The 53768-nt window shown below is 66.6% G+C and carries 55 protein-coding genes and 1 tRNA gene; 24 read left to right on the top strand and 32 right to left on the bottom strand.

Annotation, left to right across the window (positions count from 1 at the left end; all coding sequences use genetic code 11):
* Positions 1–73 precede the first annotated feature (73 nt).
* The 3 genes from ACO2Q5_RS02730 to ACO2Q5_RS02720 form a co-directional block, all read right to left on the bottom strand.
* Positions 74–544: a YbaK/EbsC family protein gene (locus ACO2Q5_RS02730; protein WP_423288054.1), complete on the bottom strand. Its 471-nt coding sequence runs from the start codon at positions 542–544 to the stop codon at positions 74–76.
* Entirely contained in the window at positions 544–1353 is an 810-nt protein-coding gene (gene map / locus ACO2Q5_RS02725; protein ID WP_423288053.1) for a type I methionyl aminopeptidase, read from the bottom strand. The genes ACO2Q5_RS02730 and map overlap by 1 nt, the downstream gene beginning before the upstream one ends.
* 85 nt (positions 1354–1438) lie before the next feature.
* Positions 1439–1930 (bottom strand): peroxiredoxin, encoded by a 492-nt coding sequence (locus tag ACO2Q5_RS02720; RefSeq protein ID WP_423288052.1) that lies wholly within the window; start codon positions 1928–1930, stop codon positions 1439–1441.
* 77 nt (positions 1931–2007) lie between these two features.
* Between ACO2Q5_RS02720 and ACO2Q5_RS02715 the strand changes: the two genes are divergently transcribed.
* From ACO2Q5_RS02715 to ACO2Q5_RS02700, 4 genes are all read left to right on the top strand, one after another.
* Positions 2008–3198, top strand: a complete 1191-nt coding sequence (locus ACO2Q5_RS02715) for an NAD(P)/FAD-dependent oxidoreductase (RefSeq protein ID WP_423288051.1) — start codon at positions 2008–2010, stop codon at positions 3196–3198.
* The gene (rsmD, locus tag ACO2Q5_RS02710) at positions 3195–3758 is read left to right on the top strand and encodes a 16S rRNA (guanine(966)-N(2))-methyltransferase RsmD (RefSeq protein WP_423288050.1); all 564 of its coding nucleotides are present in this window, start codon (positions 3195–3197) and stop codon (positions 3756–3758) included. The genes ACO2Q5_RS02715 and rsmD overlap by 4 nt, the downstream gene beginning before the upstream one ends.
* On the top strand, positions 3755–4408 hold the full coding sequence (locus tag ACO2Q5_RS02705) for an HAD family hydrolase (RefSeq protein WP_423288049.1): 654 nt from the start codon (positions 3755–3757) through the stop codon (positions 4406–4408). Before rsmD ends, ACO2Q5_RS02705 begins: the two co-directional genes overlap by 4 nt.
* Positions 4409–4546: 138 nt before the next feature.
* Entirely contained in the window at positions 4547–6556 is a 2010-nt protein-coding gene (locus ACO2Q5_RS02700) for an FAD-dependent oxidoreductase (RefSeq protein WP_423288048.1), read from the top strand.
* An 82-nt stretch (positions 6557–6638) separates the two neighbouring features.
* Here ACO2Q5_RS02700 and ACO2Q5_RS02695 read toward each other — a convergent pair whose 3' ends face one another.
* The gene (locus ACO2Q5_RS02695; RefSeq protein ID WP_423288047.1) at positions 6639–6908 is read right to left on the bottom strand and encodes an EF-hand domain-containing protein; all 270 of its coding nucleotides are present in this window, start codon (positions 6906–6908) and stop codon (positions 6639–6641) included.
* A gap of 369 nt (positions 6909–7277) precedes the next feature.
* Between ACO2Q5_RS02695 and ACO2Q5_RS02690 the strand changes: the two genes are divergently transcribed.
* The gene (locus ACO2Q5_RS02690) at positions 7278–8183 is read left to right on the top strand and encodes a LysR family transcriptional regulator (protein WP_423288046.1); all 906 of its coding nucleotides are present in this window, start codon (positions 7278–7280) and stop codon (positions 8181–8183) included.
* Between the two features lie 50 nt (positions 8184–8233).
* On the opposite strand, the gene ACO2Q5_RS02685 is transcribed toward ACO2Q5_RS02690, so the two are convergent.
* From ACO2Q5_RS02685 to ACO2Q5_RS02650, 8 genes are all read right to left on the bottom strand, one after another.
* A complete protein-coding gene (locus ACO2Q5_RS02685) occupies positions 8234–9190 on the bottom strand; it encodes an OmpA family protein (protein ID WP_423288045.1) in 957 nt (318 codons plus the stop codon).
* A 45-nt stretch (positions 9191–9235) separates the two neighbouring features.
* On the bottom strand, positions 9236–9931 hold the full coding sequence (locus ACO2Q5_RS02680; RefSeq protein WP_423288044.1) for a GNAT family N-acetyltransferase: 696 nt from the start codon (positions 9929–9931) through the stop codon (positions 9236–9238).
* Positions 9928–10647: a competence/damage-inducible protein A gene (locus ACO2Q5_RS02675; RefSeq protein ID WP_423288043.1), complete on the bottom strand. Its 720-nt coding sequence runs from the start codon at positions 10645–10647 to the stop codon at positions 9928–9930. The genes ACO2Q5_RS02680 and ACO2Q5_RS02675 overlap by 4 nt, the downstream gene beginning before the upstream one ends.
* Positions 10648–10707: 60 nt before the next feature.
* Positions 10708–11067, bottom strand: coding sequence for a 4a-hydroxytetrahydrobiopterin dehydratase (locus ACO2Q5_RS02670; protein WP_423288042.1), 360 nt, complete (start codon positions 11065–11067; stop codon positions 10708–10710).
* A 1-nt stretch (position 11068) separates the two neighbouring features.
* Entirely contained in the window at positions 11069–11674 is a 606-nt protein-coding gene (locus tag ACO2Q5_RS02665) for a glutathione S-transferase family protein (RefSeq protein WP_423288041.1), read from the bottom strand.
* A 14-nt stretch (positions 11675–11688) separates the two neighbouring features.
* Entirely contained in the window at positions 11689–12846 is a 1158-nt protein-coding gene (locus ACO2Q5_RS02660; RefSeq protein WP_423288040.1) for a GNAT family N-acetyltransferase, read from the bottom strand.
* 96 nt (positions 12847–12942) lie between these two features.
* A complete protein-coding gene (locus ACO2Q5_RS02655; RefSeq protein WP_423288039.1) occupies positions 12943–13716 on the bottom strand; it encodes a glycerophosphodiester phosphodiesterase family protein in 774 nt (257 codons plus the stop codon).
* Entirely contained in the window at positions 13716–14174 is a 459-nt protein-coding gene (locus ACO2Q5_RS02650) for a RidA family protein (protein ID WP_423288038.1), read from the bottom strand. Before ACO2Q5_RS02650 ends, ACO2Q5_RS02655 begins: the two co-directional genes overlap by 1 nt.
* A 335-nt stretch (positions 14175–14509) precedes the next feature.
* On the opposite strand from ACO2Q5_RS02650, the gene ACO2Q5_RS02645 reads away from it, so the two are divergent.
* Together ACO2Q5_RS02645 and ACO2Q5_RS02640 are read left to right on the top strand one after the other, a co-directional pair.
* Positions 14510–15283, top strand: a complete 774-nt coding sequence (locus tag ACO2Q5_RS02645) for an MlaA family lipoprotein (RefSeq protein ID WP_423288037.1) — start codon at positions 14510–14512, stop codon at positions 15281–15283.
* Complete coding sequence (locus ACO2Q5_RS02640; RefSeq protein WP_423288036.1) at positions 15273–15878, top strand: MlaC/ttg2D family ABC transporter substrate-binding protein; 606 nt, start codon at positions 15273–15275, stop codon at positions 15876–15878. The genes ACO2Q5_RS02645 and ACO2Q5_RS02640 overlap by 11 nt, the downstream gene beginning before the upstream one ends.
* Before the next feature lie 150 nt (positions 15879–16028).
* Here ACO2Q5_RS02640 and ACO2Q5_RS02635 read toward each other — a convergent pair whose 3' ends face one another.
* Positions 16029–17381, bottom strand: a complete 1353-nt coding sequence (locus ACO2Q5_RS02635; protein ID WP_423288035.1) for an ammonium transporter — start codon at positions 17379–17381, stop codon at positions 16029–16031.
* A 31-nt stretch (positions 17382–17412) separates the two neighbouring features.
* On the bottom strand, positions 17413–17751 hold the full coding sequence (locus ACO2Q5_RS02630) for a P-II family nitrogen regulator (RefSeq protein WP_423288034.1): 339 nt from the start codon (positions 17749–17751) through the stop codon (positions 17413–17415).
* A gap of 301 nt (positions 17752–18052) precedes the next feature.
* Between ACO2Q5_RS02630 and ACO2Q5_RS02625 the strand changes: the two genes are divergently transcribed.
* Positions 18053–20275, top strand: coding sequence for a transglycosylase domain-containing protein (locus ACO2Q5_RS02625; protein WP_423288033.1), 2223 nt, complete (start codon positions 18053–18055; stop codon positions 20273–20275).
* 194 nt (positions 20276–20469) lie between these two features.
* On the opposite strand, the gene ACO2Q5_RS02620 is transcribed toward ACO2Q5_RS02625, so the two are convergent.
* The 6 genes from ACO2Q5_RS02620 to dapA form a co-directional block, all read right to left on the bottom strand.
* Positions 20470–21645, bottom strand: coding sequence for an aromatic amino acid transaminase (locus tag ACO2Q5_RS02620; protein WP_423288032.1), 1176 nt, complete (start codon positions 21643–21645; stop codon positions 20470–20472).
* Positions 21646–21657: 12 nt separating this feature from the next.
* Positions 21658–22542, bottom strand: a complete 885-nt coding sequence (gene sseA / locus ACO2Q5_RS02615) for a 3-mercaptopyruvate sulfurtransferase (RefSeq protein ID WP_423288031.1) — start codon at positions 22540–22542, stop codon at positions 21658–21660.
* Between the two features lie 103 nt (positions 22543–22645).
* Positions 22646–22936: a hypothetical protein gene (locus ACO2Q5_RS02610; RefSeq protein WP_423288030.1), complete on the bottom strand. Its 291-nt coding sequence runs from the start codon at positions 22934–22936 to the stop codon at positions 22646–22648.
* A 114-nt stretch (positions 22937–23050) separates the two neighbouring features.
* On the bottom strand, positions 23051–23524 hold the full coding sequence (smpB, locus tag ACO2Q5_RS02605; protein ID WP_423288029.1) for an SsrA-binding protein SmpB: 474 nt from the start codon (positions 23522–23524) through the stop codon (positions 23051–23053).
* Between the two features lie 91 nt (positions 23525–23615).
* On the bottom strand, positions 23616–24533 hold the full coding sequence (locus ACO2Q5_RS02600; protein WP_423288454.1) for a DMT family transporter: 918 nt from the start codon (positions 24531–24533) through the stop codon (positions 23616–23618).
* Entirely contained in the window at positions 24514–25389 is an 876-nt protein-coding gene (dapA, locus tag ACO2Q5_RS02595; protein WP_423288028.1) for a 4-hydroxy-tetrahydrodipicolinate synthase, read from the bottom strand. The genes ACO2Q5_RS02600 and dapA overlap by 20 nt, the downstream gene beginning before the upstream one ends.
* 142 nt (positions 25390–25531) lie before the next feature.
* On the opposite strand from dapA, the gene ACO2Q5_RS02590 reads away from it, so the two are divergent.
* Positions 25532–27472: a lytic transglycosylase domain-containing protein gene (locus ACO2Q5_RS02590; protein WP_423288027.1), complete on the top strand. Its 1941-nt coding sequence runs from the start codon at positions 25532–25534 to the stop codon at positions 27470–27472.
* 7 nt (positions 27473–27479) lie between these two features.
* On the opposite strand, the gene ACO2Q5_RS02585 is transcribed toward ACO2Q5_RS02590, so the two are convergent.
* Genes ACO2Q5_RS02585 through ACO2Q5_RS02575 form a run of 3 tightly spaced genes read right to left on the bottom strand, consistent with a single transcriptional unit; the run spans position 27480 to position 30693 of the window.
* Entirely contained in the window at positions 27480–28631 is a 1152-nt protein-coding gene (locus ACO2Q5_RS02585) for a class I SAM-dependent methyltransferase (protein WP_423288453.1), read from the bottom strand.
* Positions 28628–29404, bottom strand: a complete 777-nt coding sequence (locus tag ACO2Q5_RS02580; RefSeq protein ID WP_423288026.1) for a DUF1365 domain-containing protein — start codon at positions 29402–29404, stop codon at positions 28628–28630. Before ACO2Q5_RS02580 ends, ACO2Q5_RS02585 begins: the two co-directional genes overlap by 4 nt.
* Before the next feature lie 2 nt (positions 29405–29406).
* Entirely contained in the window at positions 29407–30693 is a 1287-nt protein-coding gene (locus ACO2Q5_RS02575; protein WP_423288025.1) for an NAD(P)/FAD-dependent oxidoreductase, read from the bottom strand.
* A 245-nt stretch (positions 30694–30938) separates the two neighbouring features.
* On the opposite strand from ACO2Q5_RS02575, the gene ACO2Q5_RS02570 reads away from it, so the two are divergent.
* From ACO2Q5_RS02570 to ACO2Q5_RS02560, 3 genes are read left to right on the top strand one after another with little or no spacing between them, the layout of a single operon-like run.
* Positions 30939–31535 carry a sigma-70 family RNA polymerase sigma factor gene (locus ACO2Q5_RS02570; RefSeq protein ID WP_423288024.1) on the top strand — a complete coding sequence of 199 codons (597 nt, stop codon included), beginning with the start codon at positions 30939–30941 and terminating at the stop codon, positions 31533–31535.
* A complete protein-coding gene (locus ACO2Q5_RS02565; RefSeq protein WP_423288023.1) occupies positions 31532–32170 on the top strand; it encodes a ChrR family anti-sigma-E factor in 639 nt (212 codons plus the stop codon). The genes ACO2Q5_RS02570 and ACO2Q5_RS02565 overlap by 4 nt, the downstream gene beginning before the upstream one ends.
* Positions 32171–32175: 5 nt before the next feature.
* A complete protein-coding gene (locus ACO2Q5_RS02560; RefSeq protein ID WP_423288022.1) occupies positions 32176–32913 on the top strand; it encodes an SDR family NAD(P)-dependent oxidoreductase in 738 nt (245 codons plus the stop codon).
* A gap of 10 nt (positions 32914–32923) precedes the next feature.
* Here ACO2Q5_RS02560 and ACO2Q5_RS02555 read toward each other — a convergent pair whose 3' ends face one another.
* The 7 genes from ACO2Q5_RS02555 to pedF all read right to left on the bottom strand — a co-directional run bounded on the left by ACO2Q5_RS02555 (position 32924) and on the right by pedF (position 39112).
* Entirely contained in the window at positions 32924–33328 is a 405-nt protein-coding gene (locus ACO2Q5_RS02555; protein WP_423288021.1) for a DUF2177 family protein, read from the bottom strand.
* Between the two features lie 65 nt (positions 33329–33393).
* Positions 33394–34731, bottom strand: coding sequence for an LLM class flavin-dependent oxidoreductase (locus tag ACO2Q5_RS02550; RefSeq protein WP_423288020.1), 1338 nt, complete (start codon positions 34729–34731; stop codon positions 33394–33396).
* A gap of 13 nt (positions 34732–34744) precedes the next feature.
* Positions 34745–35473 (bottom strand): ABC transporter ATP-binding protein, encoded by a 729-nt coding sequence (locus tag ACO2Q5_RS02545; protein ID WP_423288019.1) that lies wholly within the window; start codon positions 35471–35473, stop codon positions 34745–34747.
* Positions 35470–36318: an ABC transporter permease gene (locus ACO2Q5_RS02540; protein ID WP_423288018.1), complete on the bottom strand. Its 849-nt coding sequence runs from the start codon at positions 36316–36318 to the stop codon at positions 35470–35472. Before ACO2Q5_RS02540 ends, ACO2Q5_RS02545 begins: the two co-directional genes overlap by 4 nt.
* A 20-nt stretch (positions 36319–36338) precedes the next feature.
* Positions 36339–37322: an ABC transporter substrate-binding protein gene (locus tag ACO2Q5_RS02535; protein WP_423288017.1), complete on the bottom strand. Its 984-nt coding sequence runs from the start codon at positions 37320–37322 to the stop codon at positions 36339–36341.
* Between the two features lie 205 nt (positions 37323–37527).
* A complete protein-coding gene (locus ACO2Q5_RS02530) occupies positions 37528–38424 on the bottom strand; it encodes a substrate-binding periplasmic protein (protein ID WP_423288016.1) in 897 nt (298 codons plus the stop codon).
* A gap of 1 nt (position 38425) precedes the next feature.
* Positions 38426–39112: a cytochrome c-550 PedF gene (gene pedF, locus ACO2Q5_RS02525; protein ID WP_423288015.1), complete on the bottom strand. Its 687-nt coding sequence runs from the start codon at positions 39110–39112 to the stop codon at positions 38426–38428.
* Between the two features lie 146 nt (positions 39113–39258).
* Here pedF and ACO2Q5_RS02520 point away from each other — a divergent pair, with 146 nt between their 5' ends.
* The 11 genes from ACO2Q5_RS02520 (at position 39259) to ACO2Q5_RS02470 (ending at position 50462) form a co-directional block, all read left to right on the top strand.
* A complete protein-coding gene (locus ACO2Q5_RS02520; protein WP_423288014.1) occupies positions 39259–40434 on the top strand; it encodes an ABC transporter substrate-binding protein in 1176 nt (391 codons plus the stop codon).
* A gap of 1 nt (position 40435) precedes the next feature.
* Entirely contained in the window at positions 40436–41395 is a 960-nt protein-coding gene (locus tag ACO2Q5_RS02515; RefSeq protein WP_423288013.1) for a YVTN family beta-propeller repeat protein, read from the top strand.
* 26 nt (positions 41396–41421) lie between these two features.
* Positions 41422–41871 (top strand): hypothetical protein, encoded by a 450-nt coding sequence (locus ACO2Q5_RS02510; protein WP_423288012.1) that lies wholly within the window; start codon positions 41422–41424, stop codon positions 41869–41871.
* A 2-nt stretch (positions 41872–41873) separates the two neighbouring features.
* Positions 41874–42590 (top strand): ABC transporter ATP-binding protein, encoded by a 717-nt coding sequence (locus tag ACO2Q5_RS02505; RefSeq protein ID WP_423288011.1) that lies wholly within the window; start codon positions 41874–41876, stop codon positions 42588–42590.
* Complete coding sequence (locus ACO2Q5_RS02500) at positions 42587–43375, top strand: ABC transporter permease (protein WP_423288010.1); 789 nt, start codon at positions 42587–42589, stop codon at positions 43373–43375. Before ACO2Q5_RS02505 ends, ACO2Q5_RS02500 begins: the two co-directional genes overlap by 4 nt.
* 82 nt (positions 43376–43457) lie before the next feature.
* Positions 43458–44009 carry a tetratricopeptide repeat protein gene (locus tag ACO2Q5_RS02495; RefSeq protein ID WP_423288009.1) on the top strand — a complete coding sequence of 184 codons (552 nt, stop codon included), beginning with the start codon at positions 43458–43460 and terminating at the stop codon, positions 44007–44009.
* Positions 44010–44119: 110 nt separating this feature from the next.
* Positions 44120–45883, top strand: coding sequence for a PQQ-dependent methanol/ethanol family dehydrogenase (locus ACO2Q5_RS02490; protein ID WP_423288008.1), 1764 nt, complete (start codon positions 44120–44122; stop codon positions 45881–45883).
* Positions 45884–45995: 112 nt separating this feature from the next.
* Positions 45996–46682, top strand: coding sequence for a response regulator (locus ACO2Q5_RS02485; RefSeq protein WP_423288452.1), 687 nt, complete (start codon positions 45996–45998; stop codon positions 46680–46682).
* Between the two features lie 46 nt (positions 46683–46728).
* Positions 46729–47883 carry an FIST N-terminal domain-containing protein gene (locus ACO2Q5_RS02480; protein WP_423288007.1) on the top strand — a complete coding sequence of 385 codons (1155 nt, stop codon included), beginning with the start codon at positions 46729–46731 and terminating at the stop codon, positions 47881–47883.
* Positions 47880–50063 (top strand): PAS-domain containing protein, encoded by a 2184-nt coding sequence (locus ACO2Q5_RS02475; protein WP_423288006.1) that lies wholly within the window; start codon positions 47880–47882, stop codon positions 50061–50063. The genes ACO2Q5_RS02480 and ACO2Q5_RS02475 overlap by 4 nt, the downstream gene beginning before the upstream one ends.
* Before the next feature lie 323 nt (positions 50064–50386).
* Positions 50387–50462 (top strand) — tRNA-Thr (locus tag ACO2Q5_RS02470).
* Between the two features lie 11 nt (positions 50463–50473).
* Here the strand turns inward: ACO2Q5_RS02470 and ACO2Q5_RS02465 are convergent.
* Positions 50474–50686 (bottom strand): helix-turn-helix domain-containing protein, encoded by a 213-nt coding sequence (locus ACO2Q5_RS02465; protein WP_423288005.1) that lies wholly within the window; start codon positions 50684–50686, stop codon positions 50474–50476.
* Positions 50687–50805: 119 nt separating this feature from the next.
* Here ACO2Q5_RS02465 and ACO2Q5_RS02460 point away from each other — a divergent pair, with 119 nt between their 5' ends.
* Complete coding sequence (locus tag ACO2Q5_RS02460; RefSeq protein WP_423288004.1) at positions 50806–51489, top strand: hypothetical protein; 684 nt, start codon at positions 50806–50808, stop codon at positions 51487–51489.
* Positions 51490–51947: 458 nt separating this feature from the next.
* Here ACO2Q5_RS02460 and ACO2Q5_RS02455 read toward each other — a convergent pair whose 3' ends face one another.
* Positions 51948–53573 (bottom strand): VapE domain-containing protein, encoded by a 1626-nt coding sequence (locus ACO2Q5_RS02455; protein WP_423288003.1) that lies wholly within the window; start codon positions 53571–53573, stop codon positions 51948–51950.
* Positions 53574–53768 lie beyond the last annotated feature (195 nt).

Genomic DNA, 53768 nt, shown 5'->3' with positions numbered 1-53768 from the left:
AATCACGACTGCGCAGGGCGGCGGACAGGGCAGCCATGCGTCAGGCGCAAATCCCGCGCGGGAAATGCAAGTTTCAGGCGGTCAGCGGTGCCGCCTTGGCGCCCAGCACCCGCAGCGCATCGGCGGGGGCAATCGACAACAGAAGCCCGCGCTGCCCGGCGTTGATCCAGACCTTTGCAGCAGTGCAGGGCGCGGCCTCGATCACCACCGGCACCGGGCGCTGCGTCCCGAAGGGAGAGATGCCGCCGACATGGTAGCCGGTCAGCTTCTCGGCCTTGGGCACCGGCATCATCGCCGCCGCTTTGCCGCCAAAGGCCGCAGCTACCTTCTTCATCGACAGGCTGTCGCCCGCGGGAATGACACAGCAGGCGGGTTTGCCGTCCACCTCGACCATCAGCGTCTTCAGCATCAGCGCCGGGTCCAGCCCAAGCGCTGCCGCCGCGGCCAGCCCGATCTTTTCGGCATTCGGGTCATAGTCATAGGGATGCAGCGCAAAGGCCACCCCGGCCTTGGTCAGCATCTGCGTCCCGCGGGTCGCCGCCATCAGTCCCAGGTCTTGAAGAACTTGCCCTCGGGCGAGAGCGTGAAGATCTCGCAGCCGGTGGCGGTGACGCCGATGGAATGTTCGTATTGCGCCGAGAGCGATTTGTCGCGGGTGACGGCGGTCCAGTCATCGGCCAGCACCTTGGTCTCGGGGCGGCCAAGGTTCACCATCGGCTCTATGGTGAAGAACATGCCTTCCTCCAGCACCGGGCCTTTGCCCGCGCGGCCATAGTGCAGCACGTTCGGCGGGGCGTGGAAGACGCGGCCCAGCCCGTGGCCGCAGAAGTCGCGGACAACGGACATGCGCTGCGCCTCGACAAAGGTCTGGATGGCGTGGCCGATGTCGCCGAAGGTATTGCCCGGCTTCACCGCAGCAATCCCGCGCATCAGCGCCTCATGCGTGACTTCCATCAGGCGTTCCGCCTTGCGGGGGGCGCGGCCCGCCACATACATCCGGCTCGAGTCGCCGAACCAGCCGTCCACGATCACCGTCACGTCGATATTGGTGATGTCGCCTTCCGCCAGCACCTTCGGCCCCGGGATGCCGTGGCAGACCACATGGTTGATCGAGATGCAGGAGGCGTGCTGATAGCCCTTGTAGCCGATGGTCGCGGAGGTCAGGCCCCGGCGTTCGACTTCGGCCCGGATGAAATCGTCGATCTCCGCCGTGGTGACGCCGGGTTTGACCAGCGGACCGCAGAGGTCAAGGATTTCGGCCACCTGACGCCCGGCCTCGCGCATGCCGGCGAAATCGGCGTCCTCATAGATGCGGATGCCTTCGCGGGTGATGCGGGCGCGGGTCTCTTCCATGGGCCGGGTTCCTTTCGCCGCCCTACATAGGCGGCGAAAGGCAAAAAGGCCAGAGCCGAGGCCGCGTCATGCGGCCGGGCCGGGGTCAGAGCGCGGCCAGCAGCCCTTCGCCGCCGGAAATGTCGCACTGGCCGGGGCTTGGTTCAAGATTCAGCACCTTGACCACGCCGTCTTCGGCCAGCAGGGCATAGCGCTTGGACCTGCCGAAGAGGCCCGCGGGCGGCGCGTCGAAGGCAAGGCCGATGGCCTTGGTAAAGCTGCCGTCGGCATCGCCCAGGAAGGTGATCCCGGCGGCGGTGGCGCCGGTCGCCTCGCCCCAGGCCTTCATCACGAAGGGGTCGTTGACCGAGATGCAGATGATCTCATCCACGCCCTTGGCGGCGAATTTGTCCTTGGTGCGGATGAAGCTCGGGACATGCGCGGTCGAGCAGGTGCCGGTATAGGCGCCGGGCAGCCCGAATATCACCACTTTGCGGCCCGCCAGCTTCTCGGCCAGATCCACCGCCTCCGGGCCCTTTTCGCCCGCGCGCAGCAGTTTTGCCCCGGGCAGCTTTGCCCCCACCGTGATTTCCGTCATGTCCGTCTCCTCGCGCGTTGCGCCTGTTGCGGGTAAAGTTATAGGGTCCGCCCCGGAAGTTGCCAGAGGGGGATGCGATGCGGGTGGTGATCGTGGGCGCCGGACAGGCGGGGGCCGCGCTGGCCGCAAAGCTGCGCTCGCTGGGTCATGACGGGCAGATCACGATGATCGGCGCAGAACCCGCGCCGCCCTATCAGCGCCCGCCCCTGTCCAAGGCCTATCTGCTGGGCGACATGCCCGAAGAGCGGCTCTGGCTGCGCCCGGCGGAGTTCTGGGCGCAGAACGGCGTAGAGCTGCGTCTGGGCCAGCCGGTGACCGCCATCGACCGGGCGGCGCAGACCGTGACGGTCGGAGAGGAGGTCATTCCTTATGACCAACTGGCCCTGACCACCGGATCGGCCCCCCGCCGCCTGCCTGCGGCCATCGGCGGCGATTTGCCCGGCGTCTATACCGTGCGGACTTTGGCCGATGTGGATGCCATGCGCGCCGAGTTCCGCGACGGCGCCCGCGCCGTGGTGATCGGCGGCGGCTATATCGGGCTGGAGGCGGCGGCCGTGGCCCGCAAATTCGGGGTGGAGGTGACACTGGTCGAAGCTGCACCGCGGATTCTGGCGCGGGTGGCCGCGCCGGAAACGTCCACCTTCATCGCCGGTCTGCACCGACGCCACGGCGTGACCGTGCTGGAAGGCGCGGCGCTGGACCGGATCACCGGGACGGACCGCGCCACCGGCGTGCGGCTGGCGGACGGGCAGGAGATCGCGGCCGATTTCATTATCACCGGCATTGGCATTACACCGGGCAGCGATCTGGCCGCCGCCGCCGGGCTGGTGCTGGACAACGGCATCGCGGTGGATGACCGGGGCCGCACCTCTGACCCGGCGATCTGGTCGGCGGGGGATTGCGCCTCCTTCCCGTATCGCGGCGGGCGGATCCGGCTGGAATCGGTCGGCAATGCGATTGATCAGGCCGAGGCGGTCGCCGCCAACATGCTGGGGGCGGACAAGCCCTATACCGCCAAGCCGTGGTTCTGGTCCGATCAATATGACCTGAAGCTGCAGATCGCCGGGCTGAACACCGGCTATGACCGTGTGGTCACCCGGCCCGGCCCGCCGCCGTCCTTCTGGTATTACCGCGGGGCGGAGCTTCTGGCCATCGACGCCATGGGCGATGCGCGGGCCTATATGGTGGGCAAGCGGCTGATCGAGGCGGGCAAATCGCCCGACCCCGATCTGGTGGCCGGCGCCCCCGATCTGAAGGCCCTGCTGTGAGGATCATCGGCGGTGCGCGTCGCGGCCTGATTCTGGCCGATGTGGGCGAGGGCGATCCCGCAGCCCATCTGCGCCCCACCTCAGACCGGGTGCGCGAGGCGATCTTCAACCTGCTGATCAATGGTGGCTATGGCGATCCGGTCACCGGCGTGCGCGTGCTGGACCTGTTCGCCGGGACCGGCGCCCTGGGGCTGGAGGCGCTGAGCCGCGGTGCCGCGCGGGTGGCCTTTGTCGATGACGGCACCAAGGCGCGGGCCCTGCTGCGGACCAACATCGAAAAGATGCAGGCCATGGGCACCACCGATGTCTGGCGCCGCGATGCCACGAAGCTGGGGCCGAACCGCGGGCCGGGTTATGGCCTCGTGTTCCTTGACCCGCCCTATCACAAGGGGCTGGGCGAGGCGGCTTTGACCTCGGCCATCGAAGGCAACTGGCTGGCCCCCGGCGCGATGGTGGTCTGGGAAGATGGCACCGCGCCGGTGCCGCCCGTCGGCTTCGAGGTGCTGGACCAACGCCGCTATGGCGACACGCTCGTCACCCTCTTGCGGGGCCCGGCATGAGACCGGCAGCCGTTCTTTTCGACTGCGATGGGGTGATCGTGGACAGCGAAACGCCGACCACGCTGCTGCTGATCGAGGATCTGGCCCGTCACGGGCTGGTGCTGACGGCGGAAGAGCTGGAGAGCTCTTACATGGGCGGCACCATCGAGACGGTGGCGCAAAGGGTGCGGGCGGGCGGAACCCCGCTGCCTGCGGACTGGACCCCCCGCTTCTATGACCGGATGTATGCTGTGCTGGAGGCTGGTGTGCCGCTGATCCCCGGCATCCTGACGGTTTTCGACGCGCTGGATGCTGCGGGGATTCCCTATGCCGTGGGCTCAAACGGCACGCCGCACAAAATGCAGATCACGCTGGGGCAGCACGGGCTGACCGGGCGGTTCCGGGCCACGCTGTCCGGGCAGGCGATCGGGCGCCCGAAACCCGCACCGGACCTGTATCTTGCCGCCGCAGCCGCCTGCGGGGCAGACCCGGCCCGGTGTGTGGTGATCGAGGACAGCCCCTCGGGCGCCAGGGCGGCACTGGAGGCGGGAATCCGTTGCCTTGGCTATGCGGGACATGGGCCGCAGGCCCCCGCGGCGCGGGGGTTGGCTGCCCTTGGCGTGCCGCTGTTCGATGATATGGCGGCGCTGCCGGGGCTTTTGTCGCTCTGACCCTCCTCCCATGCCTGCGCCCTGTCGTCGGTGCGCCGCGATCCGCGGTCGGGGCCTGACGAGAAGCCCGGCCATGACGCCGCGTTCCGGATGACTTGACGCGCGCGTCACGGCATCTTCCCTGCCGGAGGACCCGCCATGACCCATTTCAGCCATCTTCTGCAGCCGATCACCCTGTCCGGCGTGACGCTGCGCAACCGCAGCCTGATGGGCTCCATGCACACCGGGCTGGAGGAAACCGGCGACTGGGGCCGGGTGGCCGCCTTCTACGCGGCGCGCGCGCGGGGGGGCGCGGGGCTGATCGTGACGGGCGGCATGGCGCCCAACCGGGAAGGCGGGGTGTTCCCCGGGGCGGCGGGGCTGTTTTCCGACAAGGACATTGCCAACCACCGCCGCGTGACCGATGCGGTCCATGCGGAAGGCGGCCATATCGCGATGCAGATCCTGCATGCGGGCCGCTATGCCTATTCGCCCGAATGCGTGGCGCCTTCCGCCATCAAATCCCCGATCTCTCCCTTCCCGCCGCGAGAGCTGGATGAGGAAGGGATCGAAAAGCAGATCTCGGACATCGCCACCGCCGCCGCCCGCGCTGTCGAGGCGGGCTATGACGGGGTCGAGGTGATGGGGTCCGAAGGGTATTTCCTGAACCAGTTCCTGGTGACCCACACCAACCGCCGCACCGACCGTTGGGGCGGTCCCTACGAAAACCGCATGCGCCTGCCGGTCGAGGTGGTGCGCCGGGTGCGGGCCGCGCTTGGCCCGGACAAGGTGCTGGTCTACCGCATCTCGCTGATCGACCTCGTTCCCGGTGGTTCAACCTGGGATGAGATCATCACGCTGGCCCGCGCGATTGAAGCTGCGGGCGCCAGCGTCCTGAACACCGGCATCGGCTGGCACGAGGCGCGGGTGCCGACCATCGCCACCTTGGTCCCGCGGGCGGCCTTTGCGCATCTGACCGGGCGGCTGCGGCCCGAGGTGAGGATTCCCGTCATCACCTCGAACCGGATCAACACCCCCGCGGTGGCCGAGGATCTGCTGGCCCAAGGCATGGCGGATATGGTGTCCATGGCGCGGCCCTGGCTGGCGGATGCCGATTTCATGGTGAAGGCGGCGGCGGGTCGCGCGGCGGAAATCGCGCCCTGCATCGCCTGCAATCAGGCCTGTCTGGACCATACCTTCTCGGGCAAGCTGACCTCCTGCCTTGTGAACCCGCGCGCCTGTCATGAGACGGAGCTGGTGCTGGCGCCCGCCGCCACGCCCAAACGCATCGCCGTGGTGGGCGCGGGGCCTGCGGGCATGACCGCGGCCATCACCGCGGCAGGGCGCGGCCACAACGTCGCGCTGTTCGACCGAGCGACCGAAGTGGGCGGCCAGCTGAACCTGGCCAAGCAGGTGCCGGGGAAAGAGGAGTTCCACGGCCTTGTGGACTGGTTCCGTGCCGCGCTGGACCGGGCGGGCGTCACAGTCCATCTGGGGCAGGAGGCTACGGCAGAGGCCCTGCGCGGCTATGATGAGGTGATCGTGGCCACCGGCGTTCTGCCCCGCGATCCGGGCATCCCGGCGGAACCGGGCGCGCATGTCCTGTCCTATACGGATGTGCTGCGCGGCGGGCCGGTCGGGGCGCGGGTCGCCGTGGTGGGGGCGGGCGGCATCGGCTTTGACGTGGCCGAATATCTGACCGAGGCGGGCGAAAGCCCCACCGTGCACCCCGAAGACTGGCGCCGGGAATGGGGTGTCTCGGCCCCGTGGCAGGATCGCGGCGGCCTGACCGAACCGCAGCCGGATCCGCCCGCCCGGCAGGTCTGGCTGTTGCAGCGCAAGCCCGAAAAGCCCGGCCGCAAGCTGGGCAAGACCACCGGCTGGATCCACCGCGCCACCTTGCAGGCGAAACGGGTGCGGATGATGGGAGGCATGACCTACGAAAAGGCCGGGCCAGAGGGGCTTACCGTCCGCAACGGGGAAACAGTCGAGACGCTGCCGGTTGACACAATCGTCCTGTGCGCGGGGCAGGAGCCGGACCGGCGCCTGTCGGATCGTCTGACCGCGGCCGGGATCGCGCATCACCTGATCGGCGGGGCCGATGTGGCGGCGGAACTGGATGCCAAACGCGCGATAGATCAGGCGATGCGGCTGGCGGCGCGATTGTAACCCGCGCCGCGGAAAGGTCATCGGCCGGGGCACCAGCCTTGGGGAAGTCTGATCGGTGCCCCGGCGCGGCCCGCGCGGCGTGTCAGCCGCCCTCGGCGGGTTTCAGAACACCATTGGTCACAGCCACCTGAAACTCGGTGGCGTCGATCACGCCGTCGGTGTTGGTGTCCACCGCGGCAAAACCCTCGGCCGTCAGGTCGGGCCACAGGCTCTGCATCTCGGCCAGCGACCAGTCGCCGCTGGCATCGCTGTCTTCCGGCAGGACGGTCATTTCCGCCGGGCTCGTTTCGGCCAATGCGGCCCCGGCCAGCATCAGGCCAAGGGGCAGGGTCCAGAATGCCATGCGTTTCATCGGATCTCTCCTTTGTCTTCGTCAGGGTCCCTGCGGGGAATTTCCCGTCGCGGGGCGGGGCCATGGTTGCTGCGGCCCGGTGGCTGATCTGGTCCCGCCACGGCCCGCTGTCCAGTGTGCGGCCCGGTCGGCGGGCATCCCCCGCCGGTCCGGCCTCCCGCGGCGGGGCTTTTCTGCCCAAGTCCGCCGCCCGTCTGCCACCCCCCGGAAACAGGCGGAGCCTTGCCGGGGATTTTGCCGCAATTCGTTTCCATGCCATCAACGATCCCCGCTATTTCCCCGGATCGGACGCCCCCGCGCCGCGATCCTGCCCGATTTCGGCGGCAAGAAAGGTCCTGAACAGCCAATTGCCTGCCTTTGGGGACACCGATGGACCGTCTGACAGAAATGGAAGCCTTCGCCACCGTCGTCGATCAGGGCGGATTCACGGATGCGGCCAAGAAGATGGGAATTTCCAAATCCGCCGTGTCCAAGCATGTCTCGGCGCTGGAGGCGCGACTTGGGGCGCGGCTTCTGAACCGCACCACGCGCCGGGTGTCGCCCACGGAAATCGGCCTTGCCTACTACGACCGCGCCCGCCGGGTGCTGAATGACGCAGGCGAGGCGGATGCGCTGGTGACCAGCATGCAATCCGCGCCCTCGGGTCTTCTGCGGATCAGCGTGGCCACCGATTTCGGGGTGAACCTGCTGTCGCCCATTCTGGGGGATTTCCTGCTGGAATATCCCGACATCACCGTGAACATGGTGCTGAACAACCGCTATGTGGAGCTGATCTCGGAAGGGTTCGACATGGCCATCCGGGTGGGAGAGCTGGAGGACAGCTCGCTCCGCGCCCGCAAGCTGACCGAGACGACCAAGCGGATGATCGCCGCGCCCGGCTATTTCCAGAAATTCGGCCGCCCGCTGAAGATCGACGATCTGAACGACCACAAGCTTCTGCACTATTCCAATCAGGCCAATGGCAACGTCTGGAAGATCACCGCGCCCTCGGGCGAAAAGCGGCAGGTCCGGTCCAACGGCTGGCTGACGGTGAATGACGGGCAAAGCCTGCTGAACGCCGCCACTGCGGGGCTGGGCATCGCCTATCTGCCCTCGTTCCTTTACGCCGATGCGCTGAAGAAGGGAGAGGTCGAAGAGGCCATCCCCGGACTGCCGGTCGAAATTCTGGGCATCTATGCCGTCTATCCGCCGGGCCGGTTCACCCAGCCCAAGGTGCGCGCCTTCATCGACTTTCTGGCCCGCCGCTTCATCGACAAGGGGCCCGACAACTGGTGATCCGCGTCTGATCTTTTCCCGCGCCCGGTCCCGCCGTCCGGTGCGCCACCTCAGGTCGGGGCCGGAATGGCCTCGACCCTTCTGTTTTTGCGACGGCCCTCTTCAGTGGCATTGGTGTCGCGGGGCGCCATCGGGCCGACGCCCTGGGCCTGCACCTGCCGCCCGTTCACGCCAAAGCGCGACATGAGAACGCCGCGCACCGCCTGCGCCCGCTTTTCCGACAGGGCCACGTTGGATGTCACCCCGCCCGAGGCGTCGGTATGTCCCACCAGCAGGACCATGCGGTCCGGATCGGCCTTCAGCCACGCGGCCAGCGCGGTCAGAGAGGCATAGTCGCCCTCTGCCAGCGCGGCAGAGCCCGAGGCGAAAAGCAGATCGTCCAGAACCACGCCATAACCCTGATCCAGTCGGGCAGCCAGATCGCCGGTGTCCGCGGGGGCAGGGGCGGTGACAGGAGAGGGCAATGGCAGGGGCACCGCCGGTTCGGTTGCAGCGATGGGCTCCGGCGGTGCATCCGGGCCGACACTGATCATCTGCACGAAGACCGAACTGGCCGAGCGGCTGATCAGCAGGCTGGCCGCCCGGTCGCCCTTGCGGGCTGACAGAAAGCGGAAATCACCCAGATCGACATGCATGGCGGGTTCGGGCAGCACCTCTGTGGCAAAGCGGAAGTCGAAGCCGCCGCAGACCCGCGTCTCACAATCGAGCAGGATGTCGAACCCCTGCGCCTGCAGCTGTTCGCGCAGCGGCGCCAGCACCGACAATAACGTCAGGTCGCCCGCCTCCAGCCGCCAGGCGCGGCGCTGCACCATGCCCTCGATCCGCTCCACCGGCAGGGTGCCGTTCTTCCAGCCGCCGACCGGCAGGTCATAACTGTCGAATTCGGCCGTGATGACAATTGAGTCCCGCGGCGCTGCGGGCAGTGTCAGATCCTGCGCTGCGGCGGGGCGGGGGACGCCCGGCAGAAGCGCTGCCAGCAGGGCAAAAGGGCAAAGGCGGGCTGTCACGCCGGTCTCCTGTCGATCCCGCATCGCGGCCTAAAGCGGCGGGCCTCAGGGTGCGCGGTAATGATATTGCCCCGCAAGCACCATCCCCGCCCGTTCATACAGCGCGCGGGCGGCGGTATTCCGCTCTGTCACCACCAGCGAAAGCCGGGTGGCGCCTTGTTCCGCGGCCCAGTTCGCCGCGGCGCGAAGGATATGGCCGCCGGTGCCCTGCCGCCGGGCCGCCGGCCGCACCTCCAGCGCATGGAGCATGGCCTCTTCCCCATGGCAGGCCACGAAAGCCGCACCTGCGGGGCGGTCCGCCATACGGCCAAGGATGACGGTTTTCTGCCCGGCCACCCGCTCCATCACGGCGCGACGGGCGGGGCCGATGCCGCCTTCGTCCCAGACCTCGCAGGCGGTGGCGAGGGGCGGCCAATGCGGAAAGGCCGTCAGGAACGGCAGATCGCCGGTCATCGCGACCACCGGCGCGGCATAGGCCACCACCGGATCGACCACCCGCCAGCCGCGGGCCTCCAGTGCGGCATCCAGCGCCTGATCCCCTTCACGCAGGCAGAACAAAGGATCGGCCATCCCGGCAATCGCCGCGTCCAGATCGGCGGCGGTCCAGTCATCCTCGACCGTGGCTGCGGACACGCGCTTGCCGCCCCCGGCCCCGTCGCGCAGCAGAAACGGCCCCGCGGGCCAGGCCGCCGCGGGGGGCCAGGTCGCCTCCATCACCTCTGACAGCAGATCGGGCGTCATCCGAACAGCCGCGTCAGCCGGACCATCGCCTCGTTCAGGCGGGCCGGATCGGTGCCGCGGATCACCAGATTGGTGCCATAGGCGCCGTTCAGGGTGAAGGGATAGGACCCCATCGACAGATCCGGAAATTCCGCCGCCAGCGCGCCGAAATCGGCGGCAATCTCGCCCTCGCCCCGCAGGACGCGCAGGGATTGCGACATAAGGGGTGCGCCCCCGGTCAGCAGTGGCAGAACCGAGGCGACCATCGCTTCGAAAATGGTGGGCACGCCCGCCATGACATGGACATTGCCAAGGATGAACCCCGGCGCGACCGAGATCGGGTTGTCGATCAGTGTGGCACCATCCGGGATGCGGGCCATGCGCTGGCGCGCCTCGTTGAAGGGGACGCCCTGCCGGTCATAATGGGCCTGCAAAAGCGCCATGGCATCGGCGCGCTTGGTGATCGGCGTCTCCAGTGCGGCGGCCACGGCATCGGCGGTGATGTCATCATGCGTCGGGCCGATCCCGCCCGAGGTGAAGACGTGATCCACCGCAGTCGACAGCGCGCGGACCGCGGTCACGATCTGGTCATGCGTGTCGCCGACCACCCGCGCCTCGACCAGATCAATCCCGGCGCGGGTCAGTTCGCCCGCCAGAAAATGCAGGTTGGAATCCCGGGTGCGCCCCGACAGGATTTCATCCCCGATGACCAGCATGGCCGCAGTGGGGTTTGCCATCGTCGTCTCCCGTTTCCGTGCTGTGCCCGGTATAGCGGCGGCCAGCGGCCCGTGCCAGCCTCAGCCGCCCTTGATCTGGCACAGGCACAGGATTTCCGCGCCATGGTCGGTCTGCACCTCAACCCCCGGGGCGAAACCGTCCATCTTCGCGGCAAGATCGGTGTCCAGCGCCGTCAGCCCGCCCGCGGAATGGGTGGAGAGCGTGACATCCACCACGTTGTAGGTGTTCTTCCATTCCGGGTGGTGGTTCATCTTCTCGGCCGCCAGCGCTGCGCGGGACATGAAGGCCCAGGCTTCCGAGAAATTGCGGAATTTCCAGATCTTGCGGATGGCATCGCGGTCCGGCACCGCCTGCCATCCGGTGTCGCCCAGGGCGGGCAGGCGGTCTTTGCGTTCCTCAGCAGTCAGAAGCGCGGCCATCTCAGCGTGCCCCCGCCAGCGCATCGTCCAGCGCATTGGCCGATTGTGCGGCGGGCCGGTCCTGCAGGCGCGCGGCATAGGCGCGGAAGGCGGGCTCGGCCGGAAGGGTACCGAACTGCAGGCCCCAGCCGACATGGCCGCCGATATAGACATCCGCGGCGGTGAACCGGCCATCGGCCACGTAATCATGCGTCTCCAGATGGCCCGCCAGTGTGCGGACCACCCGGTCCAGATTGCCATAACCCAGCCGCCCCTCATCGCGGCGCTGCGGCGGCTTCCAGCCGAAGGAATTGTTCACCACCGCCGCCTCCAGCGGGCCCGCGGCAAAGAACATCCAGCGGTAGAAGGCGGCGCGGTCTTCGGCCATCAGGCCCTTTTCGGGGAAAGCTTCGGCCAGATAGGTGCAGATTGCGGCCACTTCGGTGACCACCCGGCCGTCATGCACCACCGTGGGTACCTTGCCCATCGGGTTCAGCGCCAGATATTCGGGCGTATTCATGTCCGGGCCATAGTTCAGGGCGACCGTCTCATAGGGTTCGCCCAGTTCCTCCAGCATCCAGCGGACCATGCGGCCCCGGCTCATCGGATTGGTGTAGAAGGTCAGCATGGCAGTCTCTCCCCTTACTCCTGATCGCCGCCGCGACGGAACGGGCCGTAGGCGGTCAGCACTTCGATTTCCTCGTCCACGGCGCGGCGTTCTGCCTGCAGGTAGCGGTCCACCGCCGCGCGAAAGCCGGGGTCCGCGATCCAGTGCAGCGAATGTGTCTCGGCCGGAAGATACCCGCGGGCCAGCTTGTGTTCCCCCTGCGCCCCCGCCTCCACTCGGGTCAGGCCATGGGCCAAAGCCCAGTCGATGGCCTGATAGTAGCAGAGTTCGAAATGCAGACAGGGGTAATCCGCGATGCAGCCCCAGTAGCGTCCATAGAGCGTGTCGCGCCCGATGAAGTTCAACGCGCCCGCGACCGGGCGGTTTCCATCGAAGGCCAGAATCAGCAGGATGTCATCGCGCATCGTGGCGTGGAAGGCGTCGAAGGCTTTACGCGTCAGGTAGGGCCTGCCCCATTTGCGGCTGCCGGTGTCCTGATAGAAGGTCCAGAACGCCCGCCAATGGTCGGGCGTGATCGCATCTCCGGTCAGCGCACGGATCGTCAGGCCATGGGCGCGGGCCGTCTCGCGTTCCTTGCGGATCATCTTGCGCTTGCGGCTGGAGAGATCGGCGAGGAAATCGCCGAAATCGCCGTAGCCGCGGCTTTCCCAGTGAAATTGCTGGGTCACGCGGTGCAGCGTGCCCAGGTGCCCCGCCAGATCGGCCGCCTCTTCCGCGGTGCAGAAGGTGATATGCAGCGAGGAGAGAGCGTTGCCCTGCGTCAGCCCGATGGCCCCCTCCATCAGCGGGCGGCGAAACTGGTCCGGCCCCAGAAAGCGGCGGCCGGTGGCGGGGGTGAAGGGCACCGCGGCCTGCAGCTTCGGATAGTAGCGACCGCCCGCATTCTCGAAGGCCTCGGCCCAGCCATGGTCGAAGATATATTCGCCCTGACTGTGGCTTTTGACATAAAGCGGCATCGCCGCCACCACCTGCCCGTCCTGCTGCAGAACCAGCGGTTTCGGCAACCAGCCGGTGCCCTTGCCGGTGGAGCCGGATGCTTCCAGCGCCAGAAGGAAGCGATGTGTCGTGAAGGGATCGACGGGACGGCCCGCCGCCTGTTCCGGTGCTGCCAGCGCGTCCCAATCGGCGGCAGGGATTTCGGTCAGGCTGTCCAGAAGGGCCAGATCGGGCATCGTCGCTCCGGGTGGCGGGCCGACCGGGGGCTTTGCGCCCCCGGACCTCCGCAGGGTATTTGGGACAAGATGAAGATGCGGTGGCTTTGCGGCGCGTCAAGCGGGCAGGGGCGAGAGATAGCCTTCGAAGGTCACATTCGCGGCAACCTTGCGCGCCTCGGCCTCGGCGGTGGCGGAGCGGATGGTCCAGCACAGGACAGCGGCGCCCTGCGCCTTCAGTGCGGCCACACGGGGGCGGGACAGATCGGCGGCCTCATGGCTGATGAAGCTGCTGTCTGTCCGGTCATAATCCGGGATGCCGCGCAGGCGGGCGCAGGTCTCGGCGGGCAGCGGCGCCCAGTCCTCGGGACCATAAGCCGAAGTCGTCAGACCGCGGGCAAGGCCGGGGGCCAGCCGCGCCATATGGGCGATGCTGTGCGGGTTGAAGGACATCACCGCCACCTCGCCACCGTAGGCCGACAGCAGCCGCGCCGCCTCAGCCTCCAGCCTGCCGTCGGAGTCGGACATGGTCAGCGTCTGATCCTTCAGTTCCACCAGCAGCGGCACCCGCCCGGCGACCAGCGCCAGCACCGCCTCCAGCGTGGGAATCGTGTCCGCCCCGCCCCGCAAGGGGATCCGGCCCAGCTGGGCGGCCGTGCGGCTGTTCAGCGGGCCTTTTTCCGGGGTCAGCCGGTCCAGCTCTTCATCATGGAAGACCATGGCCTGCCCGTCTGCGGACAGTTGCAGGTCGATCTCGATGGCATAGCCGCGGTCGATGGCGGCGCGGATCGCAGCAGGCGAATTCTCGATCCGCCCGGCGGCCCGGTCATGCAGGGCGCGATGCGCCACGGGCAGGCGCAGCAGGCCGGGCGGCAGCGCAACGCGGGCCATCAGCGGATCTCGAAGATGCCTTCGATCTCGACCGCGACGCCGAAGGGCAGCGAGGCGGCAGAGACGGCGGAGCGTGCATGGCGCCCGGCCTCGCCCAGAGCGGCCACCATGAAATCCGAGGCGCCGTTGATGACCTTGGGCTGATCGGTGAAATCGGGGGTGGAGTTCACGAAGCCCACCAGTTTCACCGTGCGGACCAGACGGCTGAGATCGCCCCCGCAGGCCCGCCGCACCTGCGACAGCAGTGAGATGGCGCAGCGCTGTGCGGCCGCGGCCCCCTGTTCCACCGAAAGATCGGCGCCAAGCTTGCCCGTGATCAGCCCGGCTTCGTTCTGGCTGATCTGGCCCGAGACATGGACGAGGTTCCCGGTGATGACGAAGGGCACGTAATTTGCGGCGGGCGCAGGCGCGTCGGGCAGGGTGACGCCAAGTTCGGCGAGGCGGGCTTCGATGGTCATGGTCTTCTCCGCGGTTTGCGGGCGGAGCCTAGCCGCCCCGGCCCGCCGCGCCAAGGGTCTGCTTGAACCCAGCCTCCGGCGTTCTCTGGCAGCGGAAACGCCTTGCCCGGCTGCGGGATGTGCCTTGCGACTTGCCTTGTGATGTCCGGCGCGGTGCGCGCGTGAAATTTTGCGCGTGAAATTGCCGTTCCGGTTGCGATGCTGCCTCATCCTTGGCCGTTCCCCGCCGTTTGGCCTCTGCCGCTGCGAAAGGCGGTTGTCTTGTGGGGGGGCAAGCCGTAAGGCTGACCCGACCCGAGCCTGCGCAACCCGGGCCTGTCCTGCAGATTGAGCCGATGAAACTGTATTTTACCTTGCCGAATCCCCTTCGCGGGACTGGTGCGGCGGCGCTGCTGTTGTCCGGTCTTCTGGCCGGCTGTGCGGCCACCCCTTCCGATCAGGGCATCCATGATCCGCTGGAGCCGCTGAACCGCGCGACGCACGGGCTGAACAAGGGGCTGGACACGGTTGCCGTGCGTCCGGCGTCCAAGGTCTATGGCACGGTGGTTCCCGATCCGCTGCGGCGCGGGGTGAACAATGTGGCCGATACGCTGGAACTGCCGGGGGTGATCGCCAATGACATCCTGCAGCTGAAGCTGGAACAGGCGGTGACCAACACGCTGCGTCTGGGGCTGAACCTGACCTTCGGTCTGGGCGGGCTGAACGATTTCGCCACGGCGGCGGGCATGCCCAAGACAGACAATGATTTCGGCACCACACTGGCGGTATGGGGCGTGGGCGAGGGTCCCTATGTGGAACTGCCGGGCTTCGGCCCCTCGACCGCGCGCGATGCTGTTGGCACGGCGGTGGACATCGCCTTCAACCCGCTGGGCAATGTCTTTACCGGCAATGATGCCGCAGCTGTGACCGCGGCAGCGGTGCTTTCCAAGCTGGATGATCGTTTCCGCTATTCCGGCACGATCGACTCGATCCTATATGAAAGTGCGGACAGCTACGCGCAGGCGCGGCTTCTCTATCTCCAGAACCGCCGGTTCGAATTGGGGAAAGAGGCGCCCGCGGGCGAAGATGACGGATTTATCGACCCTTACGAGGATCTTTATGGCCAGTAACACCATGGTTTCCCGCCGCCTGTTCGTCGGAACCGGCCTTGCTGCCGCGGCGGCCTTTGGCGCGCTGCCGGTCTGGGCGCTGAACACCGATCAGGCCAGGGCGCTGATCGGCCGGGCGGTGGATGACATCAACGGCATCATCAACTCGGGCAAGTCCGAGGCACAGATGTATCCGGCGTTCGAAAAGCTGTTCGTGCAATATGCCGATGTGCCCACCATTGCCATCTCGGCGCTTGGCACGGCGGCGCGCGGCGCATCGGATGCGCAGAAGGCAGCCTTCACCAAGGCGTTCCAAGGCTACATCAGCCGCAAATACGGCCGCCGTTTCCGCGAGTTCATCGGCGGCAAGATCGAGGTGACCGACGCCCGCCCGGTGAAAAGCTACTTCGAGGTGATCTCGACCGCCTATCTGAGGGGGGAAAGCCCGTTCGAAGTGCGCTGGCATGTGTCGGACCGGGCCGGGAAGAACCTGTTCTTCAACATCATCATCGAAGGCGTGAACATGCTGGCCAGCGAGCGGACCGAGATCGGCGCCATGCTGGACAAGCGCAAGGGCGATATCGACCGGCTGATCGCCGACATGCAGTCGATGTAACCGCAGCGGAACCCGCACATCAGAAAGGCCCGCAGGGAAACCTGCGGGCCTTCTGCTTTCGGGGCGCCCATGGGAGGAGGGAGAAGCGCCGCCGGGAGAAACTTTGGGAGAGGTTTCCGGGCGGATCCCACGGGGACCCGCCCGAACCGCTTAGTAGTGGTAGGCGCTTTCGCCGTGCGAGGTGATGTCCAGGCCTTCACGCTCGGCATCGGCGGCGACGCGCAGACCACCGGTCAGGGCACCCACCACCTTGAAGAGGATGAACGACACGACAGCGCAGTAGATGATCGTGATGCCGATCGCCGAGACCTGATAGAACAGCTGCTCGCCCATGCCGCGGCCTTCGGGGAAGCCCTGACCGCCCAGAGCCGGAGCCGCGAAGATGCCCGCGCCGACCGCACCGATGATCCCGCCGATGCCGTGGATGCCGAACACGTCCAGGCTGTCGTCATAGCCCAGCTTGTTCTTCACGACAGCGACGAAGTAGTAGGCGCCCAGCGAGGCAAGTGCGCCCAGCAGGATCGCACCGACCGGACCCACGGCACCAGCGGCCGGGGTGATGGCCACAAGACCCGCGATCATGCCCGAAGCGCCACCCAGCATCGAGGCTTTGCCGCGCGCCATGACTTCGATGATGACCCAGCCCAGGATGCCGCCCGCCGTCGCGGTGAAGGTGTTCAGCATGGCCAGACCCGCCAGCGTACCGGCCGACAGCGCCGAACCCGCATTGAAGCCGAACCAACCGACGAACAGGATACCGGCACCGACCAGCGTCAGCGTCAGCGAGTGCGGCGCCATGTTGTCCTTGCCGTAGCCCACGCGCTTGCCCACGCAGATCGCGCCGACAAGGGCCGCGATACCCGCGTTGATGTGCACCACGGTGCCGCCGGCGAAGTCGAACACGCCCCAGCCGAAGAACAGCCCGTTCGCATCCCAGGCCATGTGCGCCACCGGGAAGTAGACGATCGAGACCCAGAGGAAGACGAACAGCAGCACAGCCTTGAACTTGATGCGCTCGGCGAAGCCGCCGATGATCAGGGCCGAGGTGATGCAGGCAAAGGTCATCTGGAAGGCGATGAAGACATATTCCGGGATGGTGCCGGACAGGCTGTCAGGCGTGACACCGGCCAGGAAGACCTTGGCGAAGCCGCCGAAATAGGGGCCCTCTCCGCCGCCGAAGGCGAAGGAATAGCCGTAAAGCACGTAGATCACGATGCAGAGCGCGGTGATCGCGGTGGTCTGCATCAGGATCGACAGCATGTTCTTGGTGCGGACAAGACCGCCGTAGAACAGGGCGACGCCCGGCAGGATCATGAAGAGCACCAGCACGGTGGACACGAGCATCCAGGCGGTATCGCCGGTGTCGACGGTCGGAACGGCCTCGACCACTTCTTCGACCGCCGCCGCCGCGGTATCCGCCGCCTCCTGCGCCCAGGCGGGCAGGCTGGCTGCAAGCGACGCGCCAAGCGTCGTCAGGCCAGCGAATTTGGTAAACTTGTTCATTTTCAGGATTTCCCCTTCCCTGGGTCGCTTGTCAGAGGGCGTCGTCGCCGATTTCGCCGGTGCGGACGCGCACCGCCTGTTCCACGTCGAGCACGAAGATCTTGCCGTCGCCGATCTTGTCGGTCTTGGCGGTCTTGGCGATGGTCTCGACGACCTGGTCCGCCAGGGCATCGGGGACCACGATTTCCAGCCGCACCTTCGGCACGAAGTTCACGGCATATTCGGCGCCGCGATAGATTTCGGTGTGGCCCGACTGGCTGCCGAACCCCTTGATCTCGGTCACCATCATCCCGCGCACGCCGATCGTGGTCAGCGCCTCGCGGACTTCGTCAAGCTTGAACGGCTTGAGTGCTGCAATGATGAGTTTCACATCCATCCCCTTTTTTCTGGCAGGAACCCGGGGAGCGGGCCCTTGGCGTGAGCAGGCAGAATTTCGCCGGTGCAGCACAAGAAAACGGCGCTGAAGAGAGCGGTTCAGCCGGGTTTTTGTGCGAATGATGGGCGAGTCACGTGGGAGTGGCCTAAAAAGCGGGCAAATGTGAAAGCCGAATCGAAGGCGCTTGCCCTTCGCATCCGCAACATTTCAGGCTATGGTCCGGGACCAGAAACAGGCGCGCAGCGTGGCGGACCCCGCCCCGCAGGCAAAGCCGGACGCGAAGCAGGCAGGCGGCATGGCAACAGGGAATGGGGGGCGCGGCCCCCTTGTGGCAGATAAAAGGTATGCCCGGGGGCAAGCGCCCGCGGCCAAGAAGCCTGCAGCCGCGAAGAAACCGGCCCGCAGCCCGCGCCCGCCCCGGCGGCACGGGTTCATCGTCGGCTTCTTCCTGTTCGTCTGGCGGATGATCTGGGCGGTTCTGTGGCGCGTGACCGCCGTGGCCGCGATTCTCTTCGGCTGCGTGGTCTTCTACTTCTATGCACAGCTGCCCGATCTTTCGACGCTGCTCGATGGTCGCGCCCGCGGCTCGGTCACGCTTCTGGACCGCGAGGGGAAGGTCTTTGCCTGGCGCGGCGAAACCTTCGGCGGCCAGATCACCGCCGAGACGGTCAGCCCCTATCTGCATGATGCCGTGGTCGCCACCGAGGACAAACGGTTCTACTGGCATTTCGGGGTCAGCCCGCGGGGCATCGCCAGCGCCATTGCCATCAACCTGCGCGAGGGCCGCGGCGCCTTTCAGGGCAACGGCGGGTCCACCATCACCCAGCAGGTGGCCAAGCTGCTGTGCCTTGGCGTGGCCTATGATGCCGCAGTCTGGAAGACCGAAGCCGATTATGAGCGGGACTGCCGCGCGGGCAGCGTCTGGCGCAAGGTCAAGGAAGTGCCCTACGCGGTTGCGATGGAGATGAAATACTCCAAGGAAGAGATCCTGACGATCTACCTGAACCGCGCCTATCTGGGCGCCGGGGCGCGCGGGTTCGAAGCCGCCTCGCAACGCTATTTCGGCAAGTCCGCGGCCAATGTCTCCCCGGCCGAGGCGGCGATGCTGGCGGGTCTTCTGCAGGCCCCTTCCGCACTGGCCCCCACGGGCAATCTGGAACGCTCGCAGAACCGCGCCAATGTGGTCGTGGGGCTGATGGAGGAGCAGGGCTACCTGACCAAGGCCGAAGCCGACGAGGCCCGCGCCAACCCCGCCCGCCCGACCGAGGCGGCGCGGCAGAAATCCGGCGGCTTCTTTGCCGATTGGGTGATGGAGACGACGCCCGATTATCTGGCGCGCGACACCACCGAGGATGTCATCATCGAGACGACGCTGGATCAGAAGATCCAGAAACAGGCCGAAGACGCGCTGGCCTGGGTGTTCGAGAACAAGGTGAAGGCCGGGTCCAAGGCGCAGGCCGCCATCGTGGTGATGAGCGCGGACGGCGCCGTGCGCGGCATGGTGGGCGGACGCGATATTCCGCAGGCGGGCGATTTCAACCGTGCGACACAGGCGCTGCGGCAGACCGGATCGGCGTTCAAGCCGTTCATCTATGCGGTGGCGATGGATCTGGGCTATTCGCCGCTGGATTACGTCGACGACAGCCCCTACACGATCTATGTGCCGGGCTCGGGCAACTACACACCCAAGAATTATGACGGCAAGTTCAAGGGCATGGTCACGCTGACCCAGGCCCTGGCCGAAAGCCGCAACATCCCGGCGGTGAAGATTCAGGAACTGGTCGGCCGGGATCTGGTGAAGAAGGTCGCCACCGATTTCGGCGTGGCGCAAAATCTGGCCGACGGCCCGGCGCTGGCTCTGGGTGCCAGCGAATCGACGTTGATCGAGATGACGGGCGCCTATGCGGGCATCCTGAACGGCGGCTCCTCGGTCACGCCCTACGGCTTGGTGGCGCTGAAGCTGCAGGGCGAGAACGATCCGCTGTTCGGGCAGGGCGGCGGCATCGGCGAGCGGGTGATCAGCGAAACCGCGGCCCATGCGCTGATCTACATGATGACGCAGGTGATCGAACAGGGCACCGGCACCCGTGCGCGGCTGAACGGGCGCGAGGCGGCGGGCAAGACCGGCACCACGAACTCGGCCCGGGATGCATGGTTCGTGGGCTTCACGGCGGATTATGTCGTGGGCGTCTGGCTGGGCTATGACGACAACACCCCGCTTCAGGGCGTGACGGGCGGTGGCCTGCCGGCCGAGATCTGGCACGAGGTCATGACGCGGATCAACGAAGGCGTTCCGCCGAAGGAACTGCCGAAGGAGATCCCGCAAAGTGCCTTCACCGGCGCGGGGCCGGGCGACAATGTGCCGGTGCAGCCCGAGGATGTGCCCTATTTCGACGATCCGAATGCGCCGGTCTATGACGGCGGGGCCACCGACTACCCGCCCGCGGGCACCAAGCTTGGTCCGGTGGAAAGCGATGATCTGGCAGAGCAGATCCTGAACGAGCTTCTGGGGAACTGAGCCGGCTAATCAGGCGGAGCCGCCGCCCCGTTCCGGGGCCGCGGCACTGCTTTTTCTCGCCTCTGGCGCAAGCGCCAACCGGCTCGGCGTGCCTCCGGCGGGGATATTGGTCCCCAGTATGAAAGCACAAAGTATTTCATACTGGTCCAAATATCCCGGGGGTGCGGGGGCAGCGCCCCCGCCGCGGGTGAGGCTCAGAGAACCGCGGCGATGGCGCGGGCCAGCACCGGCACGGTCTGCGCGTTCAGCCCGGCAATGTTGATGCGGCTGTCGCCGACCATGTAGATCCCGGCCTCTTCCCGCAGGCGGACGACCTGTGCTTCGGTCAGGCCCAGGCGGCTGAACATGCCGCGGTGATGGGCGACGAAGTCGAAACGGTCCGAATTGGTGGCCTTGCGCAACTCGTCGGCCAGTTGCTGGCGCAGGGTCAGCATGTTGAGCCGGGTCTCTTCCAGCTCGGCTTTCCAGTCGGCGGTCAGGGCGGCATCTTCCAGGATCATCGTCACCAGACGTGCGCCGTGATCGGGCGGGAAGCTGTAGTTCTGCCGGTTCAGGAAGTTCAGGTTGCCTTGCACCACCGCCTTGCGCTCGGGCGAGGTCAGGGCGATCAGGACGCCGGTCCGTTCGCGGTAGATGCCGAAGTTCTTGGAGCAGGAGGCGGCGATCAGCACCTCGGGGAAAGCCGCCGCCACCTTGCGGGTCGCTTCGGCATCGGCATCCAGCCCGTCGCCAAAGCCCTGATAGGCCAGATCGACGAAGGGCACGGCCTTCTTGGCCTGCAGAAGGGCGATCACCTCATCCCATTGCGCGGGCGTCAGGTTGGCGCCGGTCGGGTTGTGGCAGCAGCCGTGCAGCAGGACCGCATCTCCCGCAGCCACGCCCGCCAGATCGGCCATCAGCCCGGCGAAGTCGATGCCCGAGCTGGCGACGTCGAAATAGCGGTATTCCGCCATCGGCATGCCAAGGAACTTCACGATGGACGGGTGGTTCGGCCAGGTCGGCGCCGAGAGCCAGACCTTGGCCGCCGGATTGGCCATGCGGATCAGCTCCAGCGCCTGCCGGATGGCGCCGGTGCCGCCGGGTGTGGCGATGGAGGCCGCGCGGTCGGCAAAGCCCGCACCAAGGATCAGCTGCACCATGGCGGCGTTATAGGCGGGTTCGCCTGCAAGCCCGGTGTAGGTCTTGGTCGTCTCGGTCTCCCAAAGCTTTTTCTCGGCCGCCTTGATCGCGCGCATGACCGGGGTCAGGCCAGTGGCGTCCTTGTAGACGCCGACGCCAAGGTCGATCTTGTCAGTCCGCGCATCCTCGCGGAACATGGCGATCAGTTGCAGGATCTTGTCCTGCGGCTGCGGGTTCAGAGCCTCGAGCATTTGCCCTTCCTTTCAGGGTCGCGGCTGCGCCGGTCCGGTTTCGACCGGCAGATCTTCATACATGCCCCATTCCGCCCAGGACCCGTCATAGAGCGACCAGTTGCGGTGGCCGATCCGCTCCAGCGCCAGCGCAAGCACGGCGGCGGTGACGCCCGATCCGCAGGAGGTGATGGCAGGCTTTGACAGGTCCACGCCCGCGGCTTCGAACACCGCGCGCAGGGCGGCGGGGTCTTTCATCGTGCCACCGGGGTTCAGCACGCTGTCATAGGGCACGTTGCGGGCGCCGGGGATATGGCCCGCGCGCAGGCCGGGGCGCGGTTCGGGCGCTTCACCGGCAAAGCGGGCGGCGCCACGGGCGTCGATCACCTCGGCCTGACCCAGTTTCGCGGCATGGGCCACCTGCGTCACGTCGCGCACCAGATGGTTCTGGCGCTGCACGGTCATGTGGCGGTCGCGGATCACCGGGGGCAGGTCCTCGGTCTCATGCCCTTCGGCCTGCCATTTGGGAAGGCCGCCGTCCAGCACGGCCACATCCATCTTGCCCATCAGCCGGAACAGCCACCAGACGCGCGCGGCCGAGAACAGGCCGGAGCCGTCATAGACCACCACCTGATGCCCGTCGCCCACGCCCATGGCGCGCAGGCGGCTCATGAATTTTTCGATGGGGGGCGCCATATGGGGCAGGGTGCTGCGCTGGTCTGACAATTCGTCGATGTCGAAGAAGCGCGCGCCGGGGATATGGGCGGCGGCATATTCCGCCTTCGCATCCCGGGCCGAGCCGGGCAGATACCAGCTGGCATCCAGAATGCGCAGATCGGGGTCACGCAGGTGCTGGGCCAGCCATTGGGTCGAGACCAGCGTTCTGGGATCGTCGGCGGGAGAAGGCATGAGCGGCATGGCGGTCTCGGGGCAACGGGAATCTCCCGTCCCTATAGCCCCTGCGGCCCGCGGCGCAAGGGTGTGCGGGCCGGTGCATGCCGCCCGACCCGCAGATGCGGCGTTATTTCACCAGCGCCTTCTTCAATGTGCCGATGATGGCGACCAGCGCACCCCCACCCACGCCGCCGCCAAGGATGCTTTGCACGATGGCTGCAATATCAAGATTGCCCGCGGCCGCCGCCGCCTCACCCGCGCCGGTAAGGCCCAGCATCCCCAGAAGCTGTCCGCCCCCCAGGCCGCCGACCAGCCCGACCACCGTGTTCAGCAGCGTGCCCATGTCCACCGGCTTTACGCCCTTGCCCGCCAGATTGCCGCCGACGGCGCCCGCGATTAGCTGAAGGATGAGTTCCATATCTTGCCCCTGTCCTGTCCGCAGGCCCTTTGCCCGGCGGAGATGGGCCAAGGATCGCGCAGCGGGCGGCGTCGGGGCAGGGGAAGGAAGGGGTTTCGTTCCCCCGAACCGGGATCAGACGCCCTGTTTCAGCAGGCGGGCCTTCTGGCGGTCCCAGTCGCGCTTGGCGCTGGTTTCGCGCTTGTCGGCCAGTTTCTTGCCCTTGGCGATGCCCAGCTTCAGCTTCACGATGCCACGGTCGTTGAAATACATGCGGATCGGCACCAGTGTCATGCCTTCGCGCGCAGTGGCCGACCACAGCCGCGACAGTTCCCGCCGCGAGACCAGCAGCTTGCGCCGCCGCCGCTCCTCATGGCCCCAGGTCTTCGCCTCGCGGTAGGGGGCGATATAGCCGTTGATCAGCCACAGCTCTCCGCCCTCGACGCTGGCATAGCTGTCGGCGATGTTGGACCCGCCCTGCCGCAGGCTTTTCACCTCGGACCCTTCCAGAATGATACCGGCCTCCAGATCGCTTTCGATATGGTAATCGAAGCGGGCCCGCCGGTTTTCAGCAATCAGTTTGGAATTGGGGTCGGATTTCTGAACCATGATAGCGATGAGATAGGCGCGCAGGCCGCATCTGTCCAGTCAGCAGAATGGGCCTGTGAGAATGGGCCCGTCGAGAATGGGACTGTGCGGATCAGCCCCGCCCGGCCATGGCATCGGCGCGGCGGCTGCGGGTCAGGCCATAGACCCCGGCCAGCACCACAAGGGCCGATCCGGCCAGCACCTCCGGCCCCGGGCGTTCACCCACCACCAGAACCGCAAGGATCAACGCGAAGATCAGCCTAGTATAGCGGAAGGGCGTGACCGCGGCCACGCTGCCCGTCCGCATCGCCCCGGTCAGCGCGTGATAGCCCACGATGCCAAAGCCCGTGCAGCCCGCAAGGAAGGCCCAGCCCTGCGGCGCGGGCCAGACCAGCCCGCCGGTGAAAGCCAGCACGATCAGCCCGGCCACCCCCAGCATGGCAAAGCCGATGGTGCCCAGCTGGCGGTTGGACAGCACCCTGGGTGCGGCCCGGGTGGCCAGATCGCGCCCGGCAAAGCCCAGCATCCCGGCCACTGCCAGCAGCGACAGCGCGGAAAATCCGCCAGCCCCCGGTTGCAGGATCAGCATGACCCCGGCAAAGCCCACCAGCACGGCGGCCCACCGGCGCCAGCCGACGGGTTCGTGAAACAGCACCGCCGCGCCCGCGATCACCACCAGCGGCGTGGCCTGCAATATGGCCGAGGTGGTGGACAAGGGCGTCAGCGCGATGGCCAGCGCATAGAACAGCCGCCCGCCGATCTCGAACGCGGAACGGACCATCAGGCCGGGCAGCAGAAAGGCACGCGGGACCGCCTGCTCCCGCGCGCGCAGCGACATCAGCGCAAAGACCAGCGCCCCGGTGAAGCCCATGATCGCCATGACCTGACCCACCGGCATCTGCCGGGAGGCCAGCTTGATGAACATATCCTCGACGGCGAATCCCGCCATCGAGAGGGTCATCAGAAGCGCGCCCTTCAGGTCGGGCGACAGCCCGGCCTGCGGTGCGGTTTTAGTTGATGAGCCCGGCATGAACCATCGCCGCACGGATGCGTTCCTTGGTGCCGTCGGTCAGCCCGACCAGCGGCAGGCGCACATCCTCGGCGCAGCGGCCCAGAAGAGACAGGCCGTATTTGGCGCCCGCCAGTCCCGGTTCGATAAAGATCGCCTCATGCAACGGCATCAGCCGGTCCTGATATTCCAGCGCGGTGCGATAGTCGCCGCGCAGGGTGGCCTGCTGGAATTCGGCACACAGCTTCGGTGCCACATTCGCGGTGACCGAAATGCAGCCCGTGCCGCCATGCGCGTTGAAGCCAAGCGCGGTGGCATCCTCGCCCGAAAGCTGGATGAAATCGGGGCCGCAGCTGGCGCGCTGCATCGACACCCGCTCGATCTTGCCGGTGGCATCCTTCACCCCGATGATCCGGGGCAGCGCGGCCAGACGGCCCATCGTCTCGGGCGTCATGTCCACGACCGACCGGCCGGGGATGTTGTAGATGATGATGGGCAGATTGCAGCAATCGTGCAGCGCCTTGAAATGCGCATAAAGCCCGGCCTGCGTCGGCCTGTTGTAATAGGGCGTCACGACCAGTGCGGCATCGGCGCCGACCCGTTCGGCATGCTGGATCAGCCGAATGCCTTCGACCGTGTTGTTCGAGCCCGCCCCCGCGATGACCGGCACCCGGCCCGCAGCGAACTTCACCACCGCCTCGACCACGGTTTCATGCTCTTCATGGCTGAGCGTGGGGCTTTCACCCGTCGTCCCCACCGGGACAAGGCCGGTCGAGCCCTGCTCGATCTGCCAGTCCACGAGTTTTTTCAGCGTATCCATATCCAGTTCGCCGTTCTTGAACGGCGTCACCAGCGCGGGAATCGATCCCTGGATCATGGCACGCATCTCCTCGTATGGGGGGCAGAGTCGCCCCGTGTCGAACGCGCCCTCCATATCCCTGCGGCGAAGACTTGCCAAGCGGCGGTGCTGACGGGAACGTGGGTTGTGGCCGGTGCCCGCCTTTGGCAGATTTCGGCCCATGTCCCTGATCGTCCGTCTGCATCTCCTCCTGCGGCCCGTGGCCGTGCTCTTTGCGCTGATGCCCGCCCTGTCCGCCCGCGCCGATGAGGTGCAGGCGATGAAGACCGCGCTGCAGCTGATGGCCACCAAGGACTGGGACGGGGCGCTGGCGGTGGCACCGTCGGGCGTCGGACGCGATGTTGTCCTGTGGACCATGCTGCGTGACGGCACCGGAACCCTGGGCGATTACGAGGATTTTCTGGCCCGCCGCCCCGATTGGCCCGGCCTGCCTCTGCTCAAGCAGAAGGGAGAAGCGGCGGCGGCGCGATCCACGACGCCCGCGCGTGTGGCAGGGTTCTTCGGCAAGGAGGCCCCGGCCACGGCCGAGGGTGCCATTGCATTGGTCCGGGCGCTTTTGGCACAGGGCGACCGTGCCAATGCCGAGACCGAGGCGATGCGGGCCTGGGCCGACCTGGCCTTTACCTCTGACGAAGAAAAGGCGCTGATCGCGCTTCTGCCGGAGGCGGTGGCCGCGGCAGACCGGCTGCGGCTGGAAAACCTGCTATGGGCGGGCCGCCGGGCCGAGGCGCTGCGGATGCTGCCGCGTGTGCCCACGGATGTGCAGGCGCTGGCCCGGGCGCGGATGGCGCTGCGGGCCGATGAGAACGGTGTGGATGCGCTGATCAAGGCGGTGCCGCCTGCGCTCGCCGATGATCCGGGGCTGGCCTATGAACGCTTTGTCTGGCGGATGCGGCGCGACCTTTATGAAGATGCCGCGGCGCTTTTGCTGGCGCAACCGGCGGACCGGCTGGGTCGGCCCGAGGCCTGGGCCGAACGGCGGGCGCTTCTGGCGCGCTGGCTGATGCGGCAGGGTCGGGCGGCGGATGCCTACAAGATCGCGGCGGCCCATGGGCTGAGCGCGGGCGCCTCTTATGCGGATCTGGAGTTTCTGGCCGGTTTCATCGCTTTGCGCCGGCTGAACCAGCCCGACACGGCGCTTCAGCATTTCAGCCATCTGCTGGCGGGCGTGTCCACCCCCATCAGCCTGTCGCGCGCCGCCTATTGGCAGGGCCGCGCCGAAGAGGCGCGCGGCAATGTCGAGGCGGCGGAATCGCATTTCCTGTCGGCCGCGCGGCACCAGACCGCCTATTATGGCCTTTTGGCCGCCGAAAAGCTGGACCTGCCGCTGAACCCCGCTTTGCTGGAGGACAAGCGTCCGGCCGACTGGCGGCAGGCACGGTTTGCCGGGTCTTCGGTTCTGGCGGCGGGACGGCTTCTGGCGGCGGCGGGCGACCGGGCGCTGGCGAAGCGGTTCTTCCTGCATCTGGGGGAAGGCCTGACCGATGCCGAACGGGTGCAGTTGGCCGATATGGCCATGCAGATGCAGGAGCCGAACATTGCCCTCTTGATCGCCAAACAGGCGGCCGAGCGGGGGGCGATCATCCCTTGGGCCTACTTCCCGGTGCCTGCCTTTGTGCCAGACGGTCTGGCCGTCAGCCGGGCACTGGCGCTGGCCATTGCGCGGCGGGAAAGCGAATTCGACCCTGCTGCCCGGTCCCATGCCAATGCCCAGGGGCTGATGCAGGTGTTGCCGGAGACGGGCCAGCGCATGGCCCGCGACATCGGGCTGGAGTACACGCCCGGCCGCCTGCTGACGGACCCGGCTTTCAACGTGACGGTGGGCGCGGCCTATCTGGGCCGCATGGTTGAAGAGTTCGGTCCCGCCATCGCGCTGGTCGCCTCGGGCTATAATGCCGGGCCGGGGCGTCCGCGCCGCTGGATCACCGAATTCGGTGACCCGCGGCAGGCGGATGTGGATGTGGTGGACTGGGTCGAGACCATCCCTTTCGGCGAAACCCGCACCTATGTGATGCGGGTGGTCGAAGGCGTTGTGATCTACCGGGCCAAGCTGAAGGGCGAGGCCGGCCCCATCCGCATCACGGCCGAACTGAAGGGATGAGGGCCCGTCAGGCGTGCGCCAGTTCCAGCTGCACCACATCGGTGCGGCCGGTGGCGAAGGTGGCGGCGCAGCCCTCCAGATAGAATTGCCAGCTGCGCAGGAACCGCTGGTCATAGCCGAAGCGCAGGATGCGCGGCCGTTCGGCCAGCATCCGCTCCGCCCAGATCCGGCAGGTCCGCGCGTAATCCTCGCCAAAGGCAAAGGTATCGCGCAGCGCCAGACCGGCGCGGGCCGCCTCGCGCTGGATCACCGCATTGCAGGGCAGCATGCCGCCGGGAAAGGTGTGCTGACGGATGAAATCCGACCGGCGGCGATAGAGCGAGAATTCCGCATCCGGCACCGTGATCGCCTGCACCAGCGCCCGCCCGCCTTCGGCCAGCCGGGCCTTCAGCGTGGCGAAATAGGTGGGCCAGTAGCGTTCGCCCACGGCCTCGATCATCTCGATCGAGACGATGTTGTCATAGGTGCCCTGTACCTGCCGGTAATCCTGCAGCCGGATGTCGGCCCGCCCGTCCAGCCGCGCATCGGCATAGCCCTTTTGCGACGGCGACAGGGTCAAGCCCGTGACATGGCGGCCGCGGCCGGCTGCGGCTTCGGCAAAGCCGCCCCAGCCGCAGCCGATTTCCAGCACGCGTTCGCCCGGGCCAAGACGCGACAGGATGCGGTCGTTCTTGCGGTCCTGTGCCTGTTCCAGATCGTCGCCCGGCGCGAAGATCGCCGAGGAATAGGTCATCCCCCGGTCCAGCCAGAGCTGGTAGAATTCGTTGCCCACATCGTAATGCGCGCGGATGTTGCGCGACGATCCGCGCAGCGAGTTCAGCCGGAACAGCCGGTCCCCGATCAGCATCCGCAGCCGGTCCAGCCCGCGCGGCTCGGCAAAGGCGGACAGCCGGTCGATGTTGCGCAGGGCCAGCGACAAGAGCCCCTCCAGATCGGAGGTCTCCCAAAGACCGGCGACCCAGGTCTCGCCCAGACCCACATCCCCGCGGGCGGCGATGGCGGTCAGGACGGCGCGATCCCGGATGACCAGATCGACCTCTTGCCCCTGCCCGAAGACATGGCTGCTGCCATCGGGCAGGGTCAGCCGCAGGCGACCGTGCTGCACCCCCTCCAGCGCGGCAAGGAAGCGGCGTTCGATCAGGCGCGCGAAGGGCATCAGGTGATCTCCTGTTTGGGGGGGGCGGGCAGGCGGCGGTAGCGCGCGCCTTTCAGTTTCAGGCGGAGCGCGTTCCAGTAGATCAGCGCCAGCACCCGCAGGCTGCCCCCGGGCCGGCGCAGAGAGGCGGCCAGCGCGCCGCGGTTGGTTAGCGGTTTCAGCGGCCCGGCCATGGCGGCATCCAGCCCCTGATCGCCGTTCCTGTGGCCGATGCGCAGGGCCAGATGGTCCGGCGACAGCGCAAAGTTGAAGCGGTATTCCCCCGCCACATCCTGAAAGGGCGAGACGTGAAAGACCTTCTCCGCCCGGATTGTATCCTGCGGCGTGATCGGGTCATCGCCCGGAGGGCGGCACAGATAGGAATGGCGCTGGCCGAAGGTGTTGTTGACCTCGGCAATCGCCGAAACCAGCGCATCGCCCCGCAGCACCAGCCAGAAGCTGACCGGGGTGAACCAATGGCCCAGAAGCCGCGGCTGCGTCAGAAGCGCCATCGTGTCATCCGGCTGCACCGACAGACCGGCCCGGGCGAACTGATCGCGCGCCCACGCGGCCCCGGTTCCCGCGCCGCGCGGGCCGCCGTGGTCGCGGTCATGGACCGACAAAAGGTTCCAGCGGTTGCGCGAGAAAAGGGCCGGACCCCATGCCGTTTCCGGCGCCAGCAGCAGGTAATCGGTGCCGTACCGGAACGCATGGCGCAACGGCCCGCGGCGCGCATGGGTGACGGTGGCGACCATATGCAGCACCTCCCCCCGTTGCAGCCGCTGGGTCAGCGTCATGGTCACACCTTCTCGGGCAGCAGCCGCCGCGCGACACGAAGGGTGCTGGCGAAACCGTCTTCGTGAAACCCGTTGCGCAGCCACGCGCCCGCGAACCAGCTGCGGCGCTGGCCCTGAAGCCCGGCAATCGCGTCCTGCGCCTGCAGCGCGCCATGGTCAAAAACCGGGTGGCGGAAGGTCACCTCGTCATAGATCGCCTCCTCCCGCAGCGGGATTTCGGGGTTCAGCGAGACGAAAAGCGGGTCATCCTCGGGGATGTTCTGCAGCCGGTTCATCCAGTAGCTGACCCCGACCCCGCTGCCCGCCGGGCCGGGGGTGTCGGTGCGGTAGACCCATGCGCTCCAGCATCTTTTGCGCTGCGGCATGACGGCCGGATCGCAGTGCAGCACCACGCGGTTCGGCTGGAACCGGATGGCGCCAAGGGCCGCGCGCTCCTCGGGCGTTGCATCGGCCAGCATCGCCAGCGTCCGGTCGGCCGGGCTGGCAAAGACCACCTGATCATAGCGTTCGGCGGGGAAATCGGCACCTTGCACCGTCACCCCCGCATCATCGCGCTGCACTGCCGTGACCTGCGCGCCGGTGCGGATCTGCACGCCCGCGCGCAGAAGCGCCGCCTCCAGCCGCCAGACATAGTTCCGGCTGCCCCCGGTGACGGTCCACCACTGGTGCTGGCCACCCGCCGTCATCAGCGCATGGTTGCGCATGAAGCGGATCAGCGCCTCGGCAGGATAGGCGCCGATGCCCGAGGCTGGCGTGGACCAGATCGCGCCGCAGATCGGGAAAAGGTAGTTGTCTCGGAACCTTTGTCCCAGCCGCATCTCCTCCAGCAGCGCGCCGATGCTCAGATCGGGTCGCCCGCGGGCTGCCGTCTCGGCCCCGGCGTTGAAGCGCAGGATGTCGCGGATCATGCCGTGAAAGCCCGGTGACAGCAGATTGCGCCGCTGCCCGAACAGCGCGTCACCCGACCGCAGCGCATATTCCAGCCGTCCGCCATTCAGCGAGACGCCGAAGCTCATGTTGCTTTTCTCGACCGGCACATCCAGATCGCGGAACAAGGCGGTCAGATGCGGATAGTTCACATAGTTGAACACGATGAATCCGGTATCGACCGCCTGATCGCCGCGTCGCCCGGCCAGAACGGTGCGGGCATGGCCGCCCAACCGCCCCTCGCCTTCATACAGGGTGACATGGTGGTGCGGGGCCAGCGCCCAGGCGGCCGACAGCCCCGCGATCCCGCCGCCGATGATGGCGATGCGCTGCGGGGCGCCGCGGGTCAGGTCGAAGGGCATGGGTCTTTCTCCGTCTTTGCGGGTTCTCCAAAGGGTTACGCAGCCTGATCCGGCCCGGATCAGTGCAATCTGCCGCCTTGCGGAAAATTCCCCCTGCGGGTGATCCATCCCGCGCAGGGCGCCGTATCCCCGCCATGACGGTGGATCATGACAGACCCTTTGTTGAGACGGACCAGACGGTGGCCGGGGGCTTGCGCAGCGAGGTGCAGGCAGGTCACATCGGTTTGATCGCGGAGATGACCTGCATGACCAGCCCCCCGCCCGAAGAGACCGGGCCAGACCCCGCGCGCCCCGCCGACGCTGCGCGCGCGATGACGCTGGCCCTGCTGGCGGTGCGCGACCGCCGCGACCGCGAGGCTTTCGGGCAATTGTTCGACCATTTCGGCCCGCGGCTGAAGGCCATGCTGATGCGTGGCGGGTTGCGCGACGGCAGTGCCGAGGATGTCGTGCAGGATGTGATGCTGGCCGTCTGGCACAAGGCGGCGCAGTTCGACCCCCACCGGGCCGAGGCAAGCGCGTGGATTTACCGCATCGCGCGCAATCGTCAGATTGATCTGGCCCGCCGCAGGCCGCCGCCGCTGCCTGATGTGGTCGAGGAGCCGGAGGGCAGCGAGCCGGATGCCGCGCAGATCCTTGGTCTGGCGCAGGAGGCGGCCCGGCTGCGCGCCGCTTTGGGCAAGCTGTCGCCCGAACAGAACCGGGTGCTGCAACAGGCCTATATGGAAGACCTAGCCCACAGCCGGATCAGCGAACTGACCGGCCTGCCGCTTGGCACGATAAAATCGCGCATCCGGCTGGGCCTTGAACGACTGCGGCAAGAGCTGCGGGATTTGAAACCATGACGAACATCATCCACCATCACCTCTCTGACGATCTGTTGCACCGCTATTGTGCGGGCAGTCTGCCGCGGCCCTTTGCCGTGGTGGTGGCCGCGCATCTTTCGTTGTGTGACGAGTGCCGCGCGGCCGCCGAGGCAGAAGATCACCTCGGCGGCGCGCTTCTTGACTGTTCCGAGGCTGCACCTCTGGCCGAAGGCCTGCGGGACCGGCTGCTGCTGGCGCTGGACGATGCGCCGCCGCCGCCCGCAGGGCCGCGTCCTTCGGGGATATTCCCTGCCGCCGTGATGGAGGCGCTGGACGGCAATCCGCCCAAATGGCGGATGCTGGGCGGCGGTATCCGGCAACAGGTCCTGTCCGACGATGCCGAAGGCTCGCTTCGGCTGCTTTACATCCCGCCGGGGCGGGCGGTCCCGGAGCATGGTCACCGCGGGCTGGAGATGACGCTGGTGCTGCAGGGCAGCTTTTCGGATTGCGAGGGGCGGTTCTCGCGCGGGGATGTGGAATGCGCCCATGACGAGATCGACCATCAGCCCGTGGCAGGCGAGGGGGAGCCCTGCATCTGTCTGGCCGCCACCGATGCGCCGCTGCGGTTCCGCGCGATGATTCCGCGGCTGCTGCAGCCGATCTTCCGGATCTGAGGCCGATGGCGGGCTTTGCCGGGCGGCGGGTCTGGATCATCGGCGCCAGCGCGGGCATGGGCGAGGCCGTCGCACGCGCGCTGTCGGCCGAAGGTGCGCGGCTGATCCTGTCCGCCCGCGACGAAGCTGCGCTGCGGCGGCTGGCGGCGGATTGTGGCGGGGCCGAGGTTCTGCCGCTGGATCTGGCGCGGCCGGAGACTTTGGCCGATGCGGTGGCGTATCTGCGCGCCGGGCCGCCTTTGGACGCGCTGATCTGCACGGCTGCCGTCTATGATCCTGCGCCTGTGGCCGAAATCGACCCGCAGCAGGCCGCCCTGATGGTGCAGATCAATATCCTTGGCACGCTGGAGGTGGCGCGGACCTGCCCGCCGCTGCTCCGCGATGGCGGGCAGTTCGTGCTTTTCGGCTCGGTCGCGGGCTGGACGGGGCTGCCCGGCGGCCAGCCCTATTCCGCGACCAAGGCCGCGGTGAACAATCTGGCCGAGACTTTGGCGGCGGAACTGCACCCCCGGGTGGATGTGCGACTGGTTTGCCCGGGCTTCGTGCGGTCCCGGCTGACCGAGAAGAATACGTTCAGGATGCCCGCGATCATCAGCGCGGAAGAGGCCGCCACCCATGTGCTGCGCGGGTTGCGCGGGCGGCGGTTCCTGATCCATTTCCCGAAACGGTTCACGCTGGCCGTGGCTCTGTTGCGCATCCTGCCGCGCGGGCTGGCACTGCGGCTGACCCGGCGGATGGGCTAGCGGCCGCTTTTCAGGTCAGCCGCCCCGACAGCGCGGCCACCCCCGCCCAGGCGGCAACGCCGGTCAGGAAGGTGCCCCATGTCAGATCCACCGCCACCTGTTCCAGCGACCAGTCGCGCAGGGTGGCATAATTCGTCATCTCATAGGTGCCGTAGCACAGGAAGCCCAGCACCATGCCGTTGAACAGGGCCTGACCCGGCGCCTGTTCCTTCAGCGCGGGCCATGAGACGAACCACAGCACACCCGCCACATAGGCCAGATAGAACAGGGCGGCCGGACCCAGCCGCAACGGCGAGGCCAGAAGCCCGCCGACATGCCGTTCGAACACCGGGCGGATCAGCCAGTTGATCCCCGCGGCATCCAGCCCGAGGAAGACCACCACGGTCACGAGGTAAAGGAGGATCATCTGGGTCATGGCACCTTTCCCCGCATCGGCTTTGAAAGGGATACGGGGAAAGGGCGCGGATGGATCACCCGCCGTCAGGCTGACAGGCGCAGATGGTTTGCGGGGGCCACTGGGGCCAGTCCGAAATGTTCGCGCAAGGTGCGGCCTTCGTATCCGGTGCGGAACAGGCCGCGCTTCTGCAGGATCGGCACGACTTCCTGTGCGAAGACCTCGAACTGCTGATACAGGATCGGCGGCATCACGTTGAACCCGTCCGCAGCGCCGGATGTGAACCAGTCCTCGATCACATCGGCCACTTTCTCGGGCGTGCCCGCCAGGGTGAAATGACCGCGCGCGCCCGCCAGCCGCTGGAGAAGCTGCCGCAGGGTCAGCTCTTCGCGCAGGGCCAGATCGACATAGCCCGTGGCGCGGCTTTTCGAGGCATCGACCCGGGCCGGATCGGGGAAGTCCGACGCCTTCAGCCGCCGGTCCAGCGGCACGCCGGTGAAGTCATACCCGCCGAACCGCGCCGACAGCCGGGCAAGGCCGATTTCCGGGCTGGTCAGGGCGTCCAACTCCTCCCACACGCGGTCGGCCTCGGCCTGGGTCGAACCGATGGCGGCCGAGATGCCGGGCAGGACAAGGATGTCATCGGCGCGGCGTCCGAAGGCGGCGGCCCGGGATTTCACATCCGTATAGAAGGCGCGGGCGCTGTCCTTGCCCAGATGGGCGGTGAAAATGGCCTCGGCCCAGCGGGCGGCAAAGGCGCGGCCGTCCTCGGACTGGCCCGCCTGGATATAGACCGGCCGGCCCTGCGGGCTGCCGGGAACATTCAGCGGCCCCTGCGCCTGCCAATGCGGCCCGCGGTGATGCGCCGGCTGGACCTGCGCAGGGTCGAAATAGCGCCCCGAGGCCCGGTCATCCAGAATGGCCGCGGCGGGAAAGCTGCGCCACAGCGCATCCACCGCCTGCACGAAATCCTCGGCGATGGCATAGCGTTCGCCATGGCCCACATCCTCGGACCGGCCATAATTCAGACCGGCCTGCGGCGCCCATGAGGTGACGATGTTCCACCCCGCGCGGCCCTTCGACAGATGGTCCAGCGTGGCGAACTGACGGGCGAGCGTATAGGGCAGGCTATAGGTGGTCGAGGCGGTGCCGATCAGCCCGATCCGCTCCGTCAGCACGGCCAGTGCCGACAGAAGCGTGATCGGCTCCAGCGCGCCGGAGGCGACCAGCCCGCCGTTCGTCTGTGCCACCAGCGCATCGGCCAGAAACACCGCGTCGAACTTGGCGGCTTCGGCGATCTTCGCGGCGCCGGCGTAAAGCTCCAGATCCGTCAGCGACCGGGCGGAGGAGGCGGGATGGCGCCATGCGCTTTCATGATGACCGCGCGGCATGAGGAACAGGTTCAGGTGCAGCTGGCGCGGCATGGCGCGGCTCCTTTCAGACGGTTTCGTTCTCGACGCCAAGGCTGCGCAAGAGGCGCAGGCGCAGCGTCTCGAAATCGGGGTGGCCGGCGCGGCGGGGATGGGGCAGGCGGATCATGTAATCGCCCGCGATACGGCCGTCCTTCAGCATCAGGATCCGGTCGGACAGCAGCAGCGCCTCGTCCACGTCATGGGTGACAAGAATGACCGTGGGCTTCTGCTTCCTGACCAGCCGGAACAGAAGCGCATGCATCTTCAGCCGGGTCAGCGCATCCAGCGCACCGAAAGGTTCGTCCGCCAGCAAAAGCGCAGGTTCACGCAGCAGGCTGCGGGCCAGCGCGGCGCGTTGTTTCTGCCCGCCCGACAGCGTGGCGGGCCAGACATCGGCCTTGTCACCCAGACCCACGGCGGCCAGCATGTCCTGCGCCGCCGCCCGGGCATGGGGGCGCCGCAGCCCCAGGGTCACATTGTCGATGACGGACAGCCACGGCAGCAGTCTGGCATCCTGAAACAGCACCGATACATGGTCGGGCACGGTGAAATGGCCATGGCTCTCGGCCTCTTCGTCCAGCCCGGCTAAGGCGCGCAGCAGCGTGGTTTTGCCCGATCCGCTTTCGCCCAGAAGGGCCACGAACTGTCCCCGCGGAATGTCCAGCGAGATGCGGTCCAGAATGCCGCGGCCGGTGAAGGACCGGCTCAGATCGCGCAGTGTGACGGCCGGGGCAGGCGGCTGATGCAGGGTCATGATCCAAGCGACCTTCTGTAGGACAGGGCCCGCGCCTCGATCAGCCGCACGGCAGCATCGGACAGCAGGCCAAGCGCGGCATAGATGAAGATGCCGACGACGATGATGTCGGTCTGGCCCCAGTCCCGCGCGCGGTTCATCAGATAGCCGATGCCGGTTTGGGTATTGATCAGTTCCAGCACCACAAGCGCGGTCCAGCACATGGTGACCGACAGCCGCAGCGCGACGAAAAAGCCGGGCAGCGCGCCGGGAAGGGCGACCTTGCGGATGAACTCGGCCCGGGTCAGGCCAAGGGTGCGCGCCAGTTCGACATGGCCGATGTCGATGCCGCGCAGGGCGGCATGGGTGTTGATGTAGACCGGCACCAGAACCGCGGTGAAGATCAGGAAGACCTTCATCGCCTCGCCGATGCCCAGCCACAGGATCACCAGCGGGATCAGCGCCAGTGTCGGCACCGCCCGCTTGATCTGCACCAGCCCGTCGAACAGCGCCTCGCCCGTGCGGGTCAATCCGGAGAGGAGCGCGAGCACCAGCCCGGCCAGCACCCCGAGTGCCAGCCCGGAATAGGCCCGCGCGGCCGAGGCGGCCAGATGCGGCAGAAGGGTGCCGTCGGACAGCATCGCCCAGCCGATGGCCACCGCCTGGCTGGGCGGGGCCAGCGTATAGGGCGACAGATATCCCAGACGCGACGCACCCTCCCACACCGCCAGCAGCAACAGCGGACCGGCCAGCCGCGCCCATTGCGGCAGGCGGCCGGGCGTCAGCCGGGCAGGTGCCCCCGCCCGCGGTCTTTCCGCCCGCGGTGCGGTGCGGCGTAGGGGTGCAAGGGTCGAGATATCGGCCATGGGTGCGCCTCGTCTGCGGATCAGCGGTTCGACAGGACGACCGGATCGAACTGGTCCGAGAAGGACCCGGCCGCGTCGAACCGTTCGGCCAGCGCACCTGCCTGATACAGGATGTCGATCAGCTTCTGGTGATGGGGGGTCGCCTCGGCCGAGGTCTGGAAGACCAGTGGCGATTGCGCGTCCAGAATGGCCCGGGTGTCCTCGGGCGAGATGCCCTGAAAATTGGTGTAGTAGAACTTGCCCCAGTCGGCGGCGTGATCGTTGCTCCATCCGGCCGCGCGGATGAAGGCCGGCAGAAAGGCCGCGATGGCCGCGGATTTCTGCGGATCGGCCAGCACCTCGGGGCGGGCATAGATATAGCTGGTGGCGGGCAGCAGCCTGCGCTCTTCCGGGTCAAGGACGGGCGTCGCGCCGATCTGGTTCTTCAGTCTGGTGACATGGGGTTCCTGCAGCACGGCCACATCCACCGCGCCCGAGCGGACGGCATCGGGCAGGTCGGCCACGCGCAGGGGCACCAGTTCCACCTGATCCAGCGCCACGCCGCCGCGGTTCAGCGCCTCGATGAGATAGACCTGACGGCCTGAGCCTTCGACATAGGACAGCTTCAGCCCGCGCAGATCGGACAGCTTTTCCACCACCAGACCGGGGCGGCTGACCAGCCGGTACTGCGCCACCTCGCGGGTGAAGGTGGCGATGATCGGCAAAAGCGTGCCCGAGGCGCGGGCCTGAATCGGCGGCACGTCCCCGACATAGGCGATGTCCAGCGCCCCTGCACGGATCGCCTCAAGGATGGCGGGGCCGCCGGCGAAATTGGGCAGCTCCAGCCGGAACGGCAGGCTCCTGGAGGCGCCGGTGGCATCCAGAAGGTTCCGGATCAGTTCGCTCTGGTCCGCGACGATCAGTGTCGTGTCGGGGGACAGCGCCTCGGCCCGCGCACGACCGGCAAGGGACGACAGGGCAAGGGCAGAGCTGGCAGCAATAAAAGCGCGCCGGTTCAGGGGCATGGCAAGGGTCCATCCGTAAGGTCTGAACCCTAGGCTGCGGCCGGGGCGTCCTTAAATCAATCTCTATAAAATAAGTCGTGTTAATTTGGATGCTCTGCGCTGCGGCGCTCCGGCAGAACAAAGCAGGGCATCGCTGACGGGTGGTTGCGGGGAAGAACCTTCTCCTGCCAACGGCGGGCGATGCACCGCAGGGCTGATTCGGCGGTCAGCGGCCGGGCGGGCTGTAGGTCAGGCCGGCCGCGGCAAAGACCGCGGCGATGCGCCCGTCGGCCAGCGCGGTTTCCAGCGCCATATCCACCGCATAGGCCAGATCCTTGTGCTGGAAATTCACCCCCACGCCCAAGGTCCAGCCACCGCGGGCAAAGCCCATCAGCGGCGGTTCGTGCACCGCAAGGCCTGCGTCGGGATGGCGGGTGACGCCGCCCTCCAGCTCTCCCCTCGGGGCCATGGCGGCCATGGTCTCGCCCGCGGCCAACGCATCCACCGCAGCCTGCGCCGAAGGAAAGCGCCGGACCTTCGCCGCCGTGCCCAGCATCGAGGTCAGGAAGAAATCGGAAATCGAGTCATTCTCCACCGCCACCGGATCATAGCGGAAGAAGGCCGGGGTCGGCGGTTTTTCCGGATAATCCGCCGGGCGATAGGCCACGGCCAGCGTCTCGGCCGCATATTGGCCGGTGAAGGTCACCTGCTCGATCCGGCAGACCAGCGCACTGTCATAGGGCACATGCAGCATCAGGTCGCTGACCCGCCCGCCGACGATGGCACCCTTCCAGACATAGTTCATCAGGTCCGCTTCCAGCGTTTCGCCCGCCTGCACCAGCCGGAACCGCGCCTCGACACCCAGTTCGGCGGCGATGATGCGGCCGATCTCGATATCGACGCCGCGGGCCTCACCCTTCTCCTCATAGGACCACGGGAAGAAATCCTCATAGACGGCGAATTCGATGAAGCCGGAGTCGAGGATCGTGTCGAATTCCCGGCCCACATCCTGCGCGGGGGTGTTCTGGGGTTTGGGTTGGGGGACCACATCTTCGCAGCGCGCGAAGGCGCCGCCCGGAAGGGCAGCGCAAAGGGCAAAGCCAAGAAGCAGGCGGCGGCGCATGTCAGTGCGTGGCCGACAGGCCCACCGTCAGCGTCTCGGCGGCCTTTTTCCAGCTGGCGGCATCGGCGGTCAGCATCCGCGCCGCCTGCGAGGCGACACTGTCCGCGACCGGCGCGCCGGAGGCGGTCTTCACCTCGACCGCGATCGCCTCCAGCTCGGTCTTCAGCGCGGCGGGATCGGCCACCGTGCCCGAGGCCAGCTCGTCCCGGATCGCATGCAGACGGTCGGAATGGGCGTCCAGCGCGCCGTCTTCGGGCCGGGTTTCGATATAGGTGCGGATCGCCCAGCCGGCCTTCTGGCCCAGAACCTCGGCAAAGGCGGGCATCTTGGTGGTGCCATCCTGCGTATAGCCGTGGCGGAACCGTTCCATGAACCATTCGTCGCCATATTCCGCGGCCTCAAGGAACCGCAGGTCGGGGGCCAGCCCGCCGGAGACCGCGCCCAGACCATGGCAACGCGCGCAGTTCTGGTTGTAGCCCGAGGAACCGATCTCCACCGCCTTGGCCCAGGTCTCGGCCCCGACCTTGTCTTCGCGGTAGGGGTTTTCGATCAGCCATTCCTCGCCCACATCGGGCAGGGCATCGGTGTTGACCGGCTGGGGGGCCACATCGCCGTGGCCAAGGGCCATCTGGGCGATGCCCAGAACGGCCGCGGCGGCCAGTGCGGCGCGCATGTTGATCGCGGACATGGGTGCTTCCTTCGCGTTTCCTGTTCCGGACGATAGGGGCCGCGCTGCGCCGCGGAAATCCGACCAAGGTCGCAGGCACGGATAGGACCATGGTCGTATTTCGCGCGCGGGGGCCAGCCCGCAGTCTGGCCCCGGGAGGAAAGCCGATGACTGCACCGAAGCTGGCCGCACTGGCGCTGGCGCTGGCCCTGCCGGGATTTGCGCCCGCCCGGGCCGAGATCCAGATCCCGATGGTCTATCTGCGGCAGGAGGTCGAGGCGCCGCCCGTCCTGTCGAACCTTGATCCGATCCCGGAGGATCGCGGCATCGCCGGGGCCGAGGTCGCGCTGGCCGATACGATGACGACCGGCAGCTTCATGGGTCATGCCTATGCGCTGGAGGTGGTCTCAGTCGAACCGGGCGGCGATCTGGCGGCGGCGGCCACGGCGGCGCTGGCGGGGTCGCGCATCGTGTTTCTGGATGCGCCCGCGGCGGATGTGCTGGCCGTGGCCGACCTGCCCGAAGCCAAGGGCGCGCTGATCTTCAACGTCTCTGCCGGGGAGGGCGCGCTGCGTGGTGCCGATTGCCGGGTTAATGTGCTGCACACGATCCCCGAAGACGCCATGCGCGCCGATGCGCTGATGCAGGTGCTGGTGAAACGCCGCTGGACGCGGACGGTGCTGGTGATCGGCCCCCGGTCCGAAGATCAGGTCTTTGCCGCGGTGCTGAAGGCATCGGCCCGGAAATATGGCGTCGAGATTCTGGCAGAGAAGGCATGGACCTTCGACACCGACCTGCGGCGTGCGGCGGGGCAGGAAATCCCGTTGTTCACGCAGGATTTCCCCGATCATGACGTGCTGCTGATCGCCGATGAGGCGGACGATTTCGCCCGCTATGTGCAGGACAATACATGGCTGCCGCGCCCGGTGGCAGGGTCCGACGGGCTGCGCGGCGAAGGCTGGGCGGCCGTGCTGGAACAATGGGGCGCGGTGCAGTTGCAGAACCGGTTCGAAAAGACCGCGGGACGCGACATGCTGGCCCGCGACTATGCGGCCTGGACGGCGCTGCGCACGGTGGGTGAGGCGGTGACGCGCACCAATTCCGCCGATCCGGCGGTGCTGCGCGACTACATCCTGTCCAAGGATTTCGCGCTGGACGGGTTCAAGGGCCGCAGCCTCAGCTACCGCGGCTGGAACGGGCAGCTGCGCCAGCCGATGGCCGTGGTGAATGCCCGCGCGCTGGTGGAGCTGGCCCCGCTGGACGGGTTCCTGCACCAGACCAATGAAATGGACAGCCTCGGGACCGACCGCCCCGAAAGCGCCTGCACCGCCTTTGGAGGATGACATGAAACGGCACATCGCCACCCTTCTGCTGACCGCCTTGCCGCTGCCGGCGCTGGCCGGGGAAATCTGGGTGACCAATGAAAAGGACGATACCATCAGCGTGATCGACGTCGACACGCTGGAGGTGGTGCGCACCATCGAGACCGGGGAACGGCCGCGGGGGATCACCTTCAATTCGGATTACAGCCGGGTCTACATCTGCGCCTCGGACAGTGACACGGTGCAGGTGATGGACCCCGCCACGGGGGAAATCCTGCACGATCTGCCCTCGGGCGAGGACCCCGAACAATTCGTTCTGGCGCCGGATGACAAACATCTGTGGATCGCCAACGAGGATGACGCGGTGACAACCGTGGTCGATGTCGAAACCCGCAAGGTGGTGGCGCAGATCAACGTGGGGATCGAGCCGGAGGGGATGGCCGTCTCGCCCGACGGCAAGGTGGTGATCACCACCTCCGAGACGACCAATATGGCCCATTGGATCGACACCGCGACCAACAAGATTTTCGCCAATACGCTGGTGGACAGCCGCCCGCGTCATGCCGAATTCACCAAGGGCGGGGCGGAACTGTGGGTTTCTTCGGAAATCGGCGGTACGGTCACGGTCTTCGACACCGCCACACAGGCCGAGACTCAGAAGCTGCGGTTCGAAATCACCGGCGTGAATGCCGATCTGATCCAGCCGGTCGGGTTCGAATTCACCCCGGACGGCAAGACTGCCTTCGTGGCGCTTGGGCCGTCGAACCATGTGGCCGTGATCAATGCCGAAACCTATGAGGTGGAGGGCTATATCCTTGTCGGCCGCCGGGTCTGGCACATGGCCTTTTCGCCCGACCACACGCAGCTTTTCACCACGAACGGCGTGTCGGGCGATGTGACGGTGATCGACGTGGCGTCCCGCGCGGCGGTGAAGTCGGTCAAGGTGGGCCGCTTCCCCTGGGGCGCGGCGATGCGGCCCTGAGGGGCGGATTTCAAAGGGAGGATATGATGAACCGCAGCATTCTGATGGCCGCGATGCTGGCCTTTGCCCTGCCCATGGGCGCGATGGCGGAAGAGGAGGAGGAAGAAAGCGAACTGGGCCTTGCCGGGCTCCTGTCCGCCCCCAACCGGCAGGATCTGGGCAAGCTGATCCTGTCGGCGGGCGCCCCGGTGGGCGGACCGTTGACCCTGAAATCCGGCAAATACTACACGCTGACGATCGAGGCGGACGGCAGTCAGGAACTGGCGCTGGAAGGCGCGGGCTTCTTCCGCGCCGTCTGGGTCAATGAGATCGTGATCGAGGGGATCGAGATCCGCCCCCTTGGCATCGACTCGCTTGAGTTCGACGAGGCGGGCGAGGCCGAGATCAGCTTTATCGCGGTGAAACCGGGGAGCTATTTCCTGAAGGTGCCGGGATCGACCGGCGAAAGCCAGCAGGTCAGCATCACCATCGAATGATCATGTCCGGGCTTGCGGTTCAGGGGATCAGCCATGACTGGGGCGCGAAACGCGCGCTGGATCAGGTGTCCTTTGCCGTGGCGCCCGGGCAGTTCTGCGCGCTTCTGGGGCCGAACGGGGCGGGGAAATCCACGCTGTTCGGCCTGCTGACGCGGCTTTTCACCGCGCGGACCGGGCGGATTTCCGTCGCGGGGCACGATCTGGCCACGGCGCCGCGGGCGGCCTTGGCGCGGATGGGCGTGGTCTTCCAGTCCTCGACCCTTGACCTTGACCTGACGGTGCGGCGCAACCTGCTGTATTTCGCGGCCCTGCATGGCATTTCCGGGCGCGAGGCCGAGCGGCGCAGCGATGCGGCACTGGACCGGCTGGGCATGGCCGAACGCGCGGGCGAAAAGGCCGCGGCGCTGAACGGCGGGCATCGGCGGCGGATGGAGATTGCCCGCGCGCTGATCCACCGGCCTGAGGTGCTGTTGCTGGACGAACCCACGGTGGGCCTTGATGCCGCCAGCCGCCGGGCGATCACCGCCCATGTGCATGATCTGGCGGCACAGGGGATGTGCGTTCTCTGGGCCACCCATCTGGTGGATGAGGTGGCGGACGGTGACCGGCTGGTCATCCTGCACCGCGGCCGGATTCTGGCCGATGGCGTGGCCGGAGAGATCGGCGGCGGCGATCTGACGGCGCGGTTCCTGTCCCTGACCGCGGAGGTCCCGGGATGATCTGGCTTGTCGCGCTGCGCGCCATCCTGTTGCGGGAAGCCCTGCGGTTTCTGGGCCAGAAAGGGCGCCTCGTCTCGGCCCTTGTGCGGCCCTTGGTCTGGCTTTTCGTCTTTGCCGCCGGATTCCGGGCAGCCCTGGGCCTGTCGATTACCCCGCCCTACCAGACCTACATCACCTATGAGGTCTATATCGTCCCCGGCTTGGTCGGGATGATCCTTCTGTTCAACGGCATGCAATCCTCCCTCTCGCTGGTCTATGACCGCGAGATGGGGTCGATGCGGCTGTTGCTGACCGCGCCTTTGCCGCGCTGGTGGCTTTTGTTCTGCCGGCTGGTGGCGGCGGCGCTGATCTCGACGCTGCAGGCCTATGCCTTTCTGGCCGTGGCCGCGCTTTGGGGCGTGCGCTTCCCGTGGCCGGGCTATCTGGCGGCGCTGCCCGCGATCCTGTTGGCGAGTATGATGCTGGCGGCGCTTGGCCTTCTGCTGTCCTCGCTGATCCGGCAGCTGGAGAATTTCGCAGGGGTGATGAACTTCGTGATCTTCCCCATGTTCTTCCTGTCCTCGGCGCTTTACCCCCTGTGGAAGATGGCCGAAGCCTCGCCCCGGCTGCGCGACCTGTGCCAGCTGAACCCCTTTACCCATGCGGTCGAGCTGATCCGGTTTGCGCTTTATCTGCAGCCGAATGCGCTGGCGCTGGTGGTGACCACCGGGGCGCTGGTGCTGTTCGGGGCGCTGGCGGTCTGGGGTTATGATCCGGCGCGCGGGCTGGCGGCACGCAAGGCGTGACTGCGCCGATCTACGACCCCAAGCCCGGCGCGCGGGGCGGGCCGCCATGCTAGCCTGACGCCAGAGTTGATCGGAGGAAACCATGCGGAAAATTGCGCTTCTGTTGTGCCTGCTGCCCCTTGGGGCCATGGCGGATACTGTGCCTGACAGCGTGGAGGACGAGGGCGGCACCCTGAACCCCGAGGAGCTGACGCTGAACCGGGTGATGCGCGACATTGCCGAAGGCGACACCAGCATGACCAATTGTGCCGCGGGCTATTACATCACCAAATCCGGCCGGCATGAGATGGCGCGCAAGCTGTTCGAGGCCTGCGCGAATGACGGCTGGACGGGTGCGATGACATGGATGGGCCAGCTGGAGGACAACGGGCTGGGTGCGCCCGAAGACCCCGATGCCGCCGCCGGTTGGGACCGCCGCGCGGCCGAGGCAGGCGATCCGGTGGGCAAGTTCAACTATGGGCTGGACCTGATGCGGGGCCGCGGCGTGGTGCAGGACGAAGACCGCGGCCGCGCGCTGGTGGATGAGGCGGCAGAGGCGGGTCTGGCGGTGGCGAAACGGCTGCAGGCCGCAGGCTACGATCTGGACGAGGTGACGCCGGACGCCGACAACGGAAAATATGCGCCGTTGTTCTGACGGCGAGGACAGGGTCGTAAGACCAAGGTCGAATTCATCACGCCGCCGTTATCGCCCATCATTCCCCCGATGACCGCCCCCTTCCCGGGCGGTTCCGAGGGAGGACAGCGATGAGAAGCCTTGTACTGGCCGCAGTTGCGGCAATCGCCTGTGCGGGTGCCGCGCAGGCCCAGGTGACCGAGGAAGATCTGGCCAAGGATGCCGAAACCGCCGGCGATGTGCTGACCAATGGCATGGGCCGCGGGTTGCAGCGCTTCTCGCCCCTGACGACGCTGAACAAGGACAATGTGGACAAGCTGGTGCCCGCATGGGCGTTTTCGCTGGGGGGCGAAAAGCAGCGCGGGCAGGAAAGCCAGCCGATCGTCTATGACGGGATCATGTATATCACCGGCAGCTACAGCCGAATCTATGCGATCGACCTGAAGACCGGCAAGGAGCTGTGGCAATACGATGCCCGCCTGCCCGAAGGCATTCTGCCCTGCTGCGATGTGATCAACCGCGGTGCGGCGATCTATGGCGACAATGTCTATTTCGGCACGCTGGACGCGCGCATGGTCGCGCTGAACCGCAAGACCGGCGATGTGGTCTGGAACAAGAAGATCGCCGATTACAAGGAAGGCTATTCGCTGACCGCGGCCCCGCTGATCGTGAACGGGCTGGTGATCACCGGCAACTCGGGCGGCGAATTCGGCATCGTGGGCGAGGTGCGCGCACTGGACGCCGAAACTGGCGAGACGGTCTGGACCCGCCCGGTGATCGAAGGCCACATGGGCACGCTGAACGGTCAGGAAAGCACGATGACCGGCACGCTGAACGCCAGCTGGCCGGGCGATATGTGGAAGACCGGCGGTGGCGCCACATGGCTGGGCGGTGCCTATGACGCCGACACCGACACGCTGGTCTTCGGCGCGGGCAACCCGGCGCCGTGGAACAGCTGGCTGCGCGATGCGGGCGAAAAGAACGACGGCACCGGCGACAACCTTTATGCCGCCAGCCGTCTGGGCATCGACCCCAAGACGGGCGAGATCAAATGGCACTTCCAGACCACGCCGCGCGAAGGCTGGGATTTTGACGGCGTGAACGAGGTGGTGGGCTTCACCGACAAGGACGGCAACAAACGCTTTGCCACCGCCGACCGCAACGGGTTCTTCTACATCCTGAACCGCGAGGACGGGAAATTTGTCGCGGCCTACCCGTTCGTCAAGGAAATCTCCTGGGCCAGCGGCATCGACGAAAACGGCCGCCCGATCTACAACGAGGCGAACCGCCCCGGCGCGCCCGATGCGGCAGCCGAAGGCGGCAAGGGCCAGCAGGTCTTTGCGGTGCCGTCTTTCCTGGGCGGCAAGAACTGGATGCCGATGGCCTACAGCCAGAAGACCGGCCTGTTCTATGTGCCCTCGAACGAATGGGGCATGGACATCTGGAACGAGCCGATCAGCTACAAGAAGGGCGCGGCCTATCTGGGCGCGGGCTTTACCATCAAGCCGCTGTTCGAGGATTACATCGGCAGCCTGAAAGCGATGGACCCCAACACCGGCGAGGTGAAGTGGGAATACAAGAACGAGGCCCCGCTGTGGGGTGGCGTGATGACCACGGCGGGCGGTCTGGTGTTCTTCGGCACCCCCGAGGGCGATTTCATCGCGCTGGATGACGAAACCGGCGAGACGCTGTGGAGCTTCCAGACCGGCTCGGGCGTGGTGGGGCAACCCGTCACCTTTGAGATGGATGGCGAGCAATATGTCTCCATCATCTCTGGCTGGGGCGGGGCGGTGCCGCTCTGGGGTGGCGAAGTGGCCAAGAAGGTCAATTACCTGAACCAGGGTGGCATGGTCTGGACCTTCAAGCTGCCCAAGGAACTGGCGATGGCCAACTGATCCCTGAAGGCCGGGCGCTGGACGCCCGGCCTTTTCCGCCCCACAACAGGATAATAACCGGAGGCGCGAGATGATAAGCTACCGCCAGCAGTTCCGGGGAGCCCGCACGGCCATGGTCTCACCTCCCGCCCTCCCGCCCGAGATGCGCGTGCTGCGCAGCGCGCTGATCGTGGATGATCACCCGCTGTTCTGCGATGCGCTGGCCATGACGCTGACCGGGCCGGTGGGCATTGCCGAGGTGGGGGCCGTCGGCTCTCTGGCCGCGGCACTGGACCGTCTGGCCGACAAGGAAAAGCCCGATGTCATCGTGCTGGACCTGAACCTGCCGGATGTGAACGGGCTGGACGGCGTGGTCCGCATCCGTCAGGCCGCGCCGGAGACGCCCATCGTCATCGTCTCGTCACTGGATGAGATGCGGGTGGTGCGCGCCGCGCTGAAAGCCGGGATCAACGCCTTCGTGCCGAAACATGCCGACCGGGGCGAGTTTGGCCGGGCTTTCGCCGCCATCGCCCGGGGCGAGATCCATGTCAGCGGGATCGACCTTGAACAGGCCGCGCCGGCCGCATCCGACGAGGCGGTGCGAAGGCTGAGCCTGCTGACCCGCCAGCAGGCCAAGATCCTGCAGCTGATCGGCATGGGGCTGATGAACAAGCAGATCGCCTATGAGCTTTCGATTGCCGAGACGACCGTGAAGGCGCATGTTACGGCCATCATGCGCAAGCTTGGGGTGCAGACCCGGATGCAGGCGGTGCTGTTCGCCCAGGAGGCGAGCTTCGCCAATCTTGTCTCCGACGCCTGACCCCCCGCACCCCGGGGAGGGGGTGCGCGCCAGCGGGGGAGAGGAGATGTCCGGCGGTCAGGTTCAGGTGGCGCAGGCCTTTGCCCGCGCCGATGATCCCGATCCGATGGCCGCCCTTGCGCGCGGGCTGGGTGCTGGGCCCTTCGCACTGGTACTGCTGTTTCTCTCGCCCGCGGCGGACCTGCCCGCGCTGGCCACCCGGTCGGTCGCGGTCTTTCCCGGGACGCGCGTGGTCGGCTGCACCACTTCCGGAGAGCTGACGCCCGGCGGCTATCAGTCGGGCAGCATCGTGGCGCTTGGCTTTCCCGCGCGCCATTTCGCGGCCGAGGCCTTGGTCTTCACCGGCCTGTCGCGTGCCACCGGGGCCGGGATCGCTGAGGCGATGCAGGACGCCCGCCACCGGCTTGCGATGGACCATGGCCACCTGTCTGCGGAATTCGCGCTTTTGCTGGTGGACGGGCTGTCGATCCGCGAGGATGAGCTGGCCGCGGCCCTTTCGGCCGGGGCCGGGGCGATGCCGCTGGTCGGCGGATCGGCGGGGGATGGCACCCGCTTTGAACAGACCTTCGTGCTGTCTCAGGGCCAGCTTCACCGCGATGCCGCCGTGGTCTGCGTGCTGCGCGGCAATTGCGACCTGCGACCCTTCAGCCTGGACCATCTGGAGCCGACCGAAATCCGCATGGTGGTGACCGGGGCCGACCCCGCCACCCGCACGGTGCGGCGGCTGAACGATGAACCGGCGGCCGCGGAATATGCCCGGCTTCTGGGGCGCACGGCCGAGTGTCTGGATGTCACGACCTTTGCGCTGAACCCTCTGGTGGTGCGGGTGGGCACCCGCCACCATGTCCGCGCCATCCAGCGGGTGACCGCGGAGGGCGGGTTCGTGTTCTTTTCCGCCATCGACGAAGGCGTGGTCCTGTCGCTGGCGCGGCCCTGCGATCTGGCGGGCCATCTGGAACAGGCGCTCACGGCACTGGACCGGCCCGCGAAACCCTTGGCCATTCTGGCCTTCGACTGCATCCTGCGCCGGATCGAGGCGGAAGAGACCCAGATGGCGGGCCGCGTCGCCCGCATCCTGTCGGGCCACCGGATTGCCGGGTTCAACACCTATGGCGAACAATCCGGCCCGCTGCACCTGAACCAGACGATCACCGGGCTGGCCTTCTATCCGCCCGGAACGCTGGCCGCGGAGGAGGCATGACCCGGCTTTCCGACAGCCTGATCGACCCCGCCGCCCCGGCCGAGGCGAATGTGCAGAAGCTTCTGACCATCGCCGAGGCGCTGATCCGCAGGTCTGAGCATCATGAGGGCGAGGCCCGGTCGGCCTGGGGCCTGTTCCAGCGCGCGGCCGAGCTGGAGGACCTGGTCCGCAAGCGCACCGCAGATCTGGAAACCACCCTGCGGCTGCTGAATGCCGCCAATGCGCAGGCGGGCAAGGCCCGGCGAGATCTGTCGCAGGCGATCGAGGCGGTGGACGAAGGCTTTGCCCTGTTCGACGAAGACGGGCTTCTGGTCCTGTGCAACAGCCGGTTCTGCCGCGATCTGGACGACGTGCGCGCCGTACTGCGCCCCGGCACCACCTTTGATGACTATGTTGGCCGGATCAGCCGCTCGGCCCATCTGGCGCTGCCCCTCGGGATGGCGCCCGAGGACTGGGTGGCCGAACGGATGCGCCATCATGAGGACGGGGCGCCGTTCTTCGTGGAACTGACCGGCGACCGCTGGCTTCAGGTCAGCGAACAGCCCACGGATGAGGGCGGGGTCGTCGTCCTCCAGACCGACGTGACGGGCATCATCCGCGCTGAACGGTCAGAGCGGGGCAAGCTTCTGGACCAGCAGGCCCGGATAATCCGCGCCACGCTGGACCATATCAATCAGGGCGTTGCGATCTTTGGTCCCGACCTGCGGCTGGTGGGGGCCAACCGCCGGCTGGGGCTGCTGCTCAACCTTCCGGACCAGCGGCTTTCGGCGGGCCGGTCCTTCGCCGCGCTGTCCGCCGCACTTTTGCGGCAGGTGCGGTTCAGTGACGGCTTTTCGGCGGGTGAGCTGTGGTCCTGGGTGCGGCAAAAGACGCTGCGCCCGCCCCTGTCGTTCGAACTCCAGCACCTGTCGGGCATCATCCTTGATGTCTTCGCGCAGGAAATGCCCGAGCGGGGGTTCGTGATGTCCTTCACCGATGTCACGCGCGAACGGATGGCCATCCATTCCATGCTGCGCGCCAATGCACGGCTGGAGGAGCGGGTGGCCGCCCGTACCAATGACCTGTCCGTCGCCCTGCGCGATGCCGAGCGGGCCAATGCCACCCGCGTCCGCTTTGTCGCCGCGGCAAGCCACGACCTGCTGCAACCCCTGTCCGCGGCGAAACTGTTCGTGGCGGCGGCGCGCGACGATGCGGGGGCCTCGGGCAGCACGCTGGAAAAGGCGCATAACGCGCTTCTCAGCGTGGAGGCGATCCTTGGAGCGCTGCTGGACATCTCTCGGCTGGAATCGGGTGGGACCGAGGTGGACATCGGCCCGGTCTCGCTGGCGCATCTGCTGGTGCAGCTGACCGACGAGTTTCAGCACATGGCCGAAAAGAAGGGGCTGCGGCTGGATATCCTGCCCTGCCGCGCCACGGTGATGAGTGATGCCACCTATCTGCGCCGCATCCTGCAGAACCTGATTTCCAATGCGCTGCGCTATACCGTGTCAGGCCGGGTGCTGGTGGGCGCGCGGCGCATTCCGGGCGGCGTGCGGGTCGAGGTACATGACACCGGCCCGGGGATCGCCCCCGAAGATCAGCAGAAGATCTTCCGCGAGTTTCACCGGGTGCAGGGCACCGCTTCAGCGGCCGAGGGCATGGGGTTGGGGCTGGCCATCGTGGACCGGGCCTGCGCGCTTCTGGACCATCCGCTGACGCTGCGGTCCACGCCCGGCCTTGGTACCATGTTCGCGGTGGATCTGCCCCTGGCACCGGCCGCACTGATGCGCGCACGTCCCGGAGACGGCCCCGACCCGGGGGCCGAGGCCGCGGCGGACCGGATCGCCCTTCTCGTCGAGAATGACGAGGACCTGCGCCGCGCCATCTCGCTGCTTCTGGAACGCCGCGGGGTCAGCGTGCTGGAGGCAGAGACGGGTGAGGCGGCGCTGGCGCTTCTGGAGGAGATCGGCATCGTGCCGGATGTCTATCTGATCGACCATCAGCTGGGCGAGGGGATGACCGGGGTTGAAACCGCGCTGGCGCTGAAAGAACGCTTCGGCGCCCGTCCCGTGCGCATCGTCACCGCCAACCGCTCGCCCGAGGTGCGCCGCGCCGCGGAACGTGCGGGGCTCGAGGTGCTGCACAAGCCCATTGACCCCGAGGCCATTGCCGCTTTCGCGCTGCATGCGGCCGAGGCCTGAAGCTCCCCGCTGCAATCTGGCCGCGCCGCCGTGATTGGGGCCTTGCGCTTCCACCATGGAGCGATTAAACGCCACTGCACATGAATGCCCGTTTCGTGCAGGGTCTTGCCCGCGCAGGAAAACGGCCAGAACATCAGCAACGGAACATCCAGCGCGTTCCGATCGGGGTTCAGGCAGTCAGGGCAGGATGCCGGTGTAGCTCAGCTGGTAGAGCACGTCATTCGTAAGTAGCGGGTCCGCTGCGGAATGATGTGTAAAACCAAAAGGTTACAGAGGCGGTTGTAAAATGTGTAGGGCCATAGTAGGGCCTCAAATGGAAGCGTGCCGCTGTAGCTCAGCTGGTAGAGCACGTCATTCGTAATGATGGGGTCGGGGGTTCGAGTCCCTTCAGCGGCACCACGCTTCCAGAATTACCCCTGCATTTCCAGAAGCTTGCAAGGCTCAACGCCCAGCGCCGTCGCAAGTTTGGCCACGATCAGAACCGTCGGGTTCCTGACCCCACGTTCAACGCCGCTGACATAGGTGCGGTGCAGGTCAGCGTCGAAGGCAAGCGCTTCCTGCGAGATGCCTTTCATCTCCCGGTAACGCTTCACGTTCCTGCCCACGACCGACTTGATGTCCATGCGGGCATACGGCCGATATGTAGATTATTGATCTACAGACTATGAGTCTCTTTTTCGATTGTCGGAGCGCCACTACAGAGGCAAGGTTCACGCCGACATGCCCTTTTCAGGACACCCCGATGTTTGCAAAGCTGCTTCGTTTCCAACTGGCGATAGCCGAAGTCTTTTTCCTGGGCTACGCCCTCAGCCTGTTCAAGGACCGCGCCCCGGCTGCTGTCGCCGCCCTGACAGGGGGTCTTGTCGTGGTCGGCCTGTTCACCCTGCTGACCGGCAGGGGCTTTCCTCATTTCAAAAGCCGCCCCAAGGCCAGTGCCATCATCTGCGTGGCGGGGTTCTTCTTTGTGACCGCCGCAAACATCGCAGCTGAGCGGCGCGAAGCCGAGCTGGCCATGATGAGGCAGACTGACCCAGATGCCTACCTTGCCGCGATCAAACGGGATGATGATCGGTGGATGGCAGAGTTAGAGGCCCTTAGGCCCGAGGTCTTTGCGGCAGAGGCCGCGCAACGAGCGGAGAAGGCGAAAGCGGCCCGGCTGGCAGGATGTGAGGGAAAGGAAAGCATGGCCTACATTATGATTCAGACCGATGTCCGAAATGGGCTACGTGCGCCGTCCACGGCAAAATTCCCGTCCCGGTTTGACAAGGGCACCGGCTATCTCGGCGATTGCGTCTATGCGGTGTGGGGGCATTTCGACGCACAGAATGGCTTTGGCGCGATGATCCGCGGTACCTTCACAGGAACAATCACCCATCTCCCCGAAAGCGGGCAGTGGCGGACGTTGACGCTGGACATACAGGGCTGACACACATGGCGCTACGGCGCGGGCTTTAGCGGCGTGGGCCGGGGTGCCTATGTGCCCCAGCGCCCCGCCATACATAGCCCACCACGGCCCCGTAAATGGCCCTACAGCGGTGTTGGGGGCCGTGTAGGGCCACAATTACCCGGCGTGCGCAGCAGCATAACTTGCTTTGGCGAAATGGCACCGACACTCTGCCCGGCAGAACCTCGGAGACGGCCACGGGCAATCCATCAAATTCTGAGCTCTTTTTGCTGAACCATTTGCTGAACCATAAGAGAAATATTTGGCACATGAGGGCTTGCGAAGGAAAGCCCAAGCCGCGACTTCGCTTAATTTGTAACTTGTAACCGTAACTTAAGTTGGAAGGTTTCAGAAAACAAAGGGCGGGGCACCGTAGCGCCCCGCCGGGTAGTGCAGGCCAGTTTTGCCCTTATGTTACGTTACATGGTACGCCCGCTTGGTCAGAAGGGTGGCTCCTCGCCGTGGCGTTCGTCGAAGCGATGAATCACCACGATGCCCCCGTCGATCCGCCGGGCAATGTACTCGACCTTGCACTCATCGACATCACCACGTGCGAAGCCTTTACGTTGGATCTTGTCGATCCTCCCGAGATCGTGCAGGCGATGGGTGCCATATTCCCACCCCAGCCCGGCCATGACAGCCTTGATCCGGCGCGTGTCGGTGGGCGACATACGCGCGGTATCGACACCGAGCAGCAATTTTATGCTGTCCATGGAAACCCGCCCAGTCAGTTCCGCGAAGCTATCCTCCAGAACGTCTGCATAAGCATCCTCGACCATCCGCTGGCCCTGCGCGTTGGCGGCAGCGGGCCACAGATGCGGCGATAGCGTAATCGACTCGCCTGTCGCCTCCCTCACCACCGCTTCGGCCCACAATTGATCCACATCGGCGCTGAAGCGGGCAAGGTCGATCTGCTTGACCACGACAGGCCAGATGCGCCGATTGCCCGTCAGGTCGCGCAGATACGCTCCCTCGTTGGTGGTCCCGAGGATGATACAGTGCCGCCGGTATTCGCCAGCATCGCGGCCATAGGCACGCCTGAACATGTCAATGGCAGTGCTCAGGAACCGCTTAAGGCTCTGACTGGTGGCCTTGTTCAATCCATCCAGTTCTTGGCATTCGACGATCCATGCACGTGCCAGCAACTCGGCCTTGGTCTTGTCATCGCTCGTGAGGTTCAGGCTTCCACAGAACCATTCAGGTCGCACCGCAAGCAGTTGTGCAACCCGTGACTTCCCGGCCCCCTGCGCACCCTCCAAGACCAGCATCGTGTCGAACTTGACACCCGGCTGTTTGATGCGACGCACCCCAGCGATCAACAGCTTGCTGCCGAACTCGCGGTTAAGATCACTGTCGTCCGCGTCACAGTAATCGGTCAGCCACGTGTCGATCCGGGGCGTTCCGTCCCACACCTGACCATCAAGGTAGTCGATCACGGGGTGGTAGTGGTTCTCATGCGCAATCGCCAGCAGCTCCCGTTTGATTGCGGTCGGCACCGCAACAAAGTCGAGGTCGCGATGAAACTGACTACAGAGGATATCCGCGATATCGTTCAGATCGCGGCCATCCAGCCCTGCTCCGTTGAACTCGTCCACCTTCGTGAAAAGATTGCGCTGTGCGTCCACACCTTGGCAAGCAAGCGCATGCCGAACATTCTTCGGGTGGCTGGGAACGGGTTGGAGCTTTTCGTTAAGCACCGGCCAGCCGCCAGCGCTCGCCTCGACAATCGCCATCGCCCGCATTACCTGCCGCTGCGCGTACTTCAGATAGTTGGGGCTTTCCCGAACATGTGCGCTAATGCCCAAATCCGGGGCCGTGAGAATAGAAAGCACATGACCGGGCTGAACACCCCGGCTAAGCAACCAGACGGCCGTTGCGAAAACCAACTCCGAGCGCGACGAGTAATCATGTCCAGGCGGGTTCTGCCCGGTCACAATCACTTCCACCCATTTGGGATCGGACGGAACGGTTTCCATCAGGTTAGAAGGGAGGGGCAGCGGCTCCAACTCATCGACGCTTGCAAGCCCCGAAGACGAGATGGTGTTTTTGCTCGCGCTCTTGGGCATTCGGACAGTAAAATCCTCAAGCGCATATGTGCGAGGCGGCGCGTCGAGATCAACAGGATGGAGGTGATAGGCGTTGTTGCGTTAATCGGATGGAGGCCAAGGTGACCCTTTCCCGCTCTGCGTTCAGCGAACGGCTGTGATCTCGGCGGTGCCGAGGGCGTTGTATCTGTTCATGATGGCGATGCGGATCTGGAT

It is taken from the genome of Neotabrizicola sp. VNH66 (assembly GCF_049445895.1).
Lineage (GTDB): Bacteria > Pseudomonadota > Alphaproteobacteria > Rhodobacterales > Rhodobacteraceae > Pseudogemmobacter.
Note: the sequence above shows the minus strand (reverse complement) of the source record. Positions and strands in the feature narration are given on the sequence as shown.

Excerpts from the sequence above, each read along its gene's own strand:
- ACO2Q5_RS02730 (WP_423288054.1), bottom strand. The coding sequence starts at position 544 with ATGGCGGCGACCCGCGGGACGCAGATGCTGACCAAGGCCGGGGTGGCC.
- map (WP_423288053.1), bottom strand. The coding sequence starts at position 1,353 with ATGGAAGAGACCCGCGCCCGCATCACCCGCGAAGGCATCCGCATCTAT.
- ACO2Q5_RS02720 (WP_423288052.1), bottom strand. The coding sequence starts at position 1,930 with ATGACGGAAATCACGGTGGGGGCAAAGCTGCCCGGGGCAAAACTGCTG.
- ACO2Q5_RS02715 (WP_423288051.1), top strand. The coding sequence starts at position 2,008 with ATGCGGGTGGTGATCGTGGGCGCCGGACAGGCGGGGGCCGCGCTGGCC.
- ACO2Q5_RS02705 (WP_423288049.1), top strand. The coding sequence starts at position 3,755 with ATGAGACCGGCAGCCGTTCTTTTCGACTGCGATGGGGTGATCGTGGAC.
- ACO2Q5_RS02700 (WP_423288048.1), top strand. The coding sequence starts at position 4,547 with ATGACCCATTTCAGCCATCTTCTGCAGCCGATCACCCTGTCCGGCGTG.
- ACO2Q5_RS02695 (WP_423288047.1), bottom strand. The coding sequence starts at position 6,908 with ATGAAACGCATGGCATTCTGGACCCTGCCCCTTGGCCTGATGCTGGCC.
- ACO2Q5_RS02690 (WP_423288046.1), top strand. The coding sequence starts at position 7,278 with ATGGACCGTCTGACAGAAATGGAAGCCTTCGCCACCGTCGTCGATCAG.
- ACO2Q5_RS02680 (WP_423288044.1), bottom strand. The coding sequence starts at position 9,931 with ATGACGCCCGATCTGCTGTCAGAGGTGATGGAGGCGACCTGGCCCCCC.
- ACO2Q5_RS02675 (WP_423288043.1), bottom strand. The coding sequence starts at position 10,647 with ATGGCAAACCCCACTGCGGCCATGCTGGTCATCGGGGATGAAATCCTG.
- ACO2Q5_RS02670 (WP_423288042.1), bottom strand. The coding sequence starts at position 11,067 with ATGGCCGCGCTTCTGACTGCTGAGGAACGCAAAGACCGCCTGCCCGCC.
- ACO2Q5_RS02665 (WP_423288041.1), bottom strand. The coding sequence starts at position 11,674 with ATGCTGACCTTCTACACCAATCCGATGAGCCGGGGCCGCATGGTCCGC.
- ACO2Q5_RS02660 (WP_423288040.1), bottom strand. The coding sequence starts at position 12,846 with ATGCCCGATCTGGCCCTTCTGGACAGCCTGACCGAAATCCCTGCCGCC.
- ACO2Q5_RS02655 (WP_423288039.1), bottom strand. The coding sequence starts at position 13,716 with ATGGCCCGCGTTGCGCTGCCGCCCGGCCTGCTGCGCCTGCCCGTGGCG.
- ACO2Q5_RS02650 (WP_423288038.1), bottom strand. The coding sequence starts at position 14,174 with ATGACCATCGAAGCCCGCCTCGCCGAACTTGGCGTCACCCTGCCCGAC.
- ACO2Q5_RS02645 (WP_423288037.1), top strand. The coding sequence starts at position 14,510 with ATGAAACTGTATTTTACCTTGCCGAATCCCCTTCGCGGGACTGGTGCG.
- ACO2Q5_RS02640 (WP_423288036.1), top strand. The coding sequence starts at position 15,273 with ATGGCCAGTAACACCATGGTTTCCCGCCGCCTGTTCGTCGGAACCGGC.
- ACO2Q5_RS02635 (WP_423288035.1), bottom strand. The coding sequence starts at position 17,381 with ATGAACAAGTTTACCAAATTCGCTGGCCTGACGACGCTTGGCGCGTCG.
- ACO2Q5_RS02625 (WP_423288033.1), top strand. The coding sequence starts at position 18,053 with ATGGCAACAGGGAATGGGGGGCGCGGCCCCCTTGTGGCAGATAAAAGG.
- ACO2Q5_RS02620 (WP_423288032.1), bottom strand. The coding sequence starts at position 21,645 with ATGCTCGAGGCTCTGAACCCGCAGCCGCAGGACAAGATCCTGCAACTG.
- sseA (WP_423288031.1), bottom strand. The coding sequence starts at position 22,542 with ATGCCGCTCATGCCTTCTCCCGCCGACGATCCCAGAACGCTGGTCTCG.
- ACO2Q5_RS02610 (WP_423288030.1), bottom strand. The coding sequence starts at position 22,936 with ATGGAACTCATCCTTCAGCTAATCGCGGGCGCCGTCGGCGGCAATCTG.
- smpB (WP_423288029.1), bottom strand. The coding sequence starts at position 23,524 with ATGGTTCAGAAATCCGACCCCAATTCCAAACTGATTGCTGAAAACCGG.
- ACO2Q5_RS02600 (WP_423288454.1), bottom strand. The coding sequence starts at position 24,533 with ATGCCGGGCTCATCAACTAAAACCGCACCGCAGGCCGGGCTGTCGCCC.
- dapA (WP_423288028.1), bottom strand. The coding sequence starts at position 25,389 with ATGATCCAGGGATCGATTCCCGCGCTGGTGACGCCGTTCAAGAACGGC.
- ACO2Q5_RS02590 (WP_423288027.1), top strand. The coding sequence starts at position 25,532 with ATGTCCCTGATCGTCCGTCTGCATCTCCTCCTGCGGCCCGTGGCCGTG.
- ACO2Q5_RS02580 (WP_423288026.1), bottom strand. The coding sequence starts at position 29,404 with ATGACGCTGACCCAGCGGCTGCAACGGGGGGAGGTGCTGCATATGGTC.
- ACO2Q5_RS02575 (WP_423288025.1), bottom strand. The coding sequence starts at position 30,693 with ATGCCCTTCGACCTGACCCGCGGCGCCCCGCAGCGCATCGCCATCATC.
- ACO2Q5_RS02570 (WP_423288024.1), top strand. The coding sequence starts at position 30,939 with ATGACCAGCCCCCCGCCCGAAGAGACCGGGCCAGACCCCGCGCGCCCC.
- ACO2Q5_RS02565 (WP_423288023.1), top strand. The coding sequence starts at position 31,532 with ATGACGAACATCATCCACCATCACCTCTCTGACGATCTGTTGCACCGC.
- ACO2Q5_RS02560 (WP_423288022.1), top strand. The coding sequence starts at position 32,176 with ATGGCGGGCTTTGCCGGGCGGCGGGTCTGGATCATCGGCGCCAGCGCG.
- ACO2Q5_RS02555 (WP_423288021.1), bottom strand. The coding sequence starts at position 33,328 with ATGACCCAGATGATCCTCCTTTACCTCGTGACCGTGGTGGTCTTCCTC.
- ACO2Q5_RS02550 (WP_423288020.1), bottom strand. The coding sequence starts at position 34,731 with ATGCCGCGCCAGCTGCACCTGAACCTGTTCCTCATGCCGCGCGGTCAT.
- ACO2Q5_RS02545 (WP_423288019.1), bottom strand. The coding sequence starts at position 35,473 with ATGACCCTGCATCAGCCGCCTGCCCCGGCCGTCACACTGCGCGATCTG.
- ACO2Q5_RS02540 (WP_423288018.1), bottom strand. The coding sequence starts at position 36,318 with ATGGCCGATATCTCGACCCTTGCACCCCTACGCCGCACCGCACCGCGG.
- ACO2Q5_RS02535 (WP_423288017.1), bottom strand. The coding sequence starts at position 37,322 with ATGCCCCTGAACCGGCGCGCTTTTATTGCTGCCAGCTCTGCCCTTGCC.
- ACO2Q5_RS02530 (WP_423288016.1), bottom strand. The coding sequence starts at position 38,424 with ATGCGCCGCCGCCTGCTTCTTGGCTTTGCCCTTTGCGCTGCCCTTCCG.
- pedF (WP_423288015.1), bottom strand. The coding sequence starts at position 39,112 with ATGTCCGCGATCAACATGCGCGCCGCACTGGCCGCCGCGGCCGTTCTG.
- ACO2Q5_RS02520 (WP_423288014.1), top strand. The coding sequence starts at position 39,259 with ATGACTGCACCGAAGCTGGCCGCACTGGCGCTGGCGCTGGCCCTGCCG.
- ACO2Q5_RS02515 (WP_423288013.1), top strand. The coding sequence starts at position 40,436 with ATGAAACGGCACATCGCCACCCTTCTGCTGACCGCCTTGCCGCTGCCG.
- ACO2Q5_RS02510 (WP_423288012.1), top strand. The coding sequence starts at position 41,422 with ATGAACCGCAGCATTCTGATGGCCGCGATGCTGGCCTTTGCCCTGCCC.
- ACO2Q5_RS02505 (WP_423288011.1), top strand. The coding sequence starts at position 41,874 with ATGTCCGGGCTTGCGGTTCAGGGGATCAGCCATGACTGGGGCGCGAAA.
- ACO2Q5_RS02500 (WP_423288010.1), top strand. The coding sequence starts at position 42,587 with ATGATCTGGCTTGTCGCGCTGCGCGCCATCCTGTTGCGGGAAGCCCTG.
- ACO2Q5_RS02495 (WP_423288009.1), top strand. The coding sequence starts at position 43,458 with ATGCGGAAAATTGCGCTTCTGTTGTGCCTGCTGCCCCTTGGGGCCATG.
- ACO2Q5_RS02490 (WP_423288008.1), top strand. The coding sequence starts at position 44,120 with ATGAGAAGCCTTGTACTGGCCGCAGTTGCGGCAATCGCCTGTGCGGGT.
- ACO2Q5_RS02485 (WP_423288452.1), top strand. The coding sequence starts at position 45,996 with ATGGTCTCACCTCCCGCCCTCCCGCCCGAGATGCGCGTGCTGCGCAGC.
- ACO2Q5_RS02480 (WP_423288007.1), top strand. The coding sequence starts at position 46,729 with ATGTCCGGCGGTCAGGTTCAGGTGGCGCAGGCCTTTGCCCGCGCCGAT.
- ACO2Q5_RS02475 (WP_423288006.1), top strand. The coding sequence starts at position 47,880 with ATGACCCGGCTTTCCGACAGCCTGATCGACCCCGCCGCCCCGGCCGAG.
- ACO2Q5_RS02465 (WP_423288005.1), bottom strand. The coding sequence starts at position 50,686 with ATGGACATCAAGTCGGTCGTGGGCAGGAACGTGAAGCGTTACCGGGAG.
- ACO2Q5_RS02460 (WP_423288004.1), top strand. The coding sequence starts at position 50,806 with ATGTTTGCAAAGCTGCTTCGTTTCCAACTGGCGATAGCCGAAGTCTTT.
- ACO2Q5_RS02455 (WP_423288003.1), bottom strand. The coding sequence starts at position 53,573 with ATGCCCAAGAGCGCGAGCAAAAACACCATCTCGTCTTCGGGGCTTGCA.